At 63.8% G+C, this 54,705-nt stretch carries 55 protein-coding genes and 1 pseudogene (1 of these 56 only partly in view); 24 read left to right on the plus strand and 32 right to left on the minus strand.

Annotated features, from left to right (window positions below; translation table 11 throughout):
* A pseudogene (locus tag BHD07_RS29160) lies at positions 1 to 226 on the plus strand (IS481-like element ISRm20 family transposase); the annotation flags it as partial.
* A gap of 222 nt (positions 227 to 448) precedes the next feature.
* Here BHD07_RS29160 and BHD07_RS29165 read toward each other — a convergent pair.
* Positions 449 to 679: a hypothetical protein gene (locus BHD07_RS29165; RefSeq protein WP_102764100.1), complete on the minus strand. Its 231-nt coding sequence runs from the start codon at positions 677 to 679 to the stop codon at positions 449 to 451.
* A gap of 195 nt (positions 680 to 874) precedes the next feature.
* On the opposite strand from BHD07_RS29165, the gene BHD07_RS29170 reads away from it, so the two are divergent.
* Positions 875 to 1,036 (plus strand): Thivi_2564 family membrane protein, encoded by a 162-nt coding sequence (locus BHD07_RS29170; protein ID WP_017266304.1) that lies wholly within the window; start codon positions 875 to 877, stop codon positions 1,034 to 1,036.
* A 144-nt stretch (positions 1,037 to 1,180) separates the two neighbouring features.
* On the plus strand, positions 1,181 to 2,311 hold the full coding sequence (locus BHD07_RS29175; protein WP_275600082.1) for a PQQ-dependent sugar dehydrogenase: 1,131 nt from the start codon (positions 1,181 to 1,183) through the stop codon (positions 2,309 to 2,311).
* A gap of 98 nt (positions 2,312 to 2,409) precedes the next feature.
* Here the strand turns inward: BHD07_RS29175 and BHD07_RS29180 are convergent, their stop codons facing one another.
* The 8 genes from BHD07_RS29180 to BHD07_RS29215 all read right to left on the minus strand — a co-directional run bounded on the left by BHD07_RS29180 (position 2,410) and on the right by BHD07_RS29215 (position 10,554).
* Positions 2,410 to 4,323 (minus strand): adenylate/guanylate cyclase domain-containing protein, encoded by a 1,914-nt coding sequence (locus BHD07_RS29180; RefSeq protein WP_338284045.1) that lies wholly within the window; start codon positions 4,321 to 4,323, stop codon positions 2,410 to 2,412.
* Positions 4,324 to 4,660: 337 nt separating this feature from the next.
* On the minus strand, positions 4,661 to 5,560 hold the full coding sequence (locus BHD07_RS29185) for an N-acetylneuraminate lyase (protein ID WP_338284046.1): 900 nt from the start codon (positions 5,558 to 5,560) through the stop codon (positions 4,661 to 4,663).
* A 13-nt stretch (positions 5,561 to 5,573) separates the two neighbouring features.
* Positions 5,574 to 6,509 carry a dihydrodipicolinate synthase family protein gene (locus tag BHD07_RS29190; protein ID WP_338284047.1) on the minus strand — a complete coding sequence of 312 codons (936 nt, stop codon included), beginning with the start codon at positions 6,507 to 6,509 and terminating at the stop codon, positions 5,574 to 5,576.
* Positions 6,506 to 7,786 carry a TRAP transporter large permease gene (locus tag BHD07_RS29195; protein ID WP_338284048.1) on the minus strand — a complete coding sequence of 427 codons (1,281 nt, stop codon included), beginning with the start codon at positions 7,784 to 7,786 and terminating at the stop codon, positions 6,506 to 6,508. Before BHD07_RS29195 ends, BHD07_RS29190 begins: the two co-directional genes overlap by 4 nt.
* Positions 7,787 to 8,305, minus strand: coding sequence for a TRAP transporter small permease (locus BHD07_RS29200; protein WP_338284049.1), 519 nt, complete (start codon positions 8,303 to 8,305; stop codon positions 7,787 to 7,789).
* 56 nt (positions 8,306 to 8,361) lie between these two features.
* Positions 8,362 to 9,333 (minus strand): sialic acid TRAP transporter substrate-binding protein SiaP, encoded by a 972-nt coding sequence (locus BHD07_RS29205; RefSeq protein ID WP_338284050.1) that lies wholly within the window; start codon positions 9,331 to 9,333, stop codon positions 8,362 to 8,364.
* A 28-nt stretch (positions 9,334 to 9,361) separates the two neighbouring features.
* Positions 9,362 to 10,063: a transcriptional regulator NanR gene (locus BHD07_RS29210; protein WP_018097963.1), complete on the minus strand. Its 702-nt coding sequence runs from the start codon at positions 10,061 to 10,063 to the stop codon at positions 9,362 to 9,364.
* Between the two features lie 134 nt (positions 10,064 to 10,197).
* On the minus strand, positions 10,198 to 10,554 hold the full coding sequence (locus tag BHD07_RS29215) for a DUF2188 domain-containing protein (protein WP_338284051.1): 357 nt from the start codon (positions 10,552 to 10,554) through the stop codon (positions 10,198 to 10,200).
* A gap of 307 nt (positions 10,555 to 10,861) precedes the next feature.
* Between BHD07_RS29215 and BHD07_RS29220 the strand changes: the two genes are divergently transcribed.
* Both BHD07_RS29220 and BHD07_RS29225 read left to right on the plus strand, forming a co-directional pair.
* Positions 10,862 to 11,845 (plus strand): TAXI family TRAP transporter solute-binding subunit, encoded by a 984-nt coding sequence (locus BHD07_RS29220; protein WP_127625462.1) that lies wholly within the window; start codon positions 10,862 to 10,864, stop codon positions 11,843 to 11,845.
* 156 nt (positions 11,846 to 12,001) lie between these two features.
* A complete protein-coding gene (locus tag BHD07_RS29225; protein WP_338284052.1) occupies positions 12,002 to 14,515 on the plus strand; it encodes a TRAP transporter permease in 2,514 nt (837 codons plus the stop codon).
* A 7-nt stretch (positions 14,516 to 14,522) separates the two neighbouring features.
* On the opposite strand, the gene BHD07_RS29230 is transcribed toward BHD07_RS29225, so the two are convergent.
* Complete coding sequence (locus BHD07_RS29230; RefSeq protein ID WP_324764258.1) at positions 14,523 to 15,518, minus strand: LacI family DNA-binding transcriptional regulator; 996 nt, start codon at positions 15,516 to 15,518, stop codon at positions 14,523 to 14,525.
* A gap of 151 nt (positions 15,519 to 15,669) precedes the next feature.
* On the opposite strand from BHD07_RS29230, the gene BHD07_RS29235 reads away from it, so the two are divergent.
* From BHD07_RS29235 to BHD07_RS29245, 3 genes are all read left to right on the plus strand, one after another.
* Positions 15,670 to 17,019 (plus strand): uracil-xanthine permease family protein, encoded by a 1,350-nt coding sequence (locus tag BHD07_RS29235; protein ID WP_338284053.1) that lies wholly within the window; start codon positions 15,670 to 15,672, stop codon positions 17,017 to 17,019.
* Positions 17,020 to 17,120: 101 nt separating this feature from the next.
* Positions 17,121 to 18,521, plus strand: a complete 1,401-nt coding sequence (locus BHD07_RS29240) for an amidohydrolase (RefSeq protein WP_338284054.1) — start codon at positions 17,121 to 17,123, stop codon at positions 18,519 to 18,521.
* Positions 18,518 to 19,225 (plus strand): sulfite exporter TauE/SafE family protein, encoded by a 708-nt coding sequence (locus BHD07_RS29245; protein ID WP_013850073.1) that lies wholly within the window; start codon positions 18,518 to 18,520, stop codon positions 19,223 to 19,225. Before BHD07_RS29240 ends, BHD07_RS29245 begins: the two co-directional genes overlap by 4 nt.
* Positions 19,226 to 19,244: 19 nt before the next feature.
* Here BHD07_RS29245 and BHD07_RS29250 read toward each other — a convergent pair whose 3' ends face one another.
* Positions 19,245 to 20,324, minus strand: coding sequence for an NAD/NADP octopine/nopaline dehydrogenase family protein (locus BHD07_RS29250; RefSeq protein ID WP_338284055.1), 1,080 nt, complete (start codon positions 20,322 to 20,324; stop codon positions 19,245 to 19,247).
* Positions 20,325 to 20,525: 201 nt separating this feature from the next.
* Here BHD07_RS29250 and BHD07_RS29255 point away from each other — a divergent pair, with 201 nt between their 5' ends.
* The 8 genes from BHD07_RS29255 (at position 20,526) to BHD07_RS29290 (ending at position 28,295) form a co-directional block, all read left to right on the plus strand.
* Positions 20,526 to 21,503 carry a LysR family transcriptional regulator gene (locus tag BHD07_RS29255; RefSeq protein ID WP_100672483.1) on the plus strand — a complete coding sequence of 326 codons (978 nt, stop codon included), beginning with the start codon at positions 20,526 to 20,528 and terminating at the stop codon, positions 21,501 to 21,503.
* 79 nt (positions 21,504 to 21,582) lie between these two features.
* Complete coding sequence (locus tag BHD07_RS29260; RefSeq protein WP_100672484.1) at positions 21,583 to 22,683, plus strand: extracellular solute-binding protein; 1,101 nt, start codon at positions 21,583 to 21,585, stop codon at positions 22,681 to 22,683.
* Positions 22,684 to 22,768: 85 nt separating this feature from the next.
* The gene (locus tag BHD07_RS29265) at positions 22,769 to 23,752 is read left to right on the plus strand and encodes an ABC transporter permease (protein ID WP_338284056.1); all 984 of its coding nucleotides are present in this window, start codon (positions 22,769 to 22,771) and stop codon (positions 23,750 to 23,752) included.
* Between the two features lie 10 nt (positions 23,753 to 23,762).
* Complete coding sequence (locus tag BHD07_RS29270; protein WP_338284057.1) at positions 23,763 to 24,554, plus strand: ABC transporter permease; 792 nt, start codon at positions 23,763 to 23,765, stop codon at positions 24,552 to 24,554.
* Between the two features lie 2 nt (positions 24,555 to 24,556).
* Positions 24,557 to 25,627 (plus strand): ABC transporter ATP-binding protein, encoded by a 1,071-nt coding sequence (locus tag BHD07_RS29275; protein ID WP_100672487.1) that lies wholly within the window; start codon positions 24,557 to 24,559, stop codon positions 25,625 to 25,627.
* An 80-nt stretch (positions 25,628 to 25,707) separates the two neighbouring features.
* Complete coding sequence (locus BHD07_RS29280) at positions 25,708 to 27,174, plus strand: NAD(P)/FAD-dependent oxidoreductase (RefSeq protein WP_338284058.1); 1,467 nt, start codon at positions 25,708 to 25,710, stop codon at positions 27,172 to 27,174.
* A gap of 37 nt (positions 27,175 to 27,211) precedes the next feature.
* Entirely contained in the window at positions 27,212 to 27,715 is a 504-nt protein-coding gene (locus tag BHD07_RS29285) for a CMD domain protein (RefSeq protein WP_324764267.1), read from the plus strand.
* A gap of 1 nt (position 27,716) precedes the next feature.
* On the plus strand, positions 27,717 to 28,295 hold the full coding sequence (locus BHD07_RS29290; protein WP_100672490.1) for a peroxidase-related enzyme: 579 nt from the start codon (positions 27,717 to 27,719) through the stop codon (positions 28,293 to 28,295).
* 54 nt (positions 28,296 to 28,349) lie between these two features.
* On the opposite strand, the gene BHD07_RS29295 is transcribed toward BHD07_RS29290, so the two are convergent.
* The 7 genes from BHD07_RS29295 to BHD07_RS29325 all read right to left on the minus strand — a co-directional run bounded on the left by BHD07_RS29295 (position 28,350) and on the right by BHD07_RS29325 (position 35,077).
* On the minus strand, positions 28,350 to 29,276 hold the full coding sequence (locus BHD07_RS29295) for a MurR/RpiR family transcriptional regulator (protein WP_018097978.1): 927 nt from the start codon (positions 29,274 to 29,276) through the stop codon (positions 28,350 to 28,352).
* An 8-nt stretch (positions 29,277 to 29,284) separates the two neighbouring features.
* A complete protein-coding gene (locus tag BHD07_RS29300) occupies positions 29,285 to 30,331 on the minus strand; it encodes a C45 family peptidase (RefSeq protein ID WP_338284059.1) in 1,047 nt (348 codons plus the stop codon).
* Positions 30,321 to 31,049 carry a glutamine ABC transporter ATP-binding protein GlnQ gene (gene glnQ, locus BHD07_RS29305; protein WP_018097980.1) on the minus strand — a complete coding sequence of 243 codons (729 nt, stop codon included), beginning with the start codon at positions 31,047 to 31,049 and terminating at the stop codon, positions 30,321 to 30,323. The genes BHD07_RS29300 and glnQ overlap by 11 nt, the downstream gene beginning before the upstream one ends.
* Positions 31,046 to 31,702: a glutamine ABC transporter permease GlnP gene (gene glnP / locus BHD07_RS29310; RefSeq protein ID WP_338284060.1), complete on the minus strand. Its 657-nt coding sequence runs from the start codon at positions 31,700 to 31,702 to the stop codon at positions 31,046 to 31,048. Before glnP ends, glnQ begins: the two co-directional genes overlap by 4 nt.
* Positions 31,703 to 31,863: 161 nt before the next feature.
* Complete coding sequence (gene glnH / locus BHD07_RS29315) at positions 31,864 to 32,610, minus strand: glutamine ABC transporter substrate-binding protein GlnH (protein WP_338284061.1); 747 nt, start codon at positions 32,608 to 32,610, stop codon at positions 31,864 to 31,866.
* A 236-nt stretch (positions 32,611 to 32,846) separates the two neighbouring features.
* The gene (locus tag BHD07_RS29320; RefSeq protein WP_338284062.1) at positions 32,847 to 34,190 is read right to left on the minus strand and encodes an aspartate aminotransferase family protein; all 1,344 of its coding nucleotides are present in this window, start codon (positions 34,188 to 34,190) and stop codon (positions 32,847 to 32,849) included.
* On the minus strand, positions 34,187 to 35,077 hold the full coding sequence (locus BHD07_RS29325) for a MurR/RpiR family transcriptional regulator (protein WP_338284063.1): 891 nt from the start codon (positions 35,075 to 35,077) through the stop codon (positions 34,187 to 34,189). The genes BHD07_RS29320 and BHD07_RS29325 overlap by 4 nt, the downstream gene beginning before the upstream one ends.
* 92 nt (positions 35,078 to 35,169) lie before the next feature.
* Here BHD07_RS29325 and BHD07_RS29330 point away from each other — a divergent pair, with 92 nt between their 5' ends.
* The 4 genes from BHD07_RS29330 (at position 35,170) to BHD07_RS29345 (ending at position 36,837) form a co-directional block, all read left to right on the plus strand.
* Positions 35,170 to 36,030, plus strand: a complete 861-nt coding sequence (locus tag BHD07_RS29330) for a 3-keto-5-aminohexanoate cleavage protein (protein WP_338284064.1) — start codon at positions 35,170 to 35,172, stop codon at positions 36,028 to 36,030.
* 180 nt (positions 36,031 to 36,210) lie between these two features.
* On the plus strand, positions 36,211 to 36,396 hold the full coding sequence (locus tag BHD07_RS29335) for a hypothetical protein (RefSeq protein WP_018097986.1): 186 nt from the start codon (positions 36,211 to 36,213) through the stop codon (positions 36,394 to 36,396).
* 14 nt (positions 36,397 to 36,410) lie between these two features.
* Positions 36,411 to 36,593: a hypothetical protein gene (locus BHD07_RS29340; RefSeq protein WP_338284065.1), complete on the plus strand. Its 183-nt coding sequence runs from the start codon at positions 36,411 to 36,413 to the stop codon at positions 36,591 to 36,593.
* A gap of 58 nt (positions 36,594 to 36,651) precedes the next feature.
* Positions 36,652 to 36,837, plus strand: a complete 186-nt coding sequence (locus BHD07_RS29345) for a hypothetical protein (protein ID WP_015243438.1) — start codon at positions 36,652 to 36,654, stop codon at positions 36,835 to 36,837.
* Between the two features lie 72 nt (positions 36,838 to 36,909).
* Here BHD07_RS29345 and BHD07_RS29350 read toward each other — a convergent pair whose 3' ends face one another.
* The 11 genes from BHD07_RS29350 to BHD07_RS29400 form a co-directional block, all read right to left on the minus strand.
* Complete coding sequence (locus BHD07_RS29350; protein ID WP_338284066.1) at positions 36,910 to 38,118, minus strand: MFS transporter; 1,209 nt, start codon at positions 38,116 to 38,118, stop codon at positions 36,910 to 36,912.
* A 351-nt stretch (positions 38,119 to 38,469) separates the two neighbouring features.
* Positions 38,470 to 38,901: an OsmC family protein gene (locus tag BHD07_RS29355; protein WP_338284067.1), complete on the minus strand. Its 432-nt coding sequence runs from the start codon at positions 38,899 to 38,901 to the stop codon at positions 38,470 to 38,472.
* 84 nt (positions 38,902 to 38,985) lie between these two features.
* Positions 38,986 to 40,014, minus strand: a complete 1,029-nt coding sequence (locus tag BHD07_RS29360; RefSeq protein ID WP_338284068.1) for a trans-3-hydroxy-L-proline dehydratase — start codon at positions 40,012 to 40,014, stop codon at positions 38,986 to 38,988.
* A gap of 51 nt (positions 40,015 to 40,065) precedes the next feature.
* Positions 40,066 to 41,757, minus strand: a complete 1,692-nt coding sequence (gene lhpI, locus BHD07_RS29365; RefSeq protein ID WP_338284069.1) for a cis-3-hydroxy-L-proline dehydratase — start codon at positions 41,755 to 41,757, stop codon at positions 40,066 to 40,068.
* On the minus strand, positions 41,754 to 42,755 hold the full coding sequence (locus BHD07_RS29370) for a 4-hydroxyproline epimerase (protein WP_338284070.1): 1,002 nt from the start codon (positions 42,753 to 42,755) through the stop codon (positions 41,754 to 41,756). Before BHD07_RS29370 ends, lhpI begins: the two co-directional genes overlap by 4 nt.
* Before the next feature lie 14 nt (positions 42,756 to 42,769).
* Entirely contained in the window at positions 42,770 to 44,011 is a 1,242-nt protein-coding gene (locus BHD07_RS29375) for an NAD(P)/FAD-dependent oxidoreductase (RefSeq protein WP_338284071.1), read from the minus strand.
* Positions 44,012 to 44,734, minus strand: coding sequence for an amino acid ABC transporter ATP-binding protein (locus BHD07_RS29380; protein WP_338284072.1), 723 nt, complete (start codon positions 44,732 to 44,734; stop codon positions 44,012 to 44,014).
* Positions 44,727 to 45,380 (minus strand): amino acid ABC transporter permease, encoded by a 654-nt coding sequence (locus tag BHD07_RS29385; RefSeq protein WP_102764124.1) that lies wholly within the window; start codon positions 45,378 to 45,380, stop codon positions 44,727 to 44,729. Before BHD07_RS29385 ends, BHD07_RS29380 begins: the two co-directional genes overlap by 8 nt.
* A 12-nt stretch (positions 45,381 to 45,392) precedes the next feature.
* Entirely contained in the window at positions 45,393 to 46,058 is a 666-nt protein-coding gene (locus BHD07_RS29390) for an amino acid ABC transporter permease (RefSeq protein ID WP_338284073.1), read from the minus strand.
* A 66-nt stretch (positions 46,059 to 46,124) separates the two neighbouring features.
* Complete coding sequence (locus BHD07_RS29395; protein ID WP_018097996.1) at positions 46,125 to 46,931, minus strand: ABC transporter substrate-binding protein; 807 nt, start codon at positions 46,929 to 46,931, stop codon at positions 46,125 to 46,127.
* A gap of 186 nt (positions 46,932 to 47,117) precedes the next feature.
* Positions 47,118 to 48,635: an aldehyde dehydrogenase (NADP(+)) gene (locus BHD07_RS29400; RefSeq protein ID WP_338284074.1), complete on the minus strand. Its 1,518-nt coding sequence runs from the start codon at positions 48,633 to 48,635 to the stop codon at positions 47,118 to 47,120.
* Between the two features lie 242 nt (positions 48,636 to 48,877).
* Here BHD07_RS29400 and BHD07_RS29405 point away from each other — a divergent pair, with 242 nt between their 5' ends.
* Both BHD07_RS29405 and BHD07_RS29410 read left to right on the plus strand, forming a co-directional pair.
* Entirely contained in the window at positions 48,878 to 49,915 is a 1,038-nt protein-coding gene (locus tag BHD07_RS29405; protein WP_338284075.1) for an Ldh family oxidoreductase, read from the plus strand.
* Between the two features lie 81 nt (positions 49,916 to 49,996).
* Complete coding sequence (locus tag BHD07_RS29410; RefSeq protein ID WP_338284076.1) at positions 49,997 to 50,389, plus strand: YkvA family protein; 393 nt, start codon at positions 49,997 to 49,999, stop codon at positions 50,387 to 50,389.
* A gap of 47 nt (positions 50,390 to 50,436) precedes the next feature.
* Here BHD07_RS29410 and BHD07_RS29415 read toward each other — a convergent pair whose 3' ends face one another.
* The 3 genes from BHD07_RS29415 to BHD07_RS29425 form a co-directional block, all read right to left on the minus strand.
* Positions 50,437 to 51,399: a dihydrodipicolinate synthase family protein gene (locus tag BHD07_RS29415; RefSeq protein WP_338284077.1), complete on the minus strand. Its 963-nt coding sequence runs from the start codon at positions 51,397 to 51,399 to the stop codon at positions 50,437 to 50,439.
* A gap of 117 nt (positions 51,400 to 51,516) precedes the next feature.
* A complete protein-coding gene (locus tag BHD07_RS29420) occupies positions 51,517 to 52,227 on the minus strand; it encodes a GntR family transcriptional regulator (protein WP_018098001.1) in 711 nt (236 codons plus the stop codon).
* A 104-nt stretch (positions 52,228 to 52,331) separates the two neighbouring features.
* Positions 52,332 to 53,390: an adenylate/guanylate cyclase domain-containing protein gene (locus BHD07_RS29425; RefSeq protein ID WP_275599691.1), complete on the minus strand. Its 1,059-nt coding sequence runs from the start codon at positions 53,388 to 53,390 to the stop codon at positions 52,332 to 52,334.
* Between the two features lie 187 nt (positions 53,391 to 53,577).
* Between BHD07_RS29425 and BHD07_RS29430 the strand changes: the two genes are divergently transcribed.
* Complete coding sequence (locus BHD07_RS29430; RefSeq protein WP_003528608.1) at positions 53,578 to 54,027, plus strand: SRPBCC family protein; 450 nt, start codon at positions 53,578 to 53,580, stop codon at positions 54,025 to 54,027.
* Positions 54,028 to 54,154: 127 nt separating this feature from the next.
* Positions 54,155 to 54,705, plus strand: the 5' portion of a protein-coding gene (locus tag BHD07_RS29435) for a DUF1003 domain-containing protein (RefSeq protein ID WP_338284078.1). Its footprint extends 1 nt past the window's final position; the window shows 551 of its 552 coding nt (coding positions 1-551); the start codon lies at positions 54,155 to 54,157; the stop codon is cut by the window's right edge — 2 of its three bases fall inside, at positions 54,704 to 54,705.

A 54,705-nucleotide genomic window follows, 5' to 3' on the forward strand; every position in this document is an offset into this window, starting at 1 on the left:
GGTCGTCCGCACCGTCCCCAGCACCAAGGCCTATGTCAGCTTCAAAGGCCGCAAGTGGAAAGTCCCAAAGGCCTTCTGCGGCGAACGCATCGCCATTCGCCCGCTCGACACGGACGGGCGATACGGCATCTTCTTCGCTGCCCTCCGCATCGCAGCCATCGACTTGACAACCAAGCAATCCGTCAGTGATCTATCCGAACAGGTGTCAGCTATCTCCCCGGGCTAAACACTTGTCACAGGGATGAGAGCAGCGCCGCGTCTGCGGCGCGGGAAGCGTTCTTTCAGCCCAAGGACTTGGTCTGGCTGGATTCCTGTGACAAGCACAGGAATGAGGAAATCAAACAAGTGCGTTGGACCGAAGGGGTGGAGCATTCCAGTGTTTCCATGAAACATCGAAATGCTCTAGGTCGACCCTACGCTCGATGACACAGTTTTCCTGAGGCGTGCTCTAACCCGCATCATCCAGTGCCGGCGGGGCTTCACCCGTCGTCAACATCTGCATCAGCGCGAGTTCGCTCCTCACGCCTTGCCGGTAAAGGTGGAACAGCATCTTTCCCAACTCCGCACCGTGTTCGCTTTCCGGCGCCAGCTCCCTGGAGGAGCAGGCATAAACGTGAACACGTCGCAACATCAAGATTTCGTCGTCGTCAATGGCGAGATCCGAGAAGCGCACCGACATTTCCTTTGACCCTCTAATCAAAGTGGCTTTGTTGATGATGACTTAATATCGGTGCGGAGACGGCGCGAATCCAGACCCCCCATCATTCTTCAGTGAAGAGAGTTACGCGAACGCCAAGGCCCTCCACTTGCCTTTTGCTCTGCGTCCCATAGTTGAAATAGAAGACAGCATTTTTCAACGAACGGGGCAGACAACATGTCGGTACTGATCAGCATCCTGATCACCTTTCTCGTCGTCATTCTGGTTCTTTATCTCGTCAACCGCCTTCCCCTCGACGGGCGCACCAAGCAAATCGTCCAGGCCATCGTCATCATCATAGGCATCCTGTCGCTGCTGCGGTATCTTGCCGTGTTCTGAACTCCACAGAGGCCGCGGTCCTCTGTCCTTTCCCGGTGGCGCAAACATGTGAACGCGGCCTGCGTATCCGTGGGGAACCTTGGCCCGGCTTCCCCATTAGGAGCCGAGTGAACAGTCCGGTTCGTGAAACGAACGGAGGCGGCTATGTTGCGAGCAGCTGTTTTCCTGGCATTTGCGGCAATGGCCGCTGCGCGGCACGATCCGGCGATCGCGCAGGATTCGCCGCGTATGCTCGACACCAAAAGCGGACCTGTCAGCGTCGAAGTCTTCGCCGGTGGCCTCGAGCATCCCTGGGGCGCTGTCCTTTTGCCGGATGGCGACATGCTGGTGACGGAGCGTCCCGGCAGGCTGCGCCTCGTGTCGGCCGAGGGAGCCGTCGGCGAACCCATCGAAGGGGTCCCGGATGTCTTCGCCCAAGGTCAGGGTGGACTCCTCGATGTTGCGCTCGATCCGGATTTCGCCACGAACAGGACTGTCTATCTATCCTTTGCCGAGGAACGCGAAGGCGGCGCGGCTACCTCGGTCGGCCGTGGCCGTCTGAACGACGACGCCACCGCACTTTCGGATTTCAAGGTAATCTTCCGGCAGGAGCCGGCGGCTTCAGGCGAGAATCATTTCGGCTCGAGGTTGGCCTTCGCGCCGGACGGCAAACTTTTCATCACGCTCGGCGAACGCTTCGACATGCAAGAGGCCCAGGATCCGGCCAACCATCTCGGCGCGATCGTCCGCCTCAATCCCGACGGCTCGATACCGGACGACAACCCCTTTGTCGACCGCGAGGGCGCCGACGAGATTTGGTCCTACGGCCACCGCAACGTTCAGAGCGCCGCCATCCATCCGGAAACCGACGTGCTTTGGACGGCAGAGATGGGGCCGATGGGGGGAGACGAGTTGAACATACCCGAGGCGGGCAAAAACTACGGCTGGCCCGTGGTGAGCTGGGGCAGACATTATTCGGGCGAACGAATTCCCGATCCGCCGAGCCGCCCCGAATTCGCTGGCTCCATCCATAGCTGGACGCCCGTGATCTCACCCTCGGGCATGATGTTCTATACAGGCGACCTGTTTGCGGACTGGCGGGGCGACCTCCTGATCGGCGGCCTGTCGGCGGGCGGTATCGTCAGGGTGCAGACGAACGGCCGGAAGGTGACCGGGGAGGAAGTTCTTTCGCTCGAGGCACGGGTTCGCGATCTCCTCCAGGCCTCCGATGGCTCGGTACTCGCGCTGATCGACGCCGCATCCGGCAGGATTCTGCGGCTGAGGCCCGCCAACTAGAGCATTCCCAAGAAAAGTGTGTACCGGTTTTCCGTCAGGAAGTGCGTTGGACCAAAGAGTTAGAGCATTTCGGTGTTTTCATGAAACATTGAAATGCTCTAGGTCCGGGATCGCGTGTGCGGGTGAAGGAAACCGCTCGTAACATCCGGGGCATTGGCCTCGGCGAGCCGGGAGAGGAATTGCTCCATGAGCGCGGATTCGCCGAAGCGGCGCATGGAGCGCTCGCTTGCGAGCGAAAATTCCGGGTCCACTTCGGTCAGGCGCGCCATTGTGCGCTGCGCTCCCTCAACGTCTCCCCGCTGGCTCAAAACCGCCGTCCGTATCAGCAGGCAATCCGCCTGCTGCGGCGCCCGGATGAGGCATTCCCGCAAGACCTCGTCGGCCTCATCGAGACGACCGGCAGCATAGAGGGCCTGCCCGTAGACATAGGTATAATATTCCGGCGCCATGGGATGCAGCCGGCGCGCCCGCTCGGCGTTTTGCACCGCCTCGTCATAGCTGCCGAACCGGACCTGCGCCTTTGCCAGCGCCATCAGGCTGTCCGGATCGTTCGGATTGAGTTCGACGGCCCTTTGTGCCGCCTGCATGGCGCCGGGGTAATCGCCGGTTGCCGAGAGGCCGAAGCTGAGGACCTGATAGCCGGCAGCGAGGTTCGGATCGAGACGGACTGCCTGGCGTGCTTCGCTGAGGCCGGTTTCCACATCGGTCGTGGTCGCCCTGCCGCTGAGGTTCTGCACGAAGTCGACGATATAGGTCATCCCCAGATTCGCGCGCGCCGCGGCGTAACCGGGGTCGAGCTCGAGGGCGCGATGAAGCAGCGCACGGGCGGCGATCAGCGCCTCCGCATCCTTCGAGCCGTGTTTGTAGCGGTCACGCGCCTGGAGGACGAGGTCGTAGGCCTGGAGGTTCTCGGTCGGCCGTTCCGCCGCATTCGAGACCTCCGACTCGCGCACATAGGAAACCAGATGCGAGACGATTTCGGCCGTCAGGTCGGTCTGAACCGCAAATATGTCCTCGACCCGGCGGTCGTAACTGCGCGACCAGAGATGCGCACCGCTGCGCGCATCGATCAACTGCGCCACCACGCGAAGCTGGTCCCCGGCGCGCCGGGCACTGCCTTCGACCACATAGCCGGCACCAAGCCTCTCGCCGATCAGGCGGATGTCTTCTGCCTGACCGCGCAGGGCGAAGGTCGAATTGCGGGCAATCACCTGAAGCTCGGGGTTTCGCGCCAGATTGGCGATTATGTCCTCGGTAAGTCCGTCGGCGAAATAGGTCTGCTCGGCGTCGCCGCTCATATTGTCGAAGGGCAGCACCGCGACTGTCGGCCTTGCATCGGCGAGTTCGCCGCCCGCCAGGCGCGCGAGGCTGCCGGCCAGGTCGGCGCCGACGGCTCTTACCTCCGGCGCCTGCGTTGCGGCAGCGGCGAGGACGAGTGCCGCGGCCCCGATGGCGTAGGGCAATGCCGCACGCCGGCCACGGGCGATCCGCCCGATCCAGCCGCGACCGTTCTTTTCGTGCGCATCGAGACGCACCGCATAGACGGCGAGCGGCTCGGGAATGTTCTTCGCCTGCCTCCGGCCGATGCTGTAGAAGAGCTTGCTGCGGTTCCGGTCGGCACTGCGGACCACTGCCTCGCTCACGAAAATGCCGCCCGGTTCGGCCATGGCTTCGAGCCGCGACGCGACGTTCACGCCGTCGCCGAACATGTCGCCGTCGGCTTCTATGACGTCGCCGAGGTTGATGCCGAGGCGCATGTCGAAGGGCTGCTCTGAAAATCCGTTCTGGATTTCGATCGCGGCATCGAGCGCCTCGTTGACGCTCGGAAACGTCGCGAGAAAACCGTCCCCCGTCGTCTTGAAGGTGCGGCCGCCGTGCTTCTCGACCGAAGGTATGATCAGTCCGCCGAACGTCGCCCGCAGGGCGGCATAGGTCGAGGATTCATCCTCGGACATCAGGCGGGTGTAGCCGACGATGTCGCCAGCTACGATTGCTGCGAGTTTACGTTCCATCACGAGCCTCGACAGTCTTCACGCGCATCTTTATGGGACCGACCCCACCCGTCCACTCACAACTCCGTGTCCGCCGCACCGCCTGAGGAGAGCATCCTTCGGCCAACGCGTACGCATTCCAGCTCGCCGCTGACAAGAAACCGGGTGATTTGCCGTAAGGAGGAATGGCTACGCAGAAGGACGCGAACGGTCGCTCATACACTGCACAGGATTGCGGCCTTTGGGTGGCGACATTCCATTGCAGTCGGTCGCCCGGGCGCAGTCGGACGTTTCAGTGCTCCATCAAAACACCGAGACGCCCCAACCTTGAAACTGCGCACTTCCGGACGGGAAACCGTTACACGCTTTTCCTGGATGCGCTCTCGCGCCACGCGAGGACCGGCCCCACGGCCTCGCGAAGCGCCGCGAGATCCGCCTCTTTGACCTTCCGGAAGGGGCGTCTGGAGGCCCCCCCGGGAAGACCCATGATGCCGAGCAGCGCCTTGGACCCCGGCATGACGCCGACCTTGATCAGCACCTGGATCACCCGGTTCGCCATGGCCTGCAACAGCCGGGCCTCCTCGATCCGCCCAGCCGCTACGCAGGCCCTGAGCGCGACGAACAGATCGCCCATGAAGTTATAGGTGGTTCCTATCGCACCCTGCGCGCCCATCGCGAAGCCGGCCAGGCACATTTCATCATAGCCGTTGTAGACGATGGCGTCCGGTGCCGCATCCCGGATGCGTTCGAGCTGGAACATGTCGCTCGACGTATGCTTGATGCCGATGATGTTGGGATGGGAGAGAAGCTCGACCAGTTCGGGCAAGGTGAAACCGCTGGTGCGGGCGGGGAAGTTATAGACGATGAGAGGCAGGGCCGAAGTATCGGCCAGTTCCCGGTAATGCGCCATGACTTCGGGCCGGGAGAAGTCGTAGTAGAAGGGGGGAATGGCCGAGATCGCCTGGTAGCCCGATTTCGCCGCGTTCTGCGAAAGCGTGAGCGCATCCCTCGTCGCGATCGTGCCGACATGAGCGATCAGCTTCAGGCGGCCGGACGCGGCGGCGGCAACGTCGGAGAGGTAGTCCGCGCGCTCGTCGAGCGACTGCAGCATCGCTTCGCCCGAGCTGCCGCCGACATAGACTCCATCGATGCCGAGCCGGACCTGAAAATCGAGGAGCGCCCCGATGGCCTGCCGGTCGATGCTTTCGTCTTCGCAAAACGGGGTAAGGAGGGCCGAATAGATCCCTTCGAGTTTCATCTTATGATCGCTTTCACTGGCTCGTGGAAAAAAGCTCGGGCAATTGGCGGCGGGCAGCGGTGCCAAGGTCGATCACCGCTTCACCGGGGGCGGAACTATAGGGCCAGAGCAGCTCCGGCCCGATCGGGCACCAGCGGCCGGCGGCAGCCATCGCCTTGTCGAGTGCGGCGTTGGAAAGACCATATTCCACGGCAAGCGGCAGGACGTGCTCGTTCATGAAGCCGACGACGCGGGCCTCGAAGTCAAGAGCGCCTGCCGGGTCCTCCCGAAGCTGATGCCACCACCTGACGGCGCCGGCGGGGCTCAGGCAGGCGACATTGGAATAGGAGCCGCGGCTGCCCGCGAGGCAGCCGCTCGCCATGAAATGTCCGGGAATGAAGACGGCGAGATCCGGCAGCTTGCGACGAAGCTCCTCGTACCAGACTTCGTCGCCGCCCGGCAGTTTCGCCCCGATGAGCATCGGGAGACCGGCCTTTAGCCTTGCGATCTCGTCGAGGCTCAGCCGGCGCTTGGCATGAGGCGGGTTATAGACGATCAGCGGAGTGTCCGGCGCAGTTGCCGCCATGCCGGCGAAGAAGACCTCAGCCTCTTCATAGCTCGGCGCCCACCAGTCCGGCAGGGTGATCTGAACGGCATCGGGTCGCAGAGAGGCGACGCGGGCCAGGCGTGCGCGCGCGACACGCCCATTCGAATGGGAAACGCCGATCTGGAACGGCAGGGCGACGGTATGGCAAAACTCGGCGACACGCTGGCTCAGCCGGTCGAATTCGTCCTCCGTCTGGCTATGGAATTCGCCCGCGGTGCCGTTGGTGTAGACGCCCTGAATTCCGCTTTCGAGAAGCGCGGAAAGCTGCTCGTCCAAAGCGGACCATTCGATTTCCCCTCGCCGGCCGACCGGCAGGAGCACTGCTGCCCAGATCCCTTCGGGCGGCTTGGCTCGGGGGCTCATCGGGCGACTCCGAGCATCTGGTCGGGGATGAAGGTGACGAGCGCCGGAAAGATGGTGATCAGCACCAGGACGACGAAGAGCGGAACGAGAAGTGGCAGGATGCCGCGTGCGAGCACGCCGAAGGGAATGTCGGCAACTTTGGAGACGACGAAGAGCGCAACGCCCATGGGCGGCGTCAATATGCCGATCATCAGGTTGAACACGACCATGACACCGAAATGGACGGGATCCACCCCGAATTGGAGCGCGGTCGGGACCAGCACCGGCACGATGAGCAGCAGGATTGCCAGGGCCTCGATAAAGGTCCCGAGCGCAAGCAGCATGAGATTGACGAGGATCAGGAATGTCAGCGGGTCGTGCGCATAAGTGAGGAAGAACGTGGCGACGTGCTGGGGTACCTGCTCGCGCGCGATCACATAGCCGAATAGTGACACGCCCATGATGAGAAGGCCGACTGCGGCCGTATGGCTGACTGTCTCGCGCAGTACGGTCACGAGTTTGGCGAAGGTGATTTCACGGTAGACCACGACACCGAGGAAGAGAGCATAGCTGGCCGCGACCACCGCAGCCTCGGTCGGCGAGAACACCCCTGCAAAGATGCCGCCGATGATGATGAAGGGCGTGATGAGCGGGAGCAGCGCACGCCAGAACGTGGACCACACATGGCGAAAGCCGGCGCGCTGGGCGGTCGCATAGTTCCGGCGCCAGGCGATCGCATAGACCATGATCATGAGCGAGGCCGCGCAAAGAAGCCCCGGTACGATCCCGCCGAGGAAAAGGCCTCCGATCGACGTATTGGCGATCACGCCATAAACGACGAGGGGAATGGAGGGCGGGATGAGCGGCCCTATGATTGCCGATGCGGCCGTGATCGAACCGGAAAACTGCTCGTCATAGCCGGCGTCGCGCATGGCCTTGATCTCAAGCTGGCCAAGGCCGGCGGCATCGGCGACGGCGGAGCCGGACATACCGGAAAACAGCACGCTCGCCATGATGTTCACATGGCCGAGCCCGCCCCTGATATGGCCGACGAGCGCCTTGGCGAAGTCGAAGATGCGCTCGGTCACGCCCGAAAGATTCATCAATTGTGCGGTGAGGATGAAAAAGGGGACCGCCAGCAGCGGGAAGCTGTTGAGGCCGGCGATCATGCGCTGGCCGGCAAAGTTCAGGCCCGTTCCCTGCCAGAGCATGTAGGCAAGCGCAGCCACGATCAGCGTGAATCCGACCGGCATGCCGGCAATCAGAAGGGCAAACCATCCCCCGAAAAGCGTCGCCATCTATAGATACCTTTCGAAGGGGGCTTCGGCCGAAGGGCGGCGGCTGCCGAGGAGCAGCCGGACATCCCGCGCCATGACAAGCATGATCCGGATAGCGGCCAGCAGGCCGAATACGGGCAGGGCGCCGTAAAGCCACGATTCCGGAACGCCGATCGCGATCGACATGACCTTGTGGGCGCGCAAGGCCCCGAAGAAACCGTAGTAAACGAGAACGAGCAGCGCGGTGAGCACCAGGACATCCAAAACGATCCGCAGGAAGAGCTGCGCCCGCGCCGGGAGCATCCGCGGCACGATATCCATGGTGATGTGTGTCCGTGAGGTGACGCCCTCCGCGGCGCCAAGCGCCACCAGCCAGACGAAGGCATAACGGGCAGCCTCCTCCGTCCAGAACATCGGATCCTGGAAGACGAAACGGGTGACGATCTGCAGTGCGATCACGACGAAGGCGAAGACCAGCAGGATCGCGGCCAGTGTCTCTTCGATATGGGCAAAGCTTCGCCAGCGGCTTGGATTGACCATTTGTTGAACTCCCCGGAATGGAGGGCGCGGCCAGCTCTGGCCGCGCCTGCGGGTGGTTAACGGAGATCGAGCAGCGTCTTCACCGTGCCGGCACCGAATTTAGCGTCGAGATCGGCATAGACTGGCTTCATCGCCTCCTGGAACGCTGCCTTGTCGGGCTCGATCACGGTGATGCCGCGCTCGCGAAAATCGCTGACGAGGTTCGCTTCCTTCTCGCTTACCAGCTTGTCGTTGAGGGCGCCGCCCGCCTCGAATGCCTCCATCACGACCTTCTGGTCGGCAGGCTCGAGCGCATTCCACGTGTCTTCCGACATGAGGATGAGTTGGTCCTGCACCAGATGCCCGGTCAGGGAAACATGGGACTGCACCTCGGTGAACTTCATCGAGTCGATGATGGGTAGCGGGTTTTCCTGGCCGTCCACCTGATTGGTCTGGAGTGCAAGATAGACCTCGGCGAATGCGACCGGCGTGGGGCTCGCACCCATCGCCTTCGCCCAGGTAAGCAGCGGCGCGGAATTCGGGACGCGCAGCTTCATGCCCGCGAAATCGGCAGGCTTTTCGATGGGCTTCTTTGCCGTCGTGTGCCGCGTTCCAAAGTACCAGGAGTCGACCATGCGCCACTTGTACTCGGTCCGCATCTCGTCGACGATCCCCTTGCCCCAGTCGGAGGCGATGATCTTCTGAAGGTGATCGAAGTCGCCGACGACGTAGGCGGTGCTCGCCAACACGGCCCGCGGAACCCAGGCGTCCATGCCGCCGAACGGATTCAGCGTGAAGTCGAGTTCGCCGAGCGTCACCTGCTCCATCATCTCGGTGAATGTCCCGAGCTGAGAATTCGGGAAGATTTCCAGCGTCAGCCGGCCGCCCGATTTTTCCTTGATGATGCGCGCGGCCTCCGTGACGCCCTCGAATTGCGGGTCGCCGGCCGTACCCTGCATCCCCAGGCGCAAGGTGCGCGCCTCTTGAGCCATGGCTTGCGACCCCATCAGCAGCCCCGCAAGCACGATCGTAATCAGTCCCCTTTTCATTGTTGCTCCTCCCACTATCGGCCCGATGCTACGGGCTCGTTTGCCTGTATTTGCGCGCCGCACTCTCCAGGTGCTCGCGCATGACCCGTCCGGCACGCTCCGGATCGCGGGCGCGGATGGCCTCCACGATCACCACGTGCTCCTCGAAACTCTCCCGGTTGGAAATCTCCGGCCTGGTCGGCAGAGGCCTTTGGCCGATCAGCCAATCCACGAACGCATCGTGGACCGCGACGAAAATGGGGTTCGAGACCATCTGGGTCAGCGTGCGATGAAAGGCGACATCGGTGGCGGCAAAGGCGCGGGCCTTGCCGATCGCAGCCTCGTTGCGCGCCAGCGCGGCGTCGATCGCCTCGATCTGCTCCGCTGTCGCATGGGCCGCAAGATGGCGCGCGCATCCCTCCTCCAGAAACAGGCGGGCCTGCTCGAAATTGGCCACACCCTCGGGTTGGCCGAGCAGCATGCGCGCAGCGCCCGCAAGCGAAGACAGGAAATGGTCCGGCGTCGGCCGCGTGACTTTGGCACGCTCGCCCGTGCTGACCTTCACGAGCCCCATCCGCTCCAGGGCATAAAGCGCTTCCCGGATCGAGGGCCGCCCGACCCCGAACAATTCCATCAGGTCTCGCTCGGAAGGGAGCGTCGCACCCAAAGGATAGATCTCGTCGCGGATCATCTCCTCCAGTTTCAACCGGACTTCGTCGGAAAGCTTCTTGCGGACGGCGAGTGTGCTCATGGTGTGATTGTTAAGGTATTATACCACGAGAGTCAAGAGAACCTCGCAGGCGCAGCAGACAACCGCGCTCACGCCGCTCGCAGCAGCGCGGCGCACCTTTCTGCCGCCTCTGCGGACCGCAGTGCTCACCTGGTTCAATGTCTGCGAAGAAGATATCCGATCGCCAGGCCGAGACCGGCAAGAACCAGGATCGTTTGCAGAGGACGGCGAGGCTCGGCGGCGGGGCGTTCGTCCGCGCGCCAGGCATCCGGCGTATCGACGACCCTGGTATGCGGGCGATCGAAGCCGGAGGCGACCTGCTCATGCCAACGTCCGGCGGGATCCTGGAATTCGATGGCTTCGGTAGAGCCGGGAAGCTCATGATGGCGCGCCGCTATCTCGGCTGCGGCCAGTGCATCGTCATGGGTAAGGAAGGTTTCGGAGAAGACGTCGTCTACCTTGTAGGCCCAGCCCCCGTCGTGTTCCACAATCTCGTATCGTATCGTCACCATGGCGATGCTCCCGTTTGAAGGAGGAAAACATCCGGCGCCTTGCTTGGTTCCGCAATTGTCGGCATCCGCGAAGGTCGCCATGGCGACGAGACATTGGCTGCCCCGATCACCGGTTGTCCCGACCGACCGATTTGCAAGTATTCCCCTTGCTTGACAAAGCGCAACGATCGTAACATGCGCTGACGTGCCCTTCTGCGTGTAATACAAACTGCCGCTGCGACCTTTGCGCGTCCGACTGGACGCGTGGCGCTGCAGGCATAAATCTCGGAACGGCTCAGTGGCACGCGAAGCATTATGGGAGAAATTGATGAAACATGAACGGATTACCCTGCGCGGAGCGCAGATCGCCGCGCTCTCGGCAGCATTGTTTTTCTCGGGCAGCGCCGCGGCGCAGCAGAAATTCGTGACGATCGGCACCGGCGGCGTCACCGGCGTCTATTATGCCGCGGGCGGCGCCATCTGCCGGCTTTTGAACAAGGACCGCAAGACGCACGGCATCCGCTGTTCGGTCGAATCCACCGGCGGATCGGCGTTCAACGTGAACACGATCAAGGAGGGCGAGCTCGATTTCGGCATGGCGCAGTCCGATGTGCAGTACAACGCTTTCAAGGGCGATGAGGCGTTCAAGGAAGGCGGCGCGCATGCCGACCTCAGGGCGGTCTTCTCGATTCATCCGGAGCCGTTCACGGTGCTGGCGCATCCGAATGCCGGCGTGACGAAGTTCGAGGACTTCAAGGGCAAGCGCTTCAATGTCGGCAATCCCGGTTCCGGAACGCGCGCCTCCATGGAGCGCCTGCTCGGCGCCATGGGCTGGACGCTCGCAGACTTCTCGCTCGCATCCGAACTCAAGGCGGACGAGCATGGCCCGGCGCTTTGCGACGGCAAGATCGACGGCTTCTTCTACGGCGTGGGGCATCCCTCTGCCAATATTCAGGATCCGACGACGACCTGCGCGGCGAAGCTGGTGCCGCTGACCGGCGAAGTCGTCGACAAGCTGGTCGCCGACAATCCCTATTACGCCAAGGCGACCATTCCGGGCGGCCTCTACAACAACAATCCGGAGGACACGGAAACCTTCGGCGTTCTGGCGACACTGGTCACCTCCGCCAATGTTCCGGAAGAGAGCGTCTACGCGCTGACGAAAGCGGTTTTCGAGAATTTCGACGAGTTCAAGTCGCTGCACCCGGCTTTCGCCAATCTCGAGCCCGCCAAGATGATCAAGGACGGCCTCTCTGCACCACTGCATCCGGGTGCGGAAAAATATTACAAGGAAAAGGGCTGGCTGAAGTAAGCTTCGCGTTCTGACGTCTACCGGCGGGCCAAAGGCGGCTCGCCGGCAATATCGGCATGGGAGGGTGTCACGAGCGAACTTCAAGAACGGCAGGTCGATGTCGACCTCGAGCAACTGGTCGCCGAAGCGGATACCGGCGGACGCAACGCCAAAGGATTGACCGGGCAGATCTTGCTCTGCACCGCTGTGGCATGGTCGCTGTTCCAGCTCTGGTACGCGTCTCCCCTGCCCTTCGTCTTCGGCTTCGGCATTCTCAACGATACCGAAGCCCGCGCCATCCATCTCGGTTTCGCGCTGTTCCTGACCTTCCTTGCCTATCCCGCACTGAAAAGTTCGCCGCGCGACCGGGTGCCGCTCGCCGATTGGGTGCTTGCGGCGCTCGGCGCCTTCGCGGGCGCCTATCTGTTCCTTTTTTATGGCGAGCTTGCCGGACGGCCCGGCCAGCCCTCGACGCTCGATCTCGTCACCGGTACGGTCGGGATCCTGCTGCTGCTCGAGGCTACGCGCCGCGCGCTCGGCCTGCCGATGGTGTGCGTCGCCGGCGTGTTCATCTTCTACACCTTCGCCGGCCAGTACATGCCCGACGTCATCCAGCATCGCGGCGCTTCGCTGGTGAAGTTCATCAATCACCAGTGGCTGACCACGGAGGGCGTTTTCGGCATCGCGCTCGGCGTATCGACGAGTTTCGTTTTCCTCTTCGTCCTGTTCGGAACGCTGCTCGAAAAGGCCGGCGCCGGCAACTGGATGATGCAGATCTCCATCGCCTTGCTCGGGCATCTGCGGGGCGGCCCCGCCAAGGTGGCCGTCGTCTCCTCGGCGCTGAACGGCGTCGTCTCCGGCTCCTCGGTTTCCAACGTCGTGTCGGGTGGCATATTCACCATTCCCCTGATGAAACGCACGGGACTTTCCGGTGTGAAGGCCGGCGCGATCGAGGCAACCGCATCGATCAACGGCCAGATCATGCCGCCGGTCATGGGCGCCGCCGCGTTTCTGATGGTCGAATATGTCGGCATTCCCTATTCGGAGATCGTCAAGCACGCGCTGCTTCCAGCGGTCTTTTCCTACATCGCGCTTCTCTACATGGTGCATCTGGAGGCGGTGAAGCTGAACATGCAGCCGATCCCCCAGCGTCCCACGCCGGCACGCGAAAAGTGGCTGCGCATGGGCCTGGGGCTTGCGGGCAGCGTGCTTGCAATCTGCCTGCTCTATTACGGCATCATCGCCATCCGGGCCGCATTCGGAGCAGGCGCGCCCTTGCTGCTCGCGATTGCGGGCGTGGCGCTCTATCTCGCGACGATCTGGTATTCGTCCCGTTATCCCGACCTGGAACTCGACGATCCGGATGCTCCTATCCTCGAACTGCCGCGCGCATGGGACGTTACACGGACCGGGCTCGATTTCCTCATTCCCATCGTCGTTCTGCTCTGGTGCCTCATGGTCGAGCAGCTTTCGCCGGGGCTCTCCGCCTTCTGGGCCACGCTGACGATCCTCGCAATCGTCGCCACCCGCAAACCGCTGATGGCGATCTTTCGCAAAGAGAATTTCGCAAGCGCGGCCCGTGCCGCCGCCTGGGACCTCGTCGACGGCCTGGCGCTCGGCGCGCGCAACATGATCGGCATCGCGGTCGCAACGGCGACCGCCGGCATCGTCGTCGGAACGATCACGCTTACGGGTCTGGGCCTGATGATGACGGAACTCGTCGAATTCATCTCGGGCGGCAACGTCATCATGATGCTCGTTCTGATCGCGGCGATCAGCCTTGTGCTCGGCATGGGGATCCCGACTACCGCCAATTACATCCTGGTCGCCACACTGATGGCGCCGGTCGTCGTCGAGCTCGGTTCGCAGGCGGGCCTCGCCATCCCCTTGATTGCCGTCCATCTCTTCGTCTTCTATTTCGGCATCATGGCCGACATCACACCGCCCGTCGGACTGGCCTCCTTCGCCGCGGCGGCGATTTCCAAGGAAGACCCGATCGCCACGGGCTTTCAGGGTGCACTCTATTCGCTGCGCACTGCGATCCTGCCTTTCGTTTTCATATTCAATCCGGCGATACTGCTGATCGGCGTCGACACCTGGGCGCATACACTTTGGGTCGCCTTCGTCTCGCTTGCCGCCATCCTCCTCTTCTCGGCCGCGACGATGAACTGGTTCGTGACGAAAAGCCGGCTGTGGGAGAGCGCGGTCCTGCTGCTCGTCTGCTTCACGCTGTTCCGTCCCGATTGGTGGCTCAACCAGATTTCGCCACCCTATGAGGAACTGCCCGCCTCAGAATTCCTGCGGTCCGTCGGGGAGGCTCCGGCAAAAGGCCGGATCAACTTCGTGGTCCAAGGCTTCGACCTGATGGGCGACGAGGTTCGCAAAACCGTCAACGTGCCGCTCGGCGAGCCCGGCGAGCCGCTTCAACGGCTGCAATCGATCGGGCTCACGGTCACACCGGCGGGCGACAGTCTGATGATCAGCAATGTCGACTTCGGCTCCTATGCCAAGCGCATCGGCCTCGATGTCGGCTTTGACATCGTCGCAGTGCTGAGAAAAGCCGAGCAACCGTCAGCCGCCATCCCGGTGGGTATCGCGCTGGCTGTGACCGCGGGAATTGCCGGCTTGCAGTTCGGGCGCAAAAAGGCCGATCGCAGCGGAGCCGGTCTGACGGGCGCCGCGCGCAAATAAGCGACAGTCATGCCGCCGAGGATTCCCGCACGACCAGCAGTGGCGGGGCGATCGCGTGCCGTTGGGGCTCCTTGCCCTCCATCGCTGCGATCAGCACGTCGATCGCCGCTTCCGCGACCTGATCCAGATGCAGGTTGACAGCCGTCAATTGCGGCATAGCGAGTTTTGCCCGCATTCCGTCGTATCGCGTCGCCAGTCGTAGACCATGCGGAACGGGGCGGTCGAGCAACCGGGCGGCATCGAGCACCCCCCTGGCGAAAGCGTCGACAGGCACGCATAAAGCGTCGATATCCGGATTGCTTCGCAGGAGCCTCTCGGCAGCCGCGGCAGCCTCCGATTCCCCGCCGCTTTCGTCGATGCGCAAGGCAACCGGTGAAAATCCTCTCTCCGCGGCGTAAGCCGCATAGACGGCCTCGGTCTCGATGTAGGAATTGCGCCGCTGCTCGCCGGTAATCAGGCCGACCCGGCGACTGTTCGCGCCAAGGTGCTCCAGCATCAGCCGGGCTGTCGCAGTGCTCTGAATATCCACCGACGGAATGTCGTCTCTCCCCGGCGCCCGCCCGATCGAGACAACGGGTACGCCGCGGGCAGAGAAGAAATCCAGTAACCGGTCTTCGACCATGGGTTCGACGATTATGGCGCCGTCGACTTCCAGCGCGTCGAGGTTGGAGTCGGGCTCCAAAGGCGGCACCAGGCAGAGGGCGAGATGCCGCGAAAGAGCCGTAACGGCAGCGGCGGCAGCGATCTCCATCAGGAAGCCCAGCCTCGCAGGGCCTGCAGCCACCGCAAAGGGCATTGACGATGCCAGGGCGATAATCCCCGCCCCGCCCGTTCTGAGCCTGCGGGCCCGGGGATTGGCCCGGTAACCCATCTTGTCCGCCAGCGCCACAATCCTGGCTTTCGTCTCGGGGTCGACATAGCGCCGTCCGCTGAAGGCGTGGGAAACCGTCGTCGGCGATACGCCCGCCGCCTTCGCCAATTCCACGATCGTCGATCTTGCCATCCGAACACCCCGTCCATGAACCGGCCCGGATGATGGCATTGCGGCGCGGCTTTTACAAATCGATTTGCCAGAGAGAAAGAATGTGCTATTACACACCATGCAAAACGATTTGCATAGCCAGCGGGAGAGAGGCTGGCGTGGAGGAGATCAAATGACCGGGAACAAAATCGATTCTATCGACCCGACGGACGAAGTGCTGCCGCCGCGCAGCCTGCTTCTGTTCGGTCTTCAGCATGTGCTGGTGATGGCTGCTTCGCCGATAACCGCGGTGTTTCTTGTAAGCAAGGCGCTCGGCTTTTCCGATGCGCTGACCGTCTCGCTGATCAGCGCGACGTTTCTGATCTGCGGCCTGGGCACAATCCTGCAGAGCTTCGGACCGGCGGGCTTCGGCGCGCGGCTGCCGTTCATCATGGTGCCGGGTGGCGCGCCGATCGCGATCTTTCTGGCCATCGCCCAGCAGACCGACGTGCAGACCGCCGTCGGCGCGGTGATCCTCACCGCAGTCTTCTATTTCCTTGCGCTGCCGGTATTCCGCCGGCTGCTCCGCTATTTTCCGCCCATCGTGGTCGGGACCATGCTCCTTCTCGTATCGGTGAACCTCGTGCGCATCTACGGCGGCACGATCACCGGCAAGCAGGGGAGCGAAGGCTTCGCCGATCCGATGAATGTCGGGCTTGCCCTTGCGACGATCGCGCTGACGATAATCTTCGCAAGAGTCTTCACGGGCACGCTTCAGCGGATCTCGGTAATGCTCGGCCTCATCGCGGGTTCGGCCATCGCCATGGGAGCCGGGTATATGGACCTTTCCGGCATCTTCGACGGACCGATGATTGCCGTGCCCCAGCTTCTTCCGTTCGGTATGCCGAAGTTCGACTTTTTCGCCGCCCTTCCGCTGATCGTGTTTTCGATCATATCGATGGCCGAAGCGACCGGGCAGACCATTGCCACCGCCGAGATCGTCGGGCGTCGGGGCGACGCTCACGCGATCGTGCCCGCGACCATCCGCGGCGACGCCGTCGCCTCGCTCGTCGGCGGTCTGTTCGGAACCTCGCTTATCATCACCAGCGGTGAAAACGTGGGTATCGTCCGGGCAACCAACGTGAAATCCCGCTACGTCACCGCAACGGCCGGCGTGATCCTCGTCCTCATCGCCCTGTTTGCGCCGATCGGTCGTCTGGCGAATGCCCTGCCCGGCCCCGTCGTCGGTGGAACGGCTGTGATCGTGTTCTCGATCATCGGCGTGATCGGGATCGACCTTCTGCGTCGCGTCGATCTGCGCGAGCACGGGCCGATGTTCACGCTCGCAGCGGCGCTTTCCATGGGGCTTCTGCCGATCCTGGTCCCGGGCGTCTACAGCCAGTTTCCGCAATGGAGCCAGATGATCCTGGCCAACGGCCTTGCCGCCGGAACAATCACGGCGGTGATTGTGAACGCATTTTTTCAACACCTGCCTCTGGAGCAATTCCAGGCAAAGTGCGCAGCGGTTTTCCGTCCGGAATAGCGGCAAAACAAGGATCAGAGCATTTCCGCGGTTCAAAGCGGGAATGCTCTGGGCGCCGCCGAAAGGCAGCAGCCAGCGTCGAAGCTGAAAGGAATACAAAAGTGACGGAATTGCGCGACAAGTTTGAGGGCAGCAGTGAATTCCTGCTTCACCCCGGCAAGGTTCTCCTGCCGGACGGGCCTCGATCCGGAATGGGGGTAGTGGTCCGCGACGGGCGCTTCACGGACATCGGCGCCGCAGGGCTTGTCGGCAGCCGGAACCCGGATCTGACACCGATCGAGCTGCCGCATCATCTGGTGATGCCCGGCTTCATCGATACACACACCCATCTGACCCAGTCGCTCGGCAAATCGCTTGTCTTCGGCGAGCCTTCGGAGATCTTTCGCCGGATATGGGTGCCGCTCGAAGGCAGTCTCGACGAACGGATGGTGTATCTTTCCGCAAAGCTTGCGGCGCTCGAGTGCCTGCGCGGTGGCTTTACCGCCGCCGTCGATGCGGGCACGCGTTCAGCCGGCCATGTCGATGCGCTGATACGGGCGGCGCGGCAAATCGGCCTGCGCAGCGTCATAGGCCTGATCTGCAACGACCTCGGCGGAGCCGCCGTCGTCCCCGAACGCACGACGATCCTCAAGAACGCAGCCAGGCACCTGGCCGCATTCGAGGGCGACCCTCTCGTTCATGCCTCGCTCGCCATTTCCATTCCGGAGGCGGCCAGCGACCATATGCTGGCCGACGTTTCCCGGATGGCACGTGAATCGGGAGCGATATTCCAGACCCATGTCAACGAACACCTCGTCGCCGTCGAGCGCTCGCTGGTCGCAAACGGCCGCCGTCCGCTGGAGCACCTCGCCCATCTGGGCGCCCTCGGCCCGCATGTGCTGATCGCCCATTCCACGCTGGTGACACCTCACGAGCTGAACCTGTTGCGCGACAGCGGCACGGCCGTCGCCTACAATCCGGTCGCCAGCCTCTGGAAGGGCAATGCCATCGCGCCCGCCCTGCAGATGGCCGCCCTCGGCATTCGCTTCGGGCTGGGAACGGACGGAACGCGCGCCGACGGCTTCCGTCTGATGGATGCCGCCGAAGGCCTGCAACGCGCCGGCTTCGGCCTTGCGACAGGCGACTCCTCCTGCGGCGGCGGCTGGCTCTGGGTCGAGCGGGCAACCGCTCAGGCTGCGGACGCCGCAGGTCTCGCCGGAGTGACCGGTGCGATCCGCGAGGGGCTTGCCGCCGATTTCCTTCTGGTCGACCTGGATCGTCCTGAATTCACCCCCTCCCACGATCTCATGTGGGAGCTCGTGCGCTACGGCAATCGCGACCAGATCGATGCAGTCTTCACCGCCGGGCAACTCCGTCTATGGCAGGGCTGGCCGGTCGGATGGGATGCACGCGCTCTTCTTGCCGAGGTGCGCGAGGTCACGGCCGAGGCCATCGCAAGGGCGCCGATCCAACGCGTCCACAAGCCGTCGTCCGAGCATCGGGCGCTGGGGCATTTCGCATGACTCTCGGCCTTTTTGCGATCCTGAGCGCCGTTACGCTCGTCTCGTCCTTCATCCAGGGTGCGCTCGGCATCGGCTTCGCACTGATCGTGGCGCCCGTCGTCGGCATCCTGAAGCCCGATCTCCTGCCGGTGACGCTGCTTCTTCTGATGCTGCCGCTCAATTTCCACGTCGCCTGGCGGGAACGGTCGGCGGTCGATTGGTCCGGCGCGAAATGGATCACGCTCGGCAGGTTCGCCGGCACCTTTGCCGGCGTGTGGCTGCTCGCCGCGCTCTCGACGCAGCAGCTGGATCTGGCCGTCGGCTGGTTCACGGTCATCGCCGCCGCCGCCGCGCTCTTCGCGCCGCCCTTCGAACCGGGCCGCCCGAGCGCGCTCGGCGTCGGACTGTTCACCGGTGTGACCGAAACGGCGACCGGCATTGGCGGCCCGCCGCTCGCTCTCCTTTACCAGCACGCCCAGGGGCCGATACTCAGAGCAACCGTGGCGGTGTGCTTCTTCGTGGGCGAAATCATGTCGCTCGTGATACTCGCCTTTGCAGGGCGCCTCGGAGCGGACCAGCTACTGGCTGCGCTCTACCTCGCACCGGCGGTTCTCCTCGGAAGCGCTCTGTCGCGGCTGACGCACGACCATATTCGCGGCCGCGGCCTGCGCTTGGGCGTGCTCACCTTCGCGCTGGCCAGCGGGGCTTTTCTGATCGTGAGATAGGCGCACGCCCTGCTCACCGTCAGGCCGTGAAACCCTGGTCGCAAAGCTCTCTGAGAGCGGCGGGCGAGAAACGGTCGAGCGCAAGCTCCGGCAACAGGTCGTTATCGGCCGCGAGGTTGCGGTTCATGGCAGCGGAAAACAGGCTCGTTCCCGCTTCGTGCAGAACAGCGGGCCGGCCGGCGATCCTCCCAAGCAGACTGGTGGGGACGAGCCCGAAGGGCACGTCCTCGTAGATGTACCGGCTGTCGGCTGTCGCCGGGCCGAAACCGCCCCGTCCTTCGGTGTGCATCTGCTGGTTCATGTCCGAGACCGTGCCCATCGGCACATGGAAAGACAGGGAGAAATGTTCGCGTACGGTTCTGACCGACAGACCGAAGGTTTCGGCGATCCTCAGCCGCTCCGCGTCGAGCGCTTCGATCAATTGTCCGACAGCCGGCGTCACATGCTCGCCCTGTCCCCATTTCTCGCCCTTCTCCATGCGGGTCAGGTTGAGAAGCGCGATGCCCAGGTGGTTCTGCGGGTTGAGGTTGGAAAGCGAGATGGCCAGAAGCCCGTCGCGCTCGACGAAGCGGTCTCCGAAAAGCTCAGTGCACAGCGCCTTCCCCTCGGCTGCGGCAACCTTCGGCAAGGTGGCGACGTCGATTTTCTGGCGGACGGTATTGACGGAAACGCTTGCGCCGTCCGGCTGCTGGCGGCCGGTCAGAAGGGTCGTGCCCCAGACGATGATGGGCAGGGAAACGCCCCGTTCGGCCAGCCGCTTCGAAAGATAGAGCGCGCCGAAGGAGCTGTGCGAGCTGACGATCACGGGCTGGCCGGACTTCAGGTGCGGCAGCGCCGCATCGAACGCCACGCGATGACCATTGGCGGGCAGCGCAACGATGACCGCATCGGCGTCGGCGACCGCCTCGCTTGCGTCACGGGCAACCGCCACCGGGCCGGAAAACTCGACGGCGCCTGTCGCCGTCAGCGGCTCCCCTTCCGACAGTTTGCGCGTGCGCGCGCCCGAAGGAGACCACAAAACGGGGTGATGACCGGCTTTTGCCAGGAAAGCCGCCATGCCGAAGGCGATCGCCCCGGCGCCGAGAATACCAATACGCATCGTGGTTCTGTCTTCCTTTCTCAAATGGCGACGTGCTTTGCCGTCTTGCAATCGAGGTCGCCCAACACCGCTCTTCGCGAAGCATCCAGCGGGAAACCGGAGATTTTTCACTGGATAGCACCGAAAAGAAAAATTGTCCTTTGTCACTGGCGCTTAAGATACGTTTTATGCAGTATGAGACAGCTATAATGCACTGGGCGCATGATTGTGATGGAGATACGGGAACTCGAGGCCTTTCTTGCGGTGATGTCCACCGGCAGCATCACCGCCGCCGCCCGGCTGCTCGATCGCTCCCAGTCCCAGGTCACGCGCCTCATCCAGGACCTCGAAACCTCCGTCGGCTTCGCGCTCTTCGACCGCAACGGTCCGAAGATCGCACCGAGCGAAAAGGGGATCGCCTTCCACGCGGAAGCCGAGCGCTTCCTGAGCGGCATCGGCCATTTGCGGGAGCGGGCAAGGACGATCGCGGAAAAGGAGCCGCAGCCGATCGAGATCGTGGCGATCCCGGCCTTCGCCAGCGGCATCATCCCCTTGGCGCTCGCGGCGTTGCCGGAAAGGCTGCTGCCGCGAAAAATCCATCTGCGCAGCCTGCCGGCGGAGGCGGCGGTGCAATCGGTATTGGCCCGCACGGCAGATTTCTGCGTCACGTCTCTGCCGGCCGACCAGCCGGGACTGGAAGTGCACGGGGTGTTTCAGGGACCTTGCGTTGCCGCCGTGGCGGAAGGTGATCCTCTTGCCGCCTGCGAGGTGATTTCGATCGCAGATCTTGCCGGACGCAACATTATCACGATGGCCAATCCGTTCCGCCTGCGCCACCGCGTGGACATAGCGTTGGAGGCAGCGAATATCCGCCCGGCCAGGATCATCGCGACCAGCGTTTCGGTCAATGCGGTACAGATCGCATCGACGGGGCTCGGCGTGGCGATCATCGAGCCTGCGACAGCCTACGGTTTGAAGCTGGCCAATGTCGCGGTCCGTCCGCTCGACGTCGACATTCCTTTCCCGTGGGCGATCTTTTCGGCCGCCGCGCGTCCGTTATCCGACAGCTCGCGCGAACTGATTCAGGCGATCATACAGATTGCTTCCGCCCACATCCCGGGATTTACCGCTCACGACCCGCGCAACGTCAATCGCGTCGCCGATATGATCTTGGGAGGAGACCAGACCGACGCACGCTAGCCCGCGAAACCGCCCTGCCAAATGCCGGGAAGTATCCAATTCATAACAACGAAACTGAGAACCAAAAGAGGAGAATGACATGAAAGACTTCACCGCAACCCGCCGCTCCACGCTGAAGCTTCTGGCCGCCGGCACGGGCGTCCTGGCAGCGCCGGCAATCATTCGCCCGGCATTTGCCCAGTCCAAGGTCGTGAACATCACCACCTATGACAAGTTCGTTCCGCAATCCTTTATCGACCAGTTTCAGAAGGATACGGGCATTGAAGTGCGCATTCGCCTGACAGACGACCAGGGCAAGCAGTACAACGTGCTGTCGGCCGAAGGCGAGACGCCTTCGACGGATATCGTCACGGTCACCGGCCATCGTCTGTCGCAATTCATCGGGTCCAAGCTGCTCACGCCGCTCGACACCGGCCGGCTGAAGAACTGGGACAAGCTCGCCTCCGCCTACAAGGGCGCACCGCAGCTTACCGTCGACGGTTCGGTCTACGGGGTGCCGCTTTTGGCCGGCTTCGAGGGCCTCGCCCGCAACACGGATTATACCAAGGCCTCCGACAGCTGGGCCATCATGTTCGATCAGGAATACAAGGGCCTGACGTCCTACATCATTTCCGACTTCCTCCAGATTACCATGCGCTATCAGGGCAATGACGGCGACTTCGTCACCTATGAAGGCAAGCCGGAGGAGGCGCAGGCCGCAACCAACAAGGCGCGCGACTACCTGATCCAGAACAAGGACATGGTTCGCAAATACTACGACGCCGGCTCCGAAGTTCAGCAGATGTTCGTCAACGAGGACATCTATGTCGCCCATAGCTGGTCCGGCCCCGCGGCGAAGCTGATCATGGACGGACATCCGATCGAAATATCGGTTCCGAAGGAGGGGACCTATGGTTTCCTCTACTCCTTCAACGTGGTGAAGAACGGCCCGAATACGGATGCGGCCTATACCTTCCTCGACGCCATCCTCTCGTCTCCGGAGATCGGCGCGGCGATGAGCCGGCAGTCGGGCTTCGCCTCCGCATTCGACGGCGTGGACAAGGTGCTGAACGACAAGGAGCGTGCTGCAATGACCCTGCCGCAGGAGCAGACCGAGCGCATCCAGTTCTTCAGCTCCGTCAACCGCGACATGAAAAACGAGATGGTCGACAAGGCGGTCGCCGAGATCAAGGCCGCCTGATCGATCGCCGAGGCCCATCCGACGCGGCCGGTCCCCTTGGGATCGGCCGCGAGAAAGAGCATTTCCTGAGCCTGGAACGACGACAATGGTAGATACGACCACAATGCAAGCCCGATCCGCCGGTTCTTTACGGGTGCCCCGTTATGCCGGATGGATCGGCAAGGCCGTCGGTTCGGGTCTTTATCGCCACACCATCGGACGCCTTGCGGACAGCCGCCGTGCCCGCCTGGCGCTGCTTGCCGGCGTCCCTCTCTTCTGGATCGCGGCGCTGCACATCGGCCCGATCTTCCAGATGGGGCGGATCAGCTTCATGACGGACTACCCGCAGGCACCGGACGGAGGCCCCGCCTATACGCTGGCCAATTACGAGCTGTTCTTCTCCGACCAGCTCTATTTCATGCCCTTCATCCGCAGCCTCATCTTCGCGGCCGTCGTCACGATCTCGACCCTGGTGATCGTTTATCCGGTCGCTTACTACGTCGCGAAGATCGTTCAGCCGAAGAACCGCATGCGCGCGTTGCTGCTCCTGCTCATCCCCTTTTGGGCTGGAGAACTGATCCGCACCTTTTCGGTCATCATGCTTCTCGCCAATCGCGGCGCGGTCAACGTAGCGCTACGCGAACTCGGCTTCATCGATCGGCCGATCCCAATGCTCTACACGTCGTTCTCGCTGAGCTTCGGCGTCATCTATCTGCTGGCGCTCTATATGTTGCTGCCGCTCTATTCGGCCATCGAGAAGATACCGACACCGCTCATTCATGCGGCGGCCGACCTCGGTGCCGGCCCGCTCCAGCGCTTCCGCCGCGTGATCCTGCCCTTGTCGAAGGACGGCATCGTCTCCGGCTGCAGCCTCGTCTATCTCACCTCCGTAGGGGTCTTCGCGGCACCGCTCCTGCTCGGCGGCCCGAATACGGTTATCTTCCCCGAGGTGATCGCGACGCTCTTCCACTCCTCGAACGACAAATGGCCCGAAGGCGCCGCCTTCGCCATGCTGCTGCTCGCGGTTTCTCTGTCGACGGTCGGCCTGTTCATGCGGGTGATCGGCGGCCGTTCCGTCCGGCTGATGTAAGGAGGCCACGATGCGACCATACTTCGCCGATCTCCCGAAGACGGCCCTCGGTGCCGCCTATTGGCTGTTTGCGGTCTATCTCCTGCTGCCGCTGGCGCTGATGACGGCCATGAGCTTCAAGGATGCGAGCTTCGTCGCCTTTCCGATCACGGACTGGACGCTCAACTGGTACGCCCAGGTGCTGCAGGACAAGCAATTCATCGAAGCCTCGCTCTATTCGATCGGGATCGCGCTGGCGACCACCGCCGCGGCGACCGTCATCGGCGTGTGGATCGCTCTTCTGGTCTCCACCGAAGGCATCTGGGGCAGGGCCATCATCTTCGCACTCGCCTGCCTTCCGGCGGTCGTTCCGGGCCTCATCAACGCAATCTCCATGCGGATATTCATCCGAACCGTCGACATCCCGACCGGCACGGCGGCGATCATCCTGTCACATGCAGTCCATGCCGTGCCCTTCGTGGTGATCATGGTGCTCACGCGCCTGCGTTCCATGCCGGCCAATCTGGTCGACGCGGCTCGCGATCTCGGCGCCGATCGGTTCGTGGCCTTCCTCAGGGTCACGATCCCGTACCTGATGCCGGCACTTCTCGGCGGCATGATCTTCTGCGTGCTCACCAGTATCGACGACTTCGTCCGCACCTTCTTCCTCGGCGGCTACAAGCCCACGCTCCCGATGCTCATCTTCGCGAAGGTACAGGGCGGCATGTCGCCGGAAATCAACGCCATGGCGACGATCGTGCTGGTCGTGACAGCCGCTGTCGGCGTTTACGCCGAGCACCTCACCCGCCGTTCAAGGAACTGACGATGCAGCCTGTGGTCCACTTCAAAAACGTCAACAAATATTACGGCGGATTGCCTGCGGTCGATGGCCTGGACCTCGCCGTAGAGCCGGGACAATTCGTGACGCTGCTCGGCCCCTCCGGTTGCGGCAAGTCTACGACGCTGAGGATGCTCGGCGGTTTCGAGCAACCCTCGTCGGGGGAGATCTATCTCGAAGGCGAGCCGATCTCGCATCTGCCGCCGAACAGACGCAACGTCAACATCGTCTTTCAGGACTATGCGCTCTTTCCGCACCTCAACGTCGGCCGCAACATCGCCTTCGGACTGGAATTGAAAGGACTTTCTTCGGACGCGATCCACAAACGGACCATGGAACTGCTGGCCCTCGTCAAGCTCCAGGATTTCGCGGACCGCATGCCCGACCAGCTTTCGGGCGGCCAGCGCCAGCGCGTCGCGCTGATGCGCGCGCTCGCCCCCGACCCGAACGTGCTTCTGCTCGACGAGCCCCTTTCGGCGCTCGATGCCAAGCTGCGCCAGCAGATGCAGATCGAGCTGAAAACCATCCAGCGGACCACCGGCAAGACCTTCATCTTCGTCACCCACGATCAGGAGGAGGCGCTGACCATGTCCGACGTGATCGTGGTGATGAACAAAGGCAGGATCGAGCAGATGGGCGGCCCGAACGAGCTCTATTCCCGGCCGCGCAGCCGCTTCGTCGCCAACTTCATCGGCCAGAGCAATTTCCTCGAAGGCAAGCTGCTTTCCGACGACGGCGCGACCGCGGCCATCGACTGGAACGGAAGCATCATCCACGCCGACCTCAACGGGACGAAGCTGGCGGCCGGCACCGGCGCGACCGTCGCGCTTCGTCCCGAGGCCCTCTACTGCGTGGCGGAACAGCCGAAGGACCGGTTCGCCCTGAAGGGCCGCATCGTTCAGCGCGTCTTCAAGGGCGCCCACACGTCCCTGACCGTGCAACTCGAAAATGGCGCGGAGCTGGCCTTGCAGCTCGATCCGGTAGCGCTTTCGCACATCGGGACGGACGAGGTGTGGCTCGGCTGGCGCGAGCGCGACGCGGTCGTTCTTGCCGACTGACGCGCCTGACTGGCGCAGTCTTTTCAGGGGGCCGCCGGCAGCGGCGGCCCCGAAAGCGGATTTCAGGAGCAAAGGCTATTATGACGAATGAACAGCATGGGCGGCTCGCGGAACTGAATGCGAGGGTCAAACAGGACCTGGACTATCTCAATTACCCGCCTGCCAACTGGTCGAAGCCGGTCACGACGGCTGACGGACAGCCGGTGAGCGATGTCGTCATCATCGGCGGCGGCATGTGCGGCATGGTCGCCTGGCTTGCCCTGACCCGGGCAGGCATCGCCAATCTGCGCATCCTCGACCGTGCCCCCAAGGGGCAGGAGGGTCCCTGGGTCACCTTTGCCCGCATGGAAACCCTGCGCTCGCCGAAGAACCTGCTGGGCCCGGCGCTCGGCATGGCCTCGCTCACCTTCCGCGCCTGGTACACCGCGTGCTTCGGTGAAGCAGCGTGGGAAACGCTGTTCCGCATTCCCCGCCCGATGTGGATGGACTATCTGAAATGGTACCGCGGGGTTCTGTCCATTCCCGTCGAGAACGACACGCATGTCACTCGCGTCCGCCCTCGCGAGGACGGTCTCCTGGAGCTGGAGATCGCCGGCGGCGGCAAGCCTTCCGTCGTCACGCGCAAGCTGGTTCTGGCCACGGGCCGCGAAGGCCTTGGTGAGCCGGTCGTTCCGGCTTTCGTCAAAGGCATGAAGCGCCACGCGTCCTGGGCTCACTCCGCCGACGACGTCGATTTCGAGGCACTCAAGGGAAAGCGCGTCGTCGTCATCGGTGTCGGCGCATCCGCTGTCGACAATGCGGCCGAGGCGCTGGAGTCCGGCGCGGGCGAGGTCCGCCTGCTCGCGCGCCGCAAGGAGATGCCGACCGTCAATAAGCTGATGGGCATCGGCTCCTACGGGGTAACGGCGGGGTTTGCCAAAATCGATCCGGAGTGGCGCTGGCGGATCATGGACTATTCCGTCAAGCAGCAGACGCCGGCGCCGCACAATTCGACGCTGCGCGTCAGCCGCCATCCCAACGCCTTCTTCCACTTCGATTGCGCCATCGGCTCGATGCGGGAGGAAGGCCGCGAAGTGCTGATCACAACCACGAAGGGCCGCGTCTTCCGGACCGATTTCGTCATCCTCGGAACCGGCTTCACGGTCGATCCGCTCAGCCGCGACGAGCTCGCGCCCTATCAGGACCGGATCGCCTGCTGGGAGGACCGCTACACGCCGCCGGCCGGAGAAGAGAATTCAGACCTTGGCCGTTTCCCCTGGCTCGATGACGATTTCGCCTTCACCGAGAAGGAGCCCGGCACCGCGTCATGGCTCAAGGATATCCACTGCTTCAACTATGGTGCCTCGATAAGCATCGGCAAGGTGAGCGGCGACATTCCGGCAATCAGCGAGGGCGCGCTCTGGCTGGCACGCGGGATCGCCGCCTCGCTCTTCATCCGCGATATCGACTACCACTGGAAAGCCCTGCTCGCCTATGAGAAGCCCGAACTCGACGGCTCCGAATGGACCGACGCGGACGCGCCGCAGCCGGCACACAAAACTGCTTGAATTTCTCGATGACGATTGCCCAAGCTGAAGGATTACGATGACCGTTTCCCCGAAAACAGATGTGATCGACGCCGTGCTCGGCCTGGATCCCTCCTCGCCCGTTCAGGCGCTGCGCGAGCGGCGCGAAAAGCTCAAGCATTTCACGCAAACCAGTCATGACGCGGCGCTTCTCCCCGCCGAACCAGGTAATTTCTCCTACGCCATGAGGGCGGCTCTCGCGGCGCGCATCGCCGGCCTCTGGAAAGCGGCAGAGCTCCAGGCCCATTACAAGGCGCAGCTCGAGGAGAAGGGATCGACAGCCGACCTTCGATCGATCGCCGATCCGTCCTTCAGGCCCGAGGGCGACAAGCGGCTCGCAACGATGCTTGCTCATGTCGATCTGGTGACGCTCAAGCCGAAGGAAGCGACGCGCGCGAATATCGAAGCGCTCTACGCCGTCGGTCTCGACGACCGCGATATCGTAACCCTCGCAGGTCTCATCGCCTTCGTGAACTATCAGGTGCTGGTCGTGGCCGGCCTCAAGATGCTGAGGGACAACTGACATGTCGGAAGCCGTACACGAATTCACCCTGGAGCCGCTCGATTGGCAGCCCTACGTCAAGCCAGTGAAGCTCGACGAGGCGACGCCGGAGCAGCTCGACGCTCTGAAAGTGACGCCCTCGAACACCAAGGTTTCGAACTATGTCCTGGTTCTGGCCAACGACGCCGAGATGCTCGCCGAACGTACGCCGCTCTTCAACGACATCATGTACAGCGAAGGCGGGCTCTCGCGCGGCGGGCGCGAAATCGGCGCGCTGGCAGCTTCCTTCGTCAACCGCTGCATCTACTGCGCCTCGGTGCATGCCAACCGCTACATCCAGCTGGAAAAGCGGCCGGAGGTGGTAGACGAGATCTACAGAAGCGGCCTCGACGCCGACCTGCCGGATTTCGAGCAGGCGCTTTTCAATTTCGGCGTGGATCTGACGGCGCACCCGGACAATGTCGGCGTCTACCAGTTCTACCACCTGCGCGAGATCGGGCTCGACGATCTGGAGATCCTCGACCTGATCCATTCGATCGCAATCTTCGGCTGGGCGAACCGCCTGATGCATACGCTCGGCGAACCGCATCTGAAGGAGTGAGACGTTGGGCGTTGCGTAACGTAGAGGCCTTCAGCGCCGGCCTTCGCTCCGAATTCAACCGGTTTCGATGCCCATTTCTCCGATCAGCCTCTCCCGCGCGGCAAGGGCAGCGATGGCGCGTTCGCCCAATTCGCGAGCCACGAGATTGAGTAGCCCTTCGCAAAAGACGATATAGGCTCCCATGCTGTTGCTGAAGAAACTGCTGGCGTGCGGGATGAAGAAGGCGTGCCGGGCGGGGGGAACGAGCGGCGAAGAACGGCTGTCCGTTACCGCGATCACCTCCAGTCCGGCTTTTTCTGCCACCGCGGCCACTTCGGCCACGCTGCGGGTATAGGGCGCGCAGCTCGCGACCAGAACCAGGTCTCCGGGAGAAAGCTGCGACAGCGCCTCCGCCTCGCCGAGACGCGGTGCGTCCAGCAAAGCGACGTCGCTGCGCAGCATTCCGAGGCCGTAGACCATAAAGCTCGCGAAAGCATGGAACTGGCGTACCCCGTGCACGCGCACACGCGGCGCGGTCGCGAGCAACGCCGCCGCCCGCTTCAGCGTCTCGGCATCCGTCTGACCCAGAAAGCCGTCGATATTCGCCTTCGTCTCCTGGCCGATGCGTTCGAGGACATGGACCTCTTCCCGCTCGCCGCGCGTGACCGACATCAGACGGCCAGCCTGGCGGCTGTAGAAGTAGCGCTCGTCATCGGCGATCGCCTGGCGGAAGACGCTCTGGAAATCGCTGAAGCCGGCATAGCCGAGCCGCTTGGCAAGCCTGGTAAGGGTCGAGGCGTTAACGCCCTGGCCGTCGGCGAGCTCGGATATGCTGCGCACCGCCGTCTGTTCGGGCGTATCGACCAGGCGTGCCAGCACGTCGAGCGCCTTGCTGCCGAGAGCGAGGTCGATTTCCTTGCGCCTGATCCTGAGCGTCAGGTCGCGCAGTTCCTCGATCGTGCCTGGCCGGGCGGATGCAGGGGGATCGGTGGGCGGTGCCATCGTGAACCTCAATCGAGCAGCGACCGCCTTTCCTCGAAGCGAAAGAGCGGTGCGGCATGCGCCCTGTCGTAGATTTCGCAGGCGATTCTGTCCATGTCGATGCGAAAGACCGCCGTCGCCAGCGTATTCTCGCCGTCCGGATCGTCGGGCTGTTCGCGATAGATCGGCAAGGCCGTCCGCTGCCGGTCCCAAAGGACCGCAAGAGGTTCGACGCCGGTCACGCCGCCGGCCAGAATTTCCTCTCCACGTTCCTGTCTGGAGCGGGAAGAGGCGGTGACGCGCTGGCGCTCCTCGCGCGTACCGTCGTGAATCAGATGGTTGGCGTGCACTTCGGGCGCATCGACCTGCCGGATCGAACAGGCCGAATGGGTAAACTCGACGCTGGCGATGCCCCGATTTCCGGGCTGGGCCAGGGAAATATGGAAGGCGGCGGCGCGCTGCGAACTGCGCAGCATGTCGAGTGCCTCGCGGACCGTGCCGCAATCGAGCACGGCGCGGCATAGGACCATGCGCGGCATTCCTGGTCCTGTCTGGCGCGAGCGGATATTGTTGACGGCCATGGCGAGCCCGGCATCGTTGAGCGCGAATGTATGCCCCGGAAGCGAACCGGGATAGACGAAGCCGAAGAAGGCGCGGCCGCCTGCGGAAGCGATACGGACAATGGCGCAGCCCGGACGAAGGCCCGGATCTCCGTCTTCGTTATGCGCCAGCGTGAGCCTCTGGCCGGGCAGCATGACGGTGGTGCATCCGTCGGGGGCGATCGCCCGGATATCGCCGCGGCAGTTCCAAGCAAAGACCTCGTCAAAGGGCAGTTCGAGGCCTTTTGCGAGACCGTGCAGTTCCTCGAAATAGCGGGGAAAGTGTGCTTCGACCAGTGCCCTCGCCGCGACAATGCGTTCTTGGCCGGCGAAGGCGATCACACTCGCCCAGCCGTGTGTCCTGATCAGATGGTGGTGGACGATGTCGCGGCCATGGCGGCCAAGCGCTACGCCGACCTCGAAGGGCGACCCGTCGATCTCGACCAGGGGCAGGCTGCTTGAAACCTCAATGGACATGCTGGAGAAACTCACGAAGACGCGGATTTTCGGGATTATCGAGAAGTTCGGTCGGATCGCCGTCGACGGAAATCTTGCCGCCCTCCATGAAGATCAGCCGGGAGCCTACCTGGCGTGCAAAGGCGATCTCATGCGTGACGACGATCATCGTCATGCCCTCCTCCGCAAGCGATTGCATCACCCGCAGAACCTCATGGCGCAGTTCGGGGTCGAGCGCTGAGGTCGGCTCGTCGAAGAGCATGAGTTTCGGCTTCACGGCCAGCGCGCGGGCGATGGCGACGCGCTGCTGCTGGCCCCCGGAGAGCTCGGAGGGATAGTGGTGGCCGCGGTCGGCCAAACCTACTTTGGCAAGCAGCTCGCGGGCTTGACCGATCGCCTCGGCCTTGCCCACGCCACGCACGCGCCGCGGCCCGAAAGCGACGTTCGCGAGCGCCGTCATCTGTGGGAAAAGGTTGAATTGCTGAAACACCATGCCGGCTTCCTGCCGGATGAGTCTCACCTTGGAGCGCCCTTCGCGCACGCTGATGCCGTCGACCACGAGGTCGCCCCCGTCGATCTCCTCGAGTGCATTGATGCAGCGCAGAAGGGTCGACTTGCCTGAGCCCGAAGGGCCGATGAGCACCACCACCTCACCGGCCTCGATGTTGAGGTCGACTTCCTTGAGCACGGTTACGTTGCCGAATGCCTTGGTGACGTTCCTGAATTCCACAATGCTCATAGGATACGCATCCTCTTTTCCGTCACGCGCAGGATCATGGTCAGCGTGCTCGTCATGATGAGGTAGAGAACGGCGACGGCGGACCAGATCTCGACTGCGCGGAAATTCGCCGCCATGATTTCCTGCCCCTGGCGGGTCAGCTCGCCGACACCGATGACGATGAATAGCGATGTGTCCTTGAGGCTGACGATGAACTGGTTGCCAAGCGGCGGGATCATTCGCCGGAAGGCGATCGGGCCGACAATGTAGGCGAGCACCTTCCAGACCGGCAAGCCGAGCGCCAGCCCCGCTTCCTTCAGTCCCTTGTTCACCGAGAGCAGCGAGCCGCGAACGATCTCGGCAATATAGGCGCCCGCATTGACGACGATCGCCGTCACCGCCGCGGTCATCGGATTGACGCGAAAATCCGCGAGCAGCGGCAGGGCGAAGTAGATGAACATCACCTGCACGACGATCGGCGTGCCCCTGATCACCTCGACATAGGTAAAGGCGACGGCGTTCAGGATAGCGTTGCCATAGGCACGCATGAAGCCGGCGACGACACCGACGACCAGGCCGCCGACGAGGCCCGCCAGTGCTATCAGAATGGTCAGCCGTGCACCGCCCAGGAGAGCGGGCATGGCCTCCACGACCACAGACCAATCGAATTCCATTGAATTGCTCCGCTGCATCGCGATCTGCCCCTGCGGCGATGGCGACGCTACCGATAGAGGTTATGGGCGGCTGCAGTGGCAGCCGCCGCGGCTTTCTGGAAATGCTCTCGCCATTCCTGCGGGCGGGCTGGATCGATCCGGCCCGACTCGATGCAGGAAACTCAGCTCTTCGGCTCGACGCCGAACCATTTCTTGTAGATTTCGGCGTAACGGCCATCGGCCTTCAACTTGGCGAGCGCCTCATTGACCTTGGCGACGAGTTCGCTCCCTTTCGGGAAGCCGATGCCGTATTGGTGCGCCATCATCTGTTCGCCCACCGCCTTGACCTTGCCGCCGCCGGCAGTCGCCACGTAATAGAGGACGTTCGGCGTGTCGTGCATCGCGGCGTCGACGCGGCCCGTCTGCAGTTCCAGATAGGCGTTGTCGATGTTCGGGAACTGGCGAAGCTCGGTCTCCGTGAAGTTCTCCTTTGCATAGTCGGTGGCCGACGTGCCGGTCTTCACGGCCAGCGTCTTACCCTTGAGGTCCGACGAACCGGCAATGGCGCTGTCGGCGGGCACCATCAGCATAAATCCGCTGTCATAATAGCCATCAGAGAAGTCGATCACCTTCTTGCGTTCGTCCTTGATGGTGATGCCGGCGAGGGCGGCATCGACCTGCTTCGTCTGCAGCGCCGGGATGATGCCGTTGAAATCCATCGGCTGCAGCGTGTAGGTAACCCCGATCTCGCTCGCGATCGCGTCCCAGAGATCGATGTCGAAACCGACATATTTGTCGCCCTGCTTGAACTCGAAAGGCACGAAGGCCGTGTCGGTGTCTACGACCAGGTCCTCGGCAGCTGCCGGGCCGGAGAGCGAGAGAGCAGCGGCGAAAAAGCCCGCGAAGAAATGGCGAAGTCTGTTTCTCATGGTGGCGTTCCCCTGTTTTGCATTCGGGCATCAGCGTTTTGCCGCCGGCGCCAGTGTGCAAATATAGAATGCTTTTTATGCTTTGTCGCCATGACAATTTGCACCATCCGGATCTGTTTAGCGTCACGGCTGAAAAAATGCAGCGAATAGTGGCCTGTTGCGAGGTCTGCGAAAACAGTGCCCCTCTGGCCTGCCGACCAGAGGGCGCATTAATCTATAGCTCTGGTCCGCTTGCCCTAACCGGCAGCTTCAGTGAGCGAGGCAATGGCCGCATCCACGGCATCGCCCAGGCGCTCCACGATCTGATCGACGTCTTCCCGTCCAAGGATGAAGGGGGGCGCCAGGAGGACATGATCGCCGCGTTGCCCGTCGATCGTGCCGCCCATAGGATAGACCATCAGGCCCCGTGCCATGGCTTCCTTCTTGATCCGGGCATTGAGCTTCAGGCCGGGATCGAAAGGGGACTTCGTCGTCCTGTCTGCGACAAGCTCGACGGCACGGAAGAGGCCGCGGCCGCGAATGTCGCCGACGTGATGATGATTGCCGAGCCGCTCGACCAGGCATCTTTCGAGATAGTCGCCCATCGATACGACGTTCTCGAGCAGCCCGTCGCGGCGGATGACGTCCTGCACGGCAAGGCCGGCCGCCGCGGCCATCGGATGGCCCATATAGGTATGGCCGTGCTGGAAGAAGCCCGACCCCTCGGCAAATGCTCGGAAGATTGCGGAGGACAGCAGAACCGCGCCGACGGGCTGATAGCCGCCGCCGAGCCCCTTGGCGATGGTCATCAGATCCGGGATGACGCCGTCCTGTTCGCAGGCATGCAGAGTCCCGGTCCGGCCCATGCCGCACATCACTTCGTCGAGGATCAGCAACACTCCGTATTTGTCGCAGATCGCCCGAACGCGCTTCAAATAGTCCGCGACTGGCGGCACCGCACCGGCCGTGGCGCCTACCACCGTCTCGGCGACGAAGGCGATCACCTGATCGGAGCCCAGGTCGAGGATCTTGGCCTCGAGTTGAGCCGCGGCACGCGCGGCATAGTCCGTATCGCTCTCGCCGGCTTGCTGCAGGCGATAGGCGAAGCATGGATCGATGTGGTGGGTTTCGACGAGCAACGGCCGGAATTGAGCGCGCCGCCACTCGTTGCCCCCGGCCGCCAATGCGCCAAGCGTATTGCCGTGATAGCTTTGACGCCGGGCGATGATGTGGCGGCGTTGCGGCTCGCCCTTCTCCACGAAGTATTGCCGAGCCATCTTCAGCGCCGCCTCGACGGCTTCCGATCCGCCGCTCACCAGGTAGACGTGATCGAGCCCGTCAGGTGCATCGGCAACAAGCCGGTCGGCAAGCCGTTCCGCGGCCTCGGTGGTGAAGAAGCCGGTATGGGCATAGGCCATACGGTCGAGCTGCGCATGGAGGGCGGCGAGCACATCCGGATGAGCGTGACCGAGGCAGGAGACGGCGGCCCCCCCGGAGGCGTCGATATAGGCCTTGCCCTCGGCATCGAAGAGCCGGATGCCTTCGCCGCGCACGGCGACCCGCAGTTTCGCATGAATGGCGCGGTGGAGAAGATGGGTCATAGCGTTCTCTTGGAGTTGCGGGATTGGAGATGGGTGTTCAGCGCCGCGAGCTGTCCGTCGAAGCGCTTCAGAGCGGCGAGCGTGGCTTCGCCGCCCCGGCCTGCGATGAGCGCGCCGAGCACTTCGGCGACGGCGAAGGCCGGCGACATGGCGTGCAGGAAGGAAGGACTTTCGGTCGGCACCACGATGATCGTCTCGGCGATCTGCGCAAGCGGCGCCACTTCGCTGTCGGTCACCGCGACGACCGGTACGCCGTTGTCCCGAGCATATTCGGCAAGTTCGATCGTCGCCCGTGTATAGGGAAGAACGCTGGCCACGAGCAGCACGTCTGCACTCGTGGCACGGGCGACGGCATCCGCGCCGGTGCCGCCGATGCCCTCCAGCATCACGGATTTTTCGCCCACCAACGAGAGGATATAGTGGAACTGCCAGGCGACCGCGTGGCTCGAGCGCAGCCCGAGGCAATAGACCCGCCGGGCATCGGCAATCCGCGTTGCCGCTGCAACGATGCGATCGAGCACCACCGGTTCTGCGAGCCGCGAAATCTGCGTCCCGATGGTGCGCAACATATCGGCTGCGAGCGCATGGTCGCCCCTGAGCTTCTGGCTTCGGGCCTGCTCGCCGGCCTTTCCGGCAAATCCTGCATCACCCTCCCGCAGCGCCTCGGCATAGCGTTCGCGGATGGCATCGTAACCATCGAAGCCGAGCTGCTTGGCAAGGCGGGTCATCGTCGCGGGCTGCACCCCCGCCTGGCGCGCCTGCTCGCGCATGGAGAGAAGAGCAACGTCGCGGGGATGGTCGATGATATAGCGGGCCGCCGTCCGCAATTGCGACGAAAGCCCGTCGAATGCAGTGATGATCGCGTCGCTGAGCGGCCCCTTGTCCATGCTTCATTTAACAACGATCCCGCGACCATTGCAACGAATGTTTCAGTGTGCAATTTTATGATTTCCAAAAATCATAGTTCGATGGTGCCCACATGAACGCTGGCGATGCTTTGCAGGGGATTTCGATCGCGGTCGCGCCGAATGGCGGGCGCCGGACGAAGGCCGACCATCCTGCCATACCCCTGACCCCGAAAGAACTCGCGCTTACCGCACGCGACTGCCTCGATGCCGGCGCGGCGATGATCCACGTCCACGTGCGCAAGGACGACGGAAGCCATCTTCTCGATGCCGAAGCCTACCGCGCCGCGATCGCAGCGATCCGGGCTGCCGTAGGCGATCGCATGGTGATTCAGATCACCAGCGAGGCGCTGGGCATCTACTCGCCGGCCGAGCAGATCGCAGTCGTCAAGGCCGTCCGGCCCGAGGCCGTGTCTCTGGCGCTCAGAGAGCTGGTCCCGGACGAAACGCACGAGGCTGCCTTTGCGGATCTTCTGTCGTGGGCTGCCCGGGAGAAGGTTTCGCCGCAGATCATCCTCTACGATCCGAAGGAGGCGGTGCGATTGGACGGCATGCGGCGACGAGGTCTGCTTTCCCGCGACGACATTCCCGTGCTTTACGTACTCGGCCGGTATACGCCGGGGCAAAGGTCCCTCCCCGGTGATCTGCTGCCCTTTCTGGCGCGGGGCATGCCCGCCTACTCCCATTGGAGCGTCTGCGCCTTCGGACGCCACGAGGCGGCCTGCGTCACAGCCGCAGCGCTCCTCGGCGGCCATGTCCGCGTCGGCTTCGAAAACAATCTCTGGCTTCCGGAAGGAACCGCCGCCGGCTCCAACGCCGACCTCGTCCGCACGGTTGCGGCTGCGCTGCTCCCGCTGTCGGTCCCGTTACTCCAGGGGCCGGCGCTCGCAGAGATGCTTACCCGTATCGGTTCTGCGGGTATGCCTAAAGGCTGAAGCGCGCCCATTTTCCGTCGCTCGCCTTTTGGAACCGGTGAACGCCGGTTTCGTTCTCCCATGATGACAGCGCCTCGCGCCTTATCCGGCGCGCAAGGGCGCCTGTAACACTTGGAGTGCTGCTTGCTTTGATCCTGATCGCCGGATTTACGGAAGCATGCAGCCGTATTGGAGTGCACCATGTTGACCCATGAAGATCGCAACATGCCCGAAAGGCGCGCCACAGCGGCATTCCCGATAGGTCTCATACTGCTCGCGATATGCGCCATCTTCGCCTATCTGGCGATCGGCGGCGCCATGCTGGAAGGTGAAACCGAAACGGTCGTCTACACACCGCCGATCGCCGACGCGCCGGCACCTCAATGAGAGGGAGACCTTCAATGACGCCCGATCCTATCGGTCCCGGCCCCGGGCCGGGAATAATTCCGCCGAACCCGGTTCCGCCACTCGGCATTCCCGATCCGCCGCCGAACGAGCCCCAGCCCGATAAGGGGCCCGAGGACGACACGCAGAATCCGCCCGACGAAAAGGAGCCGCCTCGGACCGACGTGCTTCCCCGGTGAGGCTTGACTTTCAGGAATGGCGATGAGAACATAACGTGAACATTCTGGAGAGTCTCTCATGACCCATGCAGAGGAAGTGATCGAGCGCGCTATGGCCGCCGTCGCCCAGGCAAGACGCCGGCGGGAGCGCGAACAGGAGTGGCGCAGAAAAACCTTCGGACGGATTCAGGTCGGTATACCGCTCCCGCCCCTCAAGCGCGGCGTGCAGCTTTCGCTTCAGCTTGACCGTCCCGGTACGCAGTGAAGCCTGAAGCCGATCGGCTCATTCCAACAGAGCGACGAGGAAAACCGTGGCACGATTTTCCTCGCGATTGCCTCAGGCGGCAGCCAGTTCCGGCCGTTCCCTGGGGAAGGGCTTGAAGGTCAGTGCGATCAGGAAAGCACCGATGCCGAGACCCCAGGCACCGATATAGAGCCAGCCGTAGCTGGCAAAAACGTCGTAGATCACCCCCCCGGCAACCGGGCCGATCGCCATGCCGAGACTGCCGGCCATTGCCGTGCCGCCGATGACGGTGCCCATCATGCGCAACGGGAAATTCTCGCGGGCGATCACGGCGTAAAGCGGCATGACGCCCGCATAGATGAAGCCGAACACGGCAGCCACCGCGTAGAAGGCGCCGAGGTCGCGCACGAAGAAATAGGCGAGCGCACCGAAGGCCTGCAGCAGCAGCCCCGATACCAGAATGCGCTTGGCGCCGTAGCGGTCTCCGAGGATGCCGAAGGCGACACGGCCGCCCATTCCCGCCAGACCCTCGAGGCTGTAGATGGAAACAGCGGCCATCATCGGGATCCCGCAGCTCACGGCGTAGCTCACGGTGTGAAAAATCGGCCCCGAATGAGTGGCGCAGCAAAAGAAGTTCGTCAGCAGCAATATGACGAATTGCGGCGACCTCAGCGCCTGTCCAAGGGACATGTCCGGCTGCCCCTCACTTGCAGAGACGGCATTCGGACCTTCGAGGACAGGCGGACGGCGCAGGAGCAACGCAGCCGGAATCATCGTGACGGCGGCAAGAGCGGCTATGATCTGCAGCGATGTCCGCCAGTCGTAGATCGTAACCAGCCACCCGGCCAACGGCGACATGGTCATGGGCGCCATTCCCATGCCGGCCGATACAAGAGATACGGCAAGGCTGCGATGCGTATCGAACCAGCCTGTCACGCAAGCCATCATCGGCGCGAATATCGCCGCGCAGGCACCTCCGACGATCACCCCGAAGAAGAGTTGGAATGCGATCAGCGATGGCGCAAGGCTGGAAAGCGCAAGGCTCGCCGCAAGGAGCGCGGAACCGACCAGCACGACCGGGCGCGGGCCCCAGCGGTCCGAAGCGCTCCCCCAGACCATACTTGCCAGGGCCATTGCGATGAAACCCACCGTCATGGCACTCGATATGCCGGTCACGGACCATCCGGTATCCCGCGAGATGGGCACAAGGAAAACCGGCAATGAAAACATGGCACCGATTGCAATGCAGCCGAGCAGGCCGCCGGCAGCAACGATCACCCAGCGATAATGCGCATCGATCATTTCTCGTATCTCCGCTCAGGGCAGTCCGGCGCGGCATTCATTTTCAGTCCACGCCCGGATTGCCGATCAAATCAAGGGCATTCTCCCGTTCGCGGCTGTGCCGCGCATACGATAGGACGAACGGCGCCCAAAGGCGCCGACATGGGAGTGGAAAATTTTTCAGGCTGCTTTGCGCTGGATGCGGTTGAACCATGTGGCGCTCAGCGGAATTCCCGAAGCCCCCTCTCCCCGCAAGCGGGGCGAAGGGACTCGCGGCAAGGTTCAAGACCGATGAGGATGCGAGGAGCGGTCCGCTTGTTCCTTCTCCGGGGAGAAGGTGCCGGCAGGCGGACGAGGGGCGGAGGCGCCGGATCAGTCCACCGTGTTCGACGTGTCGTCGACCTCGAAATCGTGCGTGATGGTCGCCGTCTTTGCGAGCATCGCGGATGCGGAGCAATATTTTTCGATGGAGAGGGCCACCGCGCGCTCGACCTTCTTGGCGGCCAGACCACGGCCCTTGACGATGAAATGCATGTGGATGCGGGTGAATACGCGCGGGTCCTGATCCGCCCGATCGGCATCCATCTCGACCACGCAATCCTCGACGGCCTCGCGGCCCTTCTCGAGGATGTGGACGACATCGAAAGCCGAGCAGCCGCCGGTGCCGATAAGCACCATTTCCATGGGGCTCGGCCCCGGTGTCGGGCTATCCGGGCCGGCGCCCGTGCCGAGCACGACCTTGTGGCCGCTTCCGGATTCTCCGACGAAGGTTCTGCCTTCGACCCATTTGATGCGTGCCTTCATCCGATTCTCCTCCCTGTCGCGATGCGTTCATCATCGTTTCAATGACGCAAAACGCTGCCGATTTCCACCCACGCGCCAATTCGCTCAGCGCGCACCCCAGGTGTCGGTCAGCCGGTAGCCCTCGGGCCATGGGTCCGACGGGTCGAGCATGTGCTGATGGGTGCCGGTAATCCAGGCGCGGCCCGAGATTTCCGGCAGCACGGCCGGCCGGCCGCCGACTTCGGTGGTGCCAAGGATGCGGCCGGAGAAGGTGGAGCCGATCAGCGAAACGGCCGTCAGCCGGTCCGAGAGCCCCATCTGGCCTCGGGCATGCAGCACGGCCATGCGTGCCGAGAGCGCCGTGCCGGTCGGAGAGCGGTCGACCTTGCCCGGCTGGATCGCGACCGCAGCACCCGCCCGCAGGCCTTCCGCCGTGCGTTCCACGGGACCGGCAAAGAGGCAGAAGGAGAAATGCCGCCAGTCGGGGTTTTCCGGATGATGGAAACCGAACTGGGCATTTGCCGCATTGGTGATCCTGACGCCGAGCCGGGCGATGTCGTGCGCCTCGTCCGGCTTCAAGGCGAAGCCCATTGCGGCGGCATACACGATTACGAAGCTGTCGCCGCCATAGGCAGTGTCGACTGTAAGGGTCCCGAGCCCCTCGACCTCCACCTTCGCGTCGAGCCGCTCGGCAAAGCTCGGCAGGTTCTCGACGAAGATGCGTTCGGCCTTGCCGTCACGGCACTCCGCGCGCACGCGAACGAGACCGCCGGGCGCTTCGAGCGTGATCTCCGTCACCGGCTCCTTCATCGGCAGGATGCCGCTGTCGAGCAGCACGGTGGAAACGCAGATCGAGTTGGAGCCGGACATGGGCGGCGTATCTTCCGGCTCCATGATGACGAAGGCGGCATCCGCGTCCGGATGCTTCGGCGGCACCAGGAGATTGACATGGCGGAAGACGCCGCCGCGCGGCTCGTTCAGGACGAAGTTGCGCAGGGTCTGATCGCGGGCGATCCAGCGGCTCTGTTCCCAGATCGTGTCGCCCGGCGGAGGCGCGACCCCGCCGACGATCACGTCGCCCACTTCACCCTCGGCATGGGCGGAAATGACATGAATGGTCTTGGTGCTGCGCATCGCGAACTCCTCGTTTCAAAAACCAGCGCGGTTATGAACGTCCGCCGCGCTTCAGGGAAGCCAGTCCGGCATCCGGACCGGGACGCGCCCCGTCAAGGCCGCGGCGACGCAATCGGCAAGGCTGCCGAAGCGCACTGCGCGCCCGGAAAGACCGGGACCGTAATGGGCGTATTTGCCGGAGTTGGTCATGACCGCCCGGGTACGCGTCGGGAACACGGGCTCGGAGATTGAGCACCAACAGAGGTCCGGCAGCACCTGCACGCCGCTCTCCTGAAGCCGCGCGAGAATTCCCTCGCGGCGCGCCGCCGCAATGACCTCATGGCCGGCCGTGACGATCACCGCCACGTCCGGATGCCGCTTGCGGCCGTCGAGCGCCTCGGCCAGCGCCCGGCACTCGGCAAGGGACGCGTGCGGGCTGCCGATCGCCACGAGTTCGATTTCATCCGGACCCTCGTTCAGGGCGGACCACGCGGCCGTCATTTCATCGCGGGTGATGGTTGCATGATCCGCGTCCTCAGCCGCAGCACCGCCGGCCTCCGGCGTCACGCCCTCCACATGCAGCATCGGCGCGGCCGAGGTGGTGCCGAAGGCGGCACAAAGCGCCTTCAAGTCGTCGCGCGAAGGCTCCGCCGGAGCAAGCCCGCGGATGAGCGGAATGCGATCTGGCGCCGCCCGCCCGGCGAGATAGCCGATCAGCGGCCAGAAAGCGTCGTCGGCGGCCGCGGGCAGTTCGACGTCTATGATCCGCCGTGCCTTGCGGTGTTCGTCGAGATAGACGCCGGAGAGCGGCGCCCGTCCGGTAAGCGCGATGCAAAGGTCGAGGAAATCCGGGTGCTTCGCCGTCCGCGCACCGAGCACGCTGTTGGCGAAGATTACGGCATTGGACTCCGCCCAGGCGACGGCTTCGCCCGTCCCAGGCGCGCTGTCGAGCAGATAGGGCGAACAGGTGAAGGTCGGACGGCAGCCCATGCGGACATAGGCGTCGGCGAGCCGCGCCGCAGGGTCGCCGAAGGACGGCGGCACGCCTTGCCTCTGCCAATTGGCATGGTCCACGGAGATGGCGTTCATCGTCGCCGGGATCCGCACCTTCGCGCCCATCTCCGCCATCTTCTCGGCAAAGGTCAGGTTCGCGGGGCTGGCATAGATGCAGCCGTCGATATGCGCCTGCGTCACATCCACGAGGCCCTGTGCCCCCTGCTGCGCCGCCATGGCCGTAATGATGCGCATGGCCTGCGCAACCGCGACGCCTTCCTCTCCGTCGAGCGTGGCGCGGTCGCCATCGGTCAGGTCGAGCGCGGCCGTCGCCGGCGAAACGACGGGGATCGTCAGCCCTTCGGCTTCAATCGTCCTGTCACAGATCCGCGCCGTCTTCGCACGAGCGAGCGCCGCAAAGGCTTCCGGCGCAAGACGCAGCACCGGCAGCGGGCTGGCGAACATCTCGGAAGCGATCAGCACGCCGAGGGTCAGCACATCTTCCGGTTCGGAAAATATGAGTGCGGCCGGGCCCCGACCGGTCAGCACGAGGTCGAGCAGCACACCCGAGCCGGTGCAGGACCCGCGGCTCGACGGCATCATCAGGATGCAGCCGGTGAGCGGGACGCCATGCAGCGGGTGGTGCACGTCGATCACGCAGCCCGTCGCGGGATCGACCCCGCCCCAGAAACTCAGCGCCTCCCCGGTCGCGATGACCGGGCCTTCGGCCCACCCCTGAAGGATGCTGCGGGCGGGATCGAGGCCGCTCATTTTACGACGAAGCCGTGGGCGAAGGGATCGCGGTCATCGATGAAGATGGTGTTGATGCCGGTCATTCGCGCCCAGCCGGCGATCGACGGGATGATCGCATCGCGGTCGGCGACCTTCGCCGCCGCTTCGACGCGACCCTTGAAAAGCGACCCGATGATCGACTCGTGGACGAATTCGTCGCCGACATTCAGCTTGCCCTTGGCGGCAAGCTGCGCGATCCGGGCCGACGTGCCGGTGCCGCAGGGCGAGCGGTCGATGGCCTTCTCGCCGTAGAACACCGCGTTGCGGGCATGGGCCTCCGGCTGCGTCGGCCTGCCCGTCCACTGGATGTGGCTCAAGCCCCGGATCTCCGGGTGTTCGGGATGGACGAACTCATATTTGGCATTCAGTGCGGCCCTGAGCTTGGGGCTCCAGCCGACCAGTTCTCCCGCCGTATGGTCGGCCATGTCGCGGAAGTTCTTCTGCGGCTCGACGATGGCGTAGAAATTGCCGCCATAGGCGACGTCGACCACGATCTCGCCCAGCCCCTCGACCTCCGCCGTGAGGCCTTCCGCATACAGGAAGCTCGGCACGTTGGTAAGGCGCACCTCCTCGACGAAGCGGCCCTCCTGGCGGTAGGTGATGTCGACCTTGCCCGCGGGGGCATCAATCGACAGCTTTCCGGGCTCGCGCGGGGTGATCAGGCCGTTCTCGATGCCCATGGTGATGGTGCCGATGGTGCCGTGACCGCACATCGGCAGACAGCCGGAGGTCTCGATGAAGAGCACCGCCACGTCGCAGTCGGGCCGGGTCGGCGGGTAGAGGATCGAACCCGACATCATGTCGTGGCCGCGCGGCTCGAACATGAGACCGGTTCGGATCCAGTCGAATTCCTTCAGGAAATGCGCGCGCTTTTCCAGCATGTTCGCGCCTTCGAGACGCGGGCCCCCGCCCGAAACCAGGCGGACGGGATTTCCGCAGGTGTGGCCGTCGATGCAGGAGAAGGTGTGGGTGGCCATGGTCGAAACCTCTGTCAGAATCTTTGCGGCGAAAAGGGTGCAATGTCGATGGCCGGAGTCCGGCCCGTCAAGAGATCGGCGACGATCCTAGCCGTCCCCGCCGATTGGGTGAGCCCGAGATGGCCGTGACCGAAGGCGAAGATCACCCGCGGCGTCGCGCGGGCGCGGCCGATGGCCGGCAGGCTGTCGGGCAGCGACGGCCGGAAGCCCATCCACTGCACCCCGCCTTCCGGTTTCAAGCCGGGCAGGAAGGCCTGCGCCTTCTTCAGCATCGCTTCCGAGCGGCGGAAGTTCGGCGGCAGATCGAGCCCGCCGAGTTCGACCGCACCGCCGACCCGGATACCGGTCGACAGCCGTGTCACAACGAAGCCATGGCCGCCGAAGGTGATCTGCGTGCGCAGATCGAACGCGTCGGCGGGAAGCGTCGTATTGTAGCCGCGCTCGGTTTCGAGCGGAATGCTTTCGCCGAGCGTGCGCGCAACCCGGTGCGAGAAAGCGCCCGCCGAGAGAACCACCTGTGCCGCCCGCCGGGCCCTGCCGTCGGCGCTCAGGACTTCAACCGCCCCGTCGACGGGCTTCAGCGCAATGACCTCCGCGCGCTCGATCACCCCGCCGATCGTGCGGAAATGGTCGGCAAGGGCAAGCGTATAGAGCTTCGGATCGGCGATCGAGTACCAGCCGGGCGTGAAGGTGGCGTGGGTGAAGCGCGCCGCCAGGCCCGGCTGGATCTCGGCAATGCCTGCGGCATCGAGATGGCGGAACTCGATCCCGTGATCCGCGCGCGCCTTCCAGCCGGCAAGCGACGCCTTGAATTCCGCCTCTCCCTCATAGACCTGGAGGTTGCCTTCCTTGCGCAGCATGGGCGCCGTGCCGGTTGCTCCGAGGAACGGCTCGAGTTCCGCTTTCGACAGGTCCATCAGCGCGGTCTGGGCCGCGGTCGAATGCGCCACGCGGGCCGGCTGACAAGCACGCCAGAAGCGGAACATCCATGGCGCGATCTTCAGCGCATAGGCGGGCGGCACGGTAAGCGGTCCGAGCGGATCCAGGAGCCATTTCGGCGCCTTTTTCAGGATGCCGGGCGAGGCAAGCGGAAGGATATCGGTGAAGGCGAATGCCCCGGCATTGCCGGCGGAAGCGCCGGCCGCCGGCTCCTCGCGGTCCAGAACGGTGACCGACAGGCCGCTGGCCACGGCGGCGATTGCGGCCGATAGGCCGACGACCCCCGCGCCGATCACGATGACGTCCGGTTCGGCCATTTATCGTACGCTCGCCAGGAACTTCTGCGTCTCGGGGTTCTGCGGCGAGGCGAAAATCTGATCGGGCGAACCGATCTCGGCCATGATCCCCTGATGGAAGAAGGCCACGCGATCCGACACGTCGCGGGCAAAGGTCATTTCGTGGGTAACGCAGATCATCGTCATTCCCTCCTCCGCCAGCATCTTCAGCGTGTCGAGCACCTCGCCGACCAGCATCGGATCGAGCGCCGAAGTCACCTCGTCGAACAGCATATATTCCGGCGACATGGCAAGCGCCCGGGCGATCGCCATGCGCTGCTGCTGGCCGCCCGACATACGGTTCGGATAGACCTTGAGCTTCTCGCCGAGACCGACGTGGGTCAACTGCTTCACCGCAATCTCCTCGGCCTTGTCCTTCGAGAGGCCGAGCACCTTGCGCGGGGCGAGCATGACGTTTTCCAGCACGGTCAGATGCAGGAAGGCGTTCCATTGCTGGAACACGATCCCGACCTTGCGGCGCAGCCTGTTGAGATCGGTGCCCTTGGCATGGACATCGGTCCCGTCGATCACGATCCGGCCGGAGTCGATCGGCTCGAGCCCGTTGATGCAGGTGAGCAGCGTCGACTTGCCGGAGCCGGAGCCGCCGATGATGGTGACCACCTCGCCCTTTTCGACGGTCAGGTCGATGCCCTTGAGAACCTCCAGAAAGCTGAAGGATTTGCGGACGTTTTCGATCTCAATCATTGGGGGACCACCGTTTTTCGAGATACCCGCCAAGCCGGGCGACGGGGAAGCTGAGGAGGAAGTAGATGGCGCCGCAGATCAGCAGAATGAAGAGCGGCTCCTGCAGACGCGTGACCAGTATCTGCGAGGCACGCAAGAGCTCGACCAGGCCGAGCCAGAGCACCAGTGCGGAGTCCTTCATCACGCCGAGCGTCAGGCCTATCCACGACGGAAGCGAGACCCGGGTGGCAAGCGGCGCCACGATATAGCGCATGTCCTGCCACCAGGTCATGCCGAGGGAGCGCGCCGCACGACGGGTCGTCACCGGTACCGACGAAATTCCGCCGCGCACGATCTCCGCGCAGAACGCCGCCGTGTAGAGCGAAAGCACCACACCGGAGGTGGTGAAGGGGCCCCAGCCGAGCTTGGCGATCGACTGGAAGGCATTGCCGAGCACGAGCTGGATCAGGAGCGGTACCGAGCGGAACACGTCGAGCAGCAAGGTCAGCGGTGCCGACCAATAGGGTCCGATCTGGAACCGGATCACTCCGAAGAGGATGCCGAGAACGGTGCCGGCGGTGACGGCGACGGCGGTGACCGCCAGCGTCATTCCGGCGCCTTGCGCAAGAAAGGCGAGATCGTTCCAGGTGAGGGCAGTATCAAACATCTCTCACCCCTCTCAGTAGCGGAACATGCGCCAGGCGAAGGCCCGGGCTGCAAGCGTGACCGCCTTGGCAATCAGGTAGTAGATCGCCGCAGCGAGCGCGAAGAATTCGAATGTGCGGAAGGAGCGGGCATTCAGCTCCTGCGTGATGCCGGCCAGGTCGGTGTTCATGCCGACGGTGACGCCCAGCGACGTCATCAGGATGGCCCAGACCATCTGGTTGGTCGCGGGCAGGAAGGCCACGCGCAGCATCTGCGGCAGAACGATCAGCCGGAACGCCTGCAGCGAGGTCATGCCGAGCGACCGGCCCGCCCGCGCCTGCGTATCCGGAATGGCCTTGAGCGCGCCGCGGAAATTCTCGGCAAGATAGCCCGCATTGTTGAAGGCGATCCCGACCAGAAGCGCCGTATAGGGGCTCAGGTGGATCCCGAAATTGCCGAGGCCGAAATGGGCCATGTAGATCTGGAACAGCGCCGGCGTGTTTCGCGCGACCTCGACCCAGGTCGTGGCGATGCCGCCAAGGATACGGCTGCCGGACAGGCGGAACACGGTGAGCGCGATCGCGCAGGCGACGCCGATGACCATCGACAGCACCGCGACCTGCAGCGTGACCACCGCGCCATCCAGCATCTGCGGCAGCGCCCTCAGCGCCTGATTCCAGTGGAAGGTGTAGTTGAACATTCCCGTCTCACCCCTCGGAATGCAGCGACGGCGCGGGTTGCCCCGCACCGTCAGACGATTCTCGGATCAGCGGTAAACGCCGTTCACCGACAGGGACGGAGCCTCGCCTCCGACCCACTTCTCGTAGAGTTCGGCATAGCGGCCGGTGCGGACCTGCTGATTGACGAATAGGTTGAGGTAGTTGAGGAAGCCGTATTCCTCGCGGTTGGTGAAGAGGGCCACGTAGTCGATGTCGAAGGGCGCCTTGTCGACCACGGAAATGCCGGGGAACTTGCCGCCCTTGACGTTGGACTGCGCGACCGTCGAGGTAGAGACGGTGGCGTCGAGCTGGCCCTGGCTCAGCGCCAGGAAGACGTCCGCCTGCGTCTGGTAGGGGCGGAACTCGCCCTCGCCCCAGGCCTTGACCTGGTTTTCGAGTGCGATTGCCTCATAGGTGCCGGCGGTGGCGCCGACCACTTTGCCCTTCATGTCTTCGAAGGACTTGATGCCGGACTTCTCGTTGGCGGTTACCGCCATTTCGAAGGCAAAGTAGGGCACCGTCATCCCGACGGTCTTGGCGCGCTCGAGCGTATCGGAGGTGGAGGCGACACCCACATCGACACGGCCGGACATCAGCGCCGGGATGCGCTCGGGAAACGGCGTCTCCACGATCTCGGCGGTGACGCCGAGCGCCTTGGCCAGATCGTTGCAGTAATCCACGTCGAAGCCGATCGGTTCGTTGTTCTCGTCGCGCGAGCCCATCGGCGGGAAGTCGAGCACCACGGCGCAGCGCAGCGTTCCCGAAGCGATGATGTCGTCCAGCTTGTCGGCATGGGCGGGGCTCGTCAGAGCGGTGGCGGCAACGAGGCCGAAGGCGAGGACCGAGGTCTTCATTCTTGTTCTCTCCCTTGAGTTGGCCGATCGGTGTGACGGCGCGCGCACTATTCCGCGTCGGAGAGCACAAATCAATTTAAAAATACAATTAGTATACAAAAAGTATATAACAGGACGCCTTTTCGCAATGAAAAGGGGCTTTCCCTTGTGGAAAAGCCCCTTTCATTGCGCAGTCGACGGGCTGGATCAGCCGAGGAAGTCCTCTGGCAGCAGGTCTTCCGGCATGTTCTGGTAAGCCACGGGACGCAGGAAACGTCGAATCGACATGGTCCCGACGCTGGTTGCGCCGAAATTGGTCGAGGCCGGATAGGGGCCGCCATGCACCATCGAATCGACGACTTCAACCCCGGTCGGGAAGCCGTTGACCAGCACCCGGCCCGCCTTGCGCTCGAGCACCGGACGCAGACGGCGCGCCGTCTCCAGGTCGCCCGCATCCATGTGGATGGTTGCGGTCAGCTGGCCCTGGAAGCCGCGCGCGAGCTCTTCCATTTCGGCCGCCGATCCCACCCGAACCACGAGACCAAGCGGGCCGAATACCTCTTCGCCGAGCGCATGGTCGGCCAGGAATTGCGCGCCCGTCGTTTCGAAGAGATTGGGCGATGCGTCACGGCCGGATGACTCGGTCGCAAGCAGCGGTTTCACGGCGTTGCGCGTCGCAAAGCGCGTCTGACCGTCGCGGTAGGCCTTGGCGATACCATCGGTCAGCATGGTTTGCGGTGCCACCTTGGCAAGCGCCTCGACGGCGGCGGTGGTGAAGCGGTCGGCATCCGCACCTTCGGTGACGACGGCGATGCCGGGATTGGTGCAAAACTGCCCGGCGCCCATGGTGAGTGAACCGGCCCATCCCTGCCCAAGCGTTTCCGCCCGTGCCTTCAATGCTTCCGGCAGCAGGAACATCGGGTTGACGGAGCCGAGCTCGCCGAAGAACGGGATCGGTTCGGGGCGTGCTGCGCAAAGATCGAACAGGGCACGTCCGCCGGCAAGCGACCCGGTGAAGCCGACGGCCTTGATATTGGGATGCTGCACCAGCGCATGACCGACGTCGCGGCTGCCGCCCTGGATCAGCGAGAATACGCCGGGATGAACACCCGTCTTGCGGATCGCTGCGTCGACGGCCTCGGCGACGATCTCGCCGGTGCCGGGATGCGCCGAATGGCCCTTTACCACTACGGGGCAGCCCGCCGCGAGCGCCGCGGCCGTATCGCCGCCGGCGGTCGAAAAAGCGAGCGGGAAATTCGAGGCACCGAAGACGGCGACCGGACCGACGGGGCGCTGGACCAGCCGTATCTCCTGACGGGGGGCCGGCTGACGCTCGGGCAGCGCCGCATCGACGCGCCGGTCGAGATAATCACCCTTTTCGATATGATCGGCAAAGAGCCTGAGCTGGCCGGTCGTGCGGCCGCGTTCGCCGTTGAGCCGCGCCCCGGGCAGGCCGGTTTCCTGGCTGCCGATCTCGGTAATCGCCTCCGCCCGGGCCTCGATCTCGTCGGCGATGGCGCGCAGGAAGGCGGCGCGCTCCTTGCGCGAGGAATAGCCATAGGTCCAGAAGGCTTCCTCGGCCGCCTCGCAGGCCCGGTTCACCAGCTCTACGGTGCCGACGGCAAAATCATGCGCCGGGCCATGCGCCGGAGCCGAGGCGAAGGTGCCTGCCCCATCGAGCCATTCGCCCGCGACGAGGTGTTTTCCTTTGGGGGTGAAAATCATCTGACTTTCCTTTCTCTGGATCACGATGACCCTGGTCGATTCGGCACAAGATCATAAAACGCGGCGATTCCCGCAACGAAACGGGATTGCCGGCGGAAATTCGCATACACTCTCCTCGCCCGTTGCGGAACCGTTACCTTCCGGCGAACAGACGAATTGCACTTGCCGGGGGTTTGTATACTCTATGTATGCAGAACATCAACCGCCTGCCCCTGAATCAGGCCTAGCATGAGAGAGACGACATGAGCGAGACAACCACCCTGACGACCACCGCGCTTCAGGAGCGCGTCGAGGCGATCTTCCGCAAGGGCGGCCTTAACGTGGTCCAGGCGGGCGCTCTCGCCCGGGTGATCGTCGCCGGCGAACGCGATGCCTGCAAGTCGCACGGCATCTACCGGATCGAGGGCGCGCTGCGCACGGTCAAGGCCGGCAAGGTCAAGCCGGACGCCGAGCCGGAAATCGTCGCGCAGGAAGCCTCGGCGATCGTCAAGGTGAATGCCAGGGGCGGTTTTGCCAATCCCGCCTTCGAACTCGGTCTGCCGGTGCTTGCCGAGCGTGCCCGCAAGCACGGCATCGCCGCACTCGCCATCAACGACTGCACGCATTTTTCGGCGCTCTGGCCGGAAGCGGAGGCGCTCACGGGAGAAGGGCTTGCCGGGCTGGTCATGTGCCCGAGCTATGCCACGGTCGCGCCGACCGGCGGCAACAAGCCGTTGCTCGGCACCAACCCCTTCGCCTTCGGCTGGCCGCGCGCGGGCAAGCCGCCCTACGTCTTCGACTTCGCGACTTCGGTCGCGGCCCGGGGCGAGATCGAGTTGCACCGCAGGGCGGGTAAACCGCTGCCCGAAGGCTGGGCCATCGATGCGCAAGGCAATCCGACGACCGACCCGGAGGCTGCGCTCGCGGGCGCCATGCTGCCCTTCGGCGGACACAAGGGCTCGGCCATCGGCACGATGATCGAACTGCTGGCGGGCATCATGATCGGCGACCTGACCAGCCCCGAAGTGCTCGACTATCTCGGCACCACGACGCTCGCACCCTTCCATGGCGAACTCATCGTCGCCTTCTCCCCGGAGGCTTTCGCCGCCGGCCGTCCAGGCGACCCCTTCGCCCGGGCCGAGCTGCTGTTCGAAGCGATCGTCGGTCAGGGCGCCCGCCTGCCTTCGCAGCGCCGCTTTGCCGCCCGAGCGAAGTCGGAGGCCGAGGGCATCACGCTGAGCGCGGCCGAGATCGAGCAGCTCGACCGGCTGCTGGCGCTCGGACTCGACGCCGTGGCGTGATCCCCGGCGGGCACTCTTCCACCCTCCTGTGGCAAGCATAGGAGGGATTCGGGCACAGGAGGGATTTCGGGGAATTCAGACATGACGTGGCTGGAACGGGTACGCCGATGGGCAAGGGGCATCAAGCGAGACGTCGTCGTCCTGTGGCTCGCGGCGCGTGACCGCCGTGTGCCCTGGTATGCGAAGCTGGCGGCAGGCGCGGTCGCGGCCTATGCATTGTCGCCGATCGACCTGATACCCGACTTCATCCCGGTCCTCGGCTATCTCGACGACCTGATCATCGTTCCCGTCGGCATCATCGTCGTGCTGAAGCTCATCCCGGTCGATGTCCTTGCGGATCTGCGCGCCACCGCAATGAAACACACCGCGCAGCCGGTGAGCCGGGCCGGGCTGGTGGCAGTCGTTTCAATATGGGTTCTGCTGGCAGTTCTTCTCTTTTGGGTGGCGCTCGGCCCCCCTGCCGCCGTGCGGTAAAAGAAAGAGGCCCTCCTGATGGAGAGCCTCCTCCGTCTCCGGCCCGATCAGGCCTTGTACTTTTCGACGGCGCCCGGGAGCTTGCTCCACTCGGCATACCAGGTGTTGAAGAGCTTGAACTGCGCCTCGACATAGCCGCGCTGGCTTTCGGTCAGCGCGTCGGTCTCGTTGAAGTGGAGCGTGTATTCCTTGTCTCCCTTCAGCACCATCATGTGCTTGAAATAGAGGACGAGGTCCGGCCCTTCATCGAAGGAGGAAAGCACGGCAAGCGCCTGCTCCAGTTCCTGTGCACGCTGGCGTGCGTCGACATCGCCGGCAGCAGCGGCCTGGGACAGGTTGCAGAGGTGGATCACTTCCTTCGGCAGCACGTTGCCGATACCGGTGATGGCACCGGTCGCGCCGCAGTTCACGAAGCCGTGGAAGACGGCCGTATCGACGCCGATCATCAGCGAGACGCCGTCGTCACGGCTGGTGATGTGCTCGGCCGCGTAGCGCAAATCGGCATTGCCGCCGAATTCCTTGAAGCCGACGAGGTTCGGATGCTCCGCGCGCAGCGCGAAGAAGAGGTCGGCGCGAGTGGCGAACCCGTAATAGGGGCTGTTGTAGATCACGGACGGCAGGTCCGGGGCGGCAGCCAGGATCGCCTTGAAATGCGCCTTCTGCGCCACGATCGAGGGACCGCGCGACAGCACCCGCGGGATTACCATCAGGCCCTGCGCTCCGACCTTCTGGGCATGCGCCGCATGCGCGACGGCCGAGGCGGTGTTGACGGCACCGGTGCCGACGATCACGGGGACGCCCGCCCTGACCAGTCGCTCCACGCCTTCCATGCGCTGCGCATCGGTCAGAAGCGGCCAGTCGCCCATCGAACCGCAATAGACGACCGCCGACATGCCGTCGGCAATCAACGCCTTGCCCTTGCGGACGAGGGCATCGAAGTCGGGCGAGCGGTCTTCCCTGCAAGGGGTCATCAGGGCGGGGATCACGCCCGAAAAAATCTTGGCCTTCATTTCAAACTCCTATTGGCCTGACGGATGGCAGAGACAGGACGCCATCGCGGCGATTGCCTGTGCTTCGATATGAAAATACCATTTGTATTTTATTTGTCGACAGAAATCGTGCTCGGCTCACAGGGCAATTTCAAGTCGGTCGTTGCGGGCGAAAAGCTTTTGAATTTGCTGGACGATCTGCTCGGCATGTGTGCGGGCCAGCCGATCGGCCGCCTCGACATCACGTGCGGCGATAACGGCGATCATGTCCTCGTGCTCGTCGACGAAGCGCTGCGGCAGCCGGTCGTCATAGGACTGATAATAGAGCCGGAGGATCCGCCGGCCCTCGTCGAGAAGCCGGTTGAACAGGCCGATGAAATAGGGATTGCGGCCGGCCTCGGCGATGGCCGAATGGAAGGCGGCATTGGTGGCGATCATCGCCAGCGCATCCTGCGCCTGGACCGCTGCGGCGAATTCCGCCTGACGGGCGCGGATCACCTCGAGATCCTCCGGGCGGTGATGTTCGGCCGCCAGGCGCGTCGTGACGCGATACATCAGCACCAGCGCGTCGAAGAAAGTGTGCAGGTTCAGGAAATCGATATTCGACACCATCGTCGATCTGTTGGGCAGCGTAGCGATCAGCCCCTCTCCCGCCAGCCGCACCAGCGCTTCGCGGATCGGCGTGCGCGACATCTTGAACCGTTCGGCAAGCTGCACCTCGTCGATCGGACAACCCGGCGGCAGAACCAGATCGAGGATTTCGTCCCGCAAGAGGTCATAGACCATCTTCACGCCGGAACCGCGCTTGCGTTCGGGAGCTGAATTGGTGTCCGTATCCTTGTTGGTCATGCGGTCTCCTTCTTGTCGACAAAAGAAATACTTCTCCGCGACGATTGGATCAACGGGCTTGCCCGCATGTTTCGCGGATTTCAGGCCTTTTTACCGATAATCTTTCAGGTCTCCGGCAGGGTAAAGACGGCGCAGGGCGCCGCGATGCCGCGCAGCGCGTGTTCGCCCAGCGGCACCAGCGGGGTTCTGGTCTCGGCGGCAAGCGCGCCCGAAATCAGCACGGATCGCCCGAGCGGCCGGCACAGGCCCTCCAGCCGGCTCACCAGATTGACGGCCGGACCGATGGCGGTGAAGTCCAGCCGATCGATCGATCCGACATTGCCCCACAGTATCTCGCCAAGATGCAGCGCCGCCCCGAAGCGCAACGGCGGCAGTTCCTGTTCGTGGCGCAGAGCCTCGAGATGCGCCATGCCCGCGCGGGCGGCAACGACCGCGCGCAGGGCCCGGTCGCAGGCCTCCGCCGGCAAAGCGTTGACCGGGAAGATCGCCAGCACCCCGTCGCCGATGAACTTGAGCACCTCGCCGCCGAAGGCGTGTATCGCTCCGGCAAGCCGGTCGAACCAGTCGTTGAGCGCCGCGATCACGCGGGCCGGCTCATGTTCCTCGGAAAGGCCGGTGAAGTTGCGCAGGTCGGCATAGAGCAGCGCCGCACGGATGCTCTCTCCGGTGCCGCGGCTCAGCGCCCCGGCCTGCACACGGGCAGCACTGCGGCGGCCCAGATAGGCCTCGAGCAGCGCCGCGCGCGTCGCCCGCTCCGCCAGGACGGCCAAGGGCGCCGCCGCGAAGCGGGCGGCCTGGCGCAACCGCGCGACCTCGGCCGGATCGAACTGCCTCGTCCCGGCCCAGCCCAGCACCACCTTCTCTTCCGTCTGGCCGACCACGTCCTCCTGCACCGGACCGAACCCCGCCAGCCAGTCGCGACCGGCGTGGTCGACCGGCCCTTCGGCAAAGCCGAGCGCCTCGATGACCGCGCCGTCCTCCGCCCGCCAAAGCCAGGTGCGCCGCGCGATGATCGGATGCGGCACCGCCAGCGTCAGGGCACCGCCGGCCAGCGGAAGGCCGTCTGCGCGGAGCCGGGTTCCGAGCTCTGCCAGGAAGGGATCGGGGCCGGACGAGGTACCGGCCTCATCCAGAAGCCATGCGAGGGGTGCGGGCAGGTCCATGCGTTGATCATAGAGCAGTTGCAGGAAATGTGTGAACCGATCTGGCCTCGCGGCACTGATCCGAAAATCGCCCCGGCTCCGCAGGCAGTGGCGCGGGCGCTCCCCTCGGGATATGATCGTTCCCGTCCGGATCCGGCGCGCGGCCTTCTTTCTCGCCGGCGCTCGACGGCAACCGAAGGGGAGTGCGATGCAAGAAGCTCTCGTCGTCCGCCGCGAAACGCATGTCTCGGCACCGCCAGCGGCAGTGTTCGCCCTACTCACCGACCCGGAGAAGATCCTGCGCTGGATGGGAACGGAGGCTGATGTCGAGCCGAAGCCCGAGGGGCTTTATCTCGTCAATGTTACCGGAGCCCGCTTCGCCCGCGGCTCCTTCCGCGAGGTGGTGCCGGTGCACCGCCTGGCTTACAGCTTCGGCTGGGACGACAGCGATGTCGTGCCGCCGGGCTCGAGCCTGGTCGAGATCGACCTGATCGAGCAGCCGGATGGAACGCTGGTGCGACTGACCCATTCGGGCCTGCCCAATGCCGAGCAATGTGCCGGTCATGCCGAAGGTTGGGCCCACTATCTCGATCGGCTTTCGGAAGTTGCCGCGGGACGCGACCCCGGGCCTGACCCGTGGCACGGCCGTACCGGGTGAGCCTCGGCCCCGGCCGCTGACCTGGGAGCTTCCGCCTCGTCCTTCTCGCGCGGAACTTTGCGGAGCCTGACGTGTTTGCCGTAGCCGCCGGCAACAAGGCGGCCCACAAGGTGTCGCGAGTGTTCGAATGGGATCGAGAAGGAACAGTACCGAGGAAAGATCGTCCGCCGCTCGAACCATGCCGAGGCTCGAGCGCAACATAAACGCCATTCTGAAGCGGCGCGAGGAAGACGAACGCGGGCGGAGGGCGCACGACAGGGTCGCCCAGGCGATCACGAACTTCGCAGGCTCCATGACTTTCGTCGGCTTGCACGTCCTGGCGTTCGGCGCCTGGATCGCTCTGAACCTCGGTCTGGTCCCCGGCATACCGGTGTTCGACCCGACCTTCGCCGTCCTCGCCATGGTTGCTTCGGTGGAGGCGATCTTCATTTCCACTTTCGTTCTGATCAGCCAGAACCGAATGGCCGAGAAGGACGACGAGCGCTCCGACCTCAATCTGCAGATTTCGCTCCTTGCCGAGCAGGAGGCGACGCAACTGCTCGCGCTTCTTCGTGAGATAGCCGGCCGGCTGGGCGTGAAGGTGGACGGTGAAGAGGACATCCGTGAACTCACCGAGGAGATCACGCCGGAAGAGGTCCTCAATCGGCTCGAGGACCAGAAGGTCCGGTCGGGCGATTA

The sequence above is a fragment of the Sinorhizobium sp. KGO-5 genome (assembly GCF_036245905.1).
GTDB lineage: Bacteria > Pseudomonadota > Alphaproteobacteria > Rhizobiales > Rhizobiaceae > Sinorhizobium > Sinorhizobium meliloti_A.

What these genes read in the sequence shown, in the direction of transcription:
- BHD07_RS29190 (WP_338284047.1), bottom strand. Translation starts at nt 6,509, where the DNA reads ATGAGCCCCCGAGCCAAGCCGCCCGAAGGGATCTGGGCAGCAGTGCTC.
- BHD07_RS29350 (WP_338284066.1), bottom strand. Translation starts at nt 38,118, where the DNA reads ATGATCGATGCGCATTATCGCTGGGTGATCGTTGCTGCCGGCGGCCTG.
- BHD07_RS29265 (WP_338284056.1), top strand. Translation starts at nt 22,769, where the DNA reads ATGGTAGATACGACCACAATGCAAGCCCGATCCGCCGGTTCTTTACGG.
- BHD07_RS29195 (WP_338284048.1), bottom strand. Translation starts at nt 7,786, where the DNA reads ATGGCGACGCTTTTCGGGGGATGGTTTGCCCTTCTGATTGCCGGCATG.
- BHD07_RS29270 (WP_338284057.1), top strand. Translation starts at nt 23,763, where the DNA reads ATGCGACCATACTTCGCCGATCTCCCGAAGACGGCCCTCGGTGCCGCC.
- BHD07_RS29210 (WP_018097963.1), bottom strand. Translation starts at nt 10,063, where the DNA reads ATGAGCACACTCGCCGTCCGCAAGAAGCTTTCCGACGAAGTCCGGTTG.
- BHD07_RS29420 (WP_018098001.1), bottom strand. Translation starts at nt 52,227, where the DNA reads ATGACCAACAAGGATACGGACACCAATTCAGCTCCCGAACGCAAGCGC.
- BHD07_RS29330 (WP_338284064.1), top strand. Translation starts at nt 35,170, where the DNA reads ATGAACGCTGGCGATGCTTTGCAGGGGATTTCGATCGCGGTCGCGCCG.
- BHD07_RS29175 (WP_275600082.1), top strand. Translation starts at nt 1,181, where the DNA reads ATGTTGCGAGCAGCTGTTTTCCTGGCATTTGCGGCAATGGCCGCTGCG.
- BHD07_RS29405 (WP_338284075.1), top strand. Translation starts at nt 48,878, where the DNA reads ATGAGCGAGACAACCACCCTGACGACCACCGCGCTTCAGGAGCGCGTC.
- BHD07_RS29395 (WP_018097996.1), bottom strand. Translation starts at nt 46,931, where the DNA reads ATGAAGACCTCGGTCCTCGCCTTCGGCCTCGTTGCCGCCACCGCTCTG.
- glnP (WP_338284060.1), bottom strand. Translation starts at nt 31,702, where the DNA reads ATGGAATTCGATTGGTCTGTGGTCGTGGAGGCCATGCCCGCTCTCCTG.
- BHD07_RS29375 (WP_338284071.1), bottom strand. Translation starts at nt 44,011, where the DNA reads ATGGCCGAACCGGACGTCATCGTGATCGGCGCGGGGGTCGTCGGCCTA.
- BHD07_RS29400 (WP_338284074.1), bottom strand. Translation starts at nt 48,635, where the DNA reads ATGATTTTCACCCCCAAAGGAAAACACCTCGTCGCGGGCGAATGGCTC.
- BHD07_RS29235 (WP_338284053.1), top strand. Translation starts at nt 15,670, where the DNA reads ATGACCGGGAACAAAATCGATTCTATCGACCCGACGGACGAAGTGCTG.
- BHD07_RS29245 (WP_013850073.1), top strand. Translation starts at nt 18,518, where the DNA reads ATGACTCTCGGCCTTTTTGCGATCCTGAGCGCCGTTACGCTCGTCTCG.
- BHD07_RS29340 (WP_338284065.1), top strand. Translation starts at nt 36,411, where the DNA reads ATGACGCCCGATCCTATCGGTCCCGGCCCCGGGCCGGGAATAATTCCG.
- BHD07_RS29200 (WP_338284049.1), bottom strand. Translation starts at nt 8,305, where the DNA reads ATGGTCAATCCAAGCCGCTGGCGAAGCTTTGCCCATATCGAAGAGACA.
- glnH (WP_338284061.1), bottom strand. Translation starts at nt 32,610, where the DNA reads ATGAGAAACAGACTTCGCCATTTCTTCGCGGGCTTTTTCGCCGCTGCT.
- BHD07_RS29290 (WP_100672490.1), top strand. Translation starts at nt 27,717, where the DNA reads ATGTCGGAAGCCGTACACGAATTCACCCTGGAGCCGCTCGATTGGCAG.
- BHD07_RS29385 (WP_102764124.1), bottom strand. Translation starts at nt 45,380, where the DNA reads ATGTTTGATACTGCCCTCACCTGGAACGATCTCGCCTTTCTTGCGCAA.
- BHD07_RS29320 (WP_338284062.1), bottom strand. Translation starts at nt 34,190, where the DNA reads ATGACCCATCTTCTCCACCGCGCCATTCATGCGAAACTGCGGGTCGCC.
- BHD07_RS29165 (WP_102764100.1), bottom strand. Translation starts at nt 679, where the DNA reads ATGTCGGTGCGCTTCTCGGATCTCGCCATTGACGACGACGAAATCTTG.
- BHD07_RS29180 (WP_338284045.1), bottom strand. Translation starts at nt 4,323, where the DNA reads ATGGAACGTAAACTCGCAGCAATCGTAGCTGGCGACATCGTCGGCTAC.
- BHD07_RS29300 (WP_338284059.1), bottom strand. Translation starts at nt 30,331, where the DNA reads ATGTCCATTGAGGTTTCAAGCAGCCTGCCCCTGGTCGAGATCGACGGG.
- BHD07_RS29170 (WP_017266304.1), top strand. Translation starts at nt 875, where the DNA reads ATGTCGGTACTGATCAGCATCCTGATCACCTTTCTCGTCGTCATTCTG.
- BHD07_RS29220 (WP_127625462.1), top strand. Translation starts at nt 10,862, where the DNA reads ATGAAACATGAACGGATTACCCTGCGCGGAGCGCAGATCGCCGCGCTC.
- BHD07_RS29260 (WP_100672484.1), top strand. Translation starts at nt 21,583, where the DNA reads ATGAAAGACTTCACCGCAACCCGCCGCTCCACGCTGAAGCTTCTGGCC.
- BHD07_RS29390 (WP_338284073.1), bottom strand. Translation starts at nt 46,058, where the DNA reads ATGTTCAACTACACCTTCCACTGGAATCAGGCGCTGAGGGCGCTGCCG.
- BHD07_RS29280 (WP_338284058.1), top strand. Translation starts at nt 25,708, where the DNA reads ATGACGAATGAACAGCATGGGCGGCTCGCGGAACTGAATGCGAGGGTC.
- BHD07_RS29415 (WP_338284077.1), bottom strand. Translation starts at nt 51,399, where the DNA reads ATGAAGGCCAAGATTTTTTCGGGCGTGATCCCCGCCCTGATGACCCCT.
- BHD07_RS29325 (WP_338284063.1), bottom strand. Translation starts at nt 35,077, where the DNA reads ATGGACAAGGGGCCGCTCAGCGACGCGATCATCACTGCATTCGACGGG.
- BHD07_RS29370 (WP_338284070.1), bottom strand. Translation starts at nt 42,755, where the DNA reads ATGGCCACCCACACCTTCTCCTGCATCGACGGCCACACCTGCGGAAAT.
- BHD07_RS29285 (WP_324764267.1), top strand. Translation starts at nt 27,212, where the DNA reads ATGACCGTTTCCCCGAAAACAGATGTGATCGACGCCGTGCTCGGCCTG.
- BHD07_RS29230 (WP_324764258.1), bottom strand. Translation starts at nt 15,518, where the DNA reads ATGGCAAGATCGACGATCGTGGAATTGGCGAAGGCGGCGGGCGTATCG.
- BHD07_RS29380 (WP_338284072.1), bottom strand. Translation starts at nt 44,734, where the DNA reads ATGATTGAGATCGAAAACGTCCGCAAATCCTTCAGCTTTCTGGAGGTT.
- BHD07_RS29255 (WP_100672483.1), top strand. Translation starts at nt 20,526, where the DNA reads ATGATTGTGATGGAGATACGGGAACTCGAGGCCTTTCTTGCGGTGATG.
- BHD07_RS29410 (WP_338284076.1), top strand. Translation starts at nt 49,997, where the DNA reads ATGACGTGGCTGGAACGGGTACGCCGATGGGCAAGGGGCATCAAGCGA.
- BHD07_RS29275 (WP_100672487.1), top strand. Translation starts at nt 24,557, where the DNA reads ATGCAGCCTGTGGTCCACTTCAAAAACGTCAACAAATATTACGGCGGA.
- BHD07_RS29215 (WP_338284051.1), bottom strand. Translation starts at nt 10,554, where the DNA reads ATGGTGACGATACGATACGAGATTGTGGAACACGACGGGGGCTGGGCC.
- BHD07_RS29205 (WP_338284050.1), bottom strand. Translation starts at nt 9,333, where the DNA reads ATGAAAAGGGGACTGATTACGATCGTGCTTGCGGGGCTGCTGATGGGG.
- BHD07_RS29430 (WP_003528608.1), top strand. Translation starts at nt 53,578, where the DNA reads ATGCAAGAAGCTCTCGTCGTCCGCCGCGAAACGCATGTCTCGGCACCG.
- glnQ (WP_018097980.1), bottom strand. Translation starts at nt 31,049, where the DNA reads ATGAGCATTGTGGAATTCAGGAACGTCACCAAGGCATTCGGCAACGTA.
- BHD07_RS29360 (WP_338284068.1), bottom strand. Translation starts at nt 40,014, where the DNA reads ATGCGCAGCACCAAGACCATTCATGTCATTTCCGCCCATGCCGAGGGT.
- BHD07_RS29185 (WP_338284046.1), bottom strand. Translation starts at nt 5,560, where the DNA reads ATGAAACTCGAAGGGATCTATTCGGCCCTCCTTACCCCGTTTTGCGAA.
- BHD07_RS29425 (WP_275599691.1), bottom strand. Translation starts at nt 53,390, where the DNA reads ATGGACCTGCCCGCACCCCTCGCATGGCTTCTGGATGAGGCCGGTACC.
- BHD07_RS29355 (WP_338284067.1), bottom strand. Translation starts at nt 38,901, where the DNA reads ATGAAGGCACGCATCAAATGGGTCGAAGGCAGAACCTTCGTCGGAGAA.
- BHD07_RS29250 (WP_338284055.1), bottom strand. Translation starts at nt 20,324, where the DNA reads ATGCGTATTGGTATTCTCGGCGCCGGGGCGATCGCCTTCGGCATGGCG.
- BHD07_RS29335 (WP_018097986.1), top strand. Translation starts at nt 36,211, where the DNA reads ATGTTGACCCATGAAGATCGCAACATGCCCGAAAGGCGCGCCACAGCG.
- BHD07_RS29345 (WP_015243438.1), top strand. Translation starts at nt 36,652, where the DNA reads ATGACCCATGCAGAGGAAGTGATCGAGCGCGCTATGGCCGCCGTCGCC.
- BHD07_RS29295 (WP_018097978.1), bottom strand. Translation starts at nt 29,276, where the DNA reads ATGGCACCGCCCACCGATCCCCCTGCATCCGCCCGGCCAGGCACGATC.
- lhpI (WP_338284069.1), bottom strand. Translation starts at nt 41,757, where the DNA reads ATGAGCGGCCTCGATCCCGCCCGCAGCATCCTTCAGGGGTGGGCCGAA.